Source organism: Rothia mucilaginosa ATCC 25296 (assembly GCF_000175615.1).
Classification (GTDB): Bacteria; Actinomycetota; Actinomycetes; order Actinomycetales; family Micrococcaceae; genus Rothia; species Rothia mucilaginosa.
Window position 1 is genome coordinate 230,163 of the sequence record NZ_ACVO01000015.1, and the last position, 57,671, is coordinate 287,833.

General features: G+C 57.0%; 47 protein-coding genes (2 of these 47 cut by a window edge). 46 read left to right on the top strand and 1 reads right to left on the bottom strand.

The annotated features are described in order from the left end of the window. From ROTMU0001_RS04485 to tuf, 20 genes are all read left to right on the top strand, one after another. On the top strand, window positions 1–1,071 hold the 3' portion of the coding sequence (locus tag ROTMU0001_RS04485) for a molybdopterin molybdotransferase MoeA (protein WP_005508375.1). The gene continues 309 nt to the left of window position 1, outside the view; the window shows 1,071 of its 1,380 coding nt (coding positions 310–1,380); its start codon lies beyond the left edge, outside the window; it ends in the stop codon at window positions 1,069–1,071. Between the two features lie 107 nt (window positions 1,072–1,178). Then, window positions 1,179–1,679 (top strand): cyclic pyranopterin monophosphate synthase MoaC, encoded by a 501-nt coding sequence (gene moaC, locus ROTMU0001_RS04490; RefSeq protein WP_005508376.1) that lies wholly within the window; start codon window positions 1,179–1,181, stop codon window positions 1,677–1,679. Window positions 1,680–1,744: 65 nt separating this feature from the next. After that, a complete protein-coding gene (locus tag ROTMU0001_RS04495; RefSeq protein WP_005508377.1) occupies window positions 1,745–2,263 on the top strand; it encodes a MogA/MoaB family molybdenum cofactor biosynthesis protein in 519 nt (172 codons plus the stop codon). Continuing rightward, window positions 2,253–2,759: a molybdenum cofactor biosynthesis protein MoaE gene (locus ROTMU0001_RS04500; protein ID WP_005508378.1), complete on the top strand. Its 507-nt coding sequence runs from the start codon at window positions 2,253–2,255 to the stop codon at window positions 2,757–2,759. The genes ROTMU0001_RS04495 and ROTMU0001_RS04500 overlap by 11 nt, the downstream gene beginning before the upstream one ends. A gap of 128 nt (window positions 2,760–2,887) precedes the next feature. After that, entirely contained in the window at window positions 2,888–4,081 is a 1,194-nt protein-coding gene (locus tag ROTMU0001_RS04505) for a ThiF family adenylyltransferase (RefSeq protein ID WP_005508379.1), read from the top strand. Between the two features lie 78 nt (window positions 4,082–4,159). Continuing rightward, window positions 4,160–7,879 (top strand): nitrate reductase subunit alpha, encoded by a 3,720-nt coding sequence (locus ROTMU0001_RS04510; RefSeq protein ID WP_005508380.1) that lies wholly within the window; start codon window positions 4,160–4,162, stop codon window positions 7,877–7,879. Beyond that, window positions 7,879–9,492 carry a nitrate reductase subunit beta gene (gene narH / locus ROTMU0001_RS04515; RefSeq protein ID WP_005504921.1) on the top strand — a complete coding sequence of 538 codons (1,614 nt, stop codon included), beginning with the start codon at window positions 7,879–7,881 and terminating at the stop codon, window positions 9,490–9,492. Before ROTMU0001_RS04510 ends, narH begins: the two co-directional genes overlap by 1 nt. Window positions 9,493–9,495: 3 nt before the next feature. Beyond that, the gene (gene narJ, locus ROTMU0001_RS04520) at window positions 9,496–10,236 is read left to right on the top strand and encodes a nitrate reductase molybdenum cofactor assembly chaperone (RefSeq protein ID WP_005508381.1); all 741 of its coding nucleotides are present in this window, start codon (window positions 9,496–9,498) and stop codon (window positions 10,234–10,236) included. 26 nt (window positions 10,237–10,262) lie between these two features. Next, window positions 10,263–11,096, top strand: coding sequence for a respiratory nitrate reductase subunit gamma (gene narI / locus ROTMU0001_RS04525; RefSeq protein ID WP_005508382.1), 834 nt, complete (start codon window positions 10,263–10,265; stop codon window positions 11,094–11,096). Between the two features lie 30 nt (window positions 11,097–11,126). Then, entirely contained in the window at window positions 11,127–12,356 is a 1,230-nt protein-coding gene (locus ROTMU0001_RS04530; RefSeq protein WP_005508386.1) for an MFS transporter, read from the top strand. Window positions 12,357–12,640: 284 nt separating this feature from the next. Further along, window positions 12,641–15,481 carry an aminomethyl-transferring glycine dehydrogenase gene (gene gcvP, locus ROTMU0001_RS04535; RefSeq protein WP_005508389.1) on the top strand — a complete coding sequence of 947 codons (2,841 nt, stop codon included), beginning with the start codon at window positions 12,641–12,643 and terminating at the stop codon, window positions 15,479–15,481. Between the two features lie 172 nt (window positions 15,482–15,653). Continuing rightward, the gene (gene gcvT, locus ROTMU0001_RS04540; RefSeq protein WP_005508390.1) at window positions 15,654–16,772 is read left to right on the top strand and encodes a glycine cleavage system aminomethyltransferase GcvT; all 1,119 of its coding nucleotides are present in this window, start codon (window positions 15,654–15,656) and stop codon (window positions 16,770–16,772) included. A gap of 276 nt (window positions 16,773–17,048) precedes the next feature. Beyond that, a complete protein-coding gene (locus ROTMU0001_RS04545; RefSeq protein WP_005508391.1) occupies window positions 17,049–18,545 on the top strand; it encodes an L-serine ammonia-lyase in 1,497 nt (498 codons plus the stop codon). Window positions 18,546–18,802: 257 nt separating this feature from the next. Beyond that, complete coding sequence (gene rpoB, locus ROTMU0001_RS04550) at window positions 18,803–22,309, top strand: DNA-directed RNA polymerase subunit beta (RefSeq protein ID WP_005508392.1); 3,507 nt, start codon at window positions 18,803–18,805, stop codon at window positions 22,307–22,309. 110 nt (window positions 22,310–22,419) lie between these two features. After that, entirely contained in the window at window positions 22,420–26,322 is a 3,903-nt protein-coding gene (locus ROTMU0001_RS04555) for a DNA-directed RNA polymerase subunit beta' (protein WP_005508393.1), read from the top strand. 582 nt (window positions 26,323–26,904) lie between these two features. Then, a complete protein-coding gene (locus ROTMU0001_RS04560; RefSeq protein WP_005508394.1) occupies window positions 26,905–28,935 on the top strand; it encodes a neutral/alkaline non-lysosomal ceramidase N-terminal domain-containing protein in 2,031 nt (676 codons plus the stop codon). Window positions 28,936–29,617: 682 nt separating this feature from the next. Further along, complete coding sequence (rpsL, locus tag ROTMU0001_RS04565; protein ID WP_005504939.1) at window positions 29,618–29,992, top strand: 30S ribosomal protein S12; 375 nt, start codon at window positions 29,618–29,620, stop codon at window positions 29,990–29,992. After that, on the top strand, window positions 29,992–30,462 hold the full coding sequence (gene rpsG, locus ROTMU0001_RS04570; protein WP_005504941.1) for a 30S ribosomal protein S7: 471 nt from the start codon (window positions 29,992–29,994) through the stop codon (window positions 30,460–30,462). The genes rpsL and rpsG overlap by 1 nt, the downstream gene beginning before the upstream one ends. A 72-nt stretch (window positions 30,463–30,534) precedes the next feature. After that, on the top strand, window positions 30,535–32,649 hold the full coding sequence (gene fusA / locus ROTMU0001_RS04575) for an elongation factor G (RefSeq protein WP_005508395.1): 2,115 nt from the start codon (window positions 30,535–30,537) through the stop codon (window positions 32,647–32,649). Window positions 32,650–32,849: 200 nt separating this feature from the next. After that, on the top strand, window positions 32,850–34,040 hold the full coding sequence (tuf, locus tag ROTMU0001_RS04580) for an elongation factor Tu (protein ID WP_005508397.1): 1,191 nt from the start codon (window positions 32,850–32,852) through the stop codon (window positions 34,038–34,040). Window positions 34,041–34,644: 604 nt separating this feature from the next. Here tuf and ROTMU0001_RS04585 read toward each other — a convergent pair. Then, on the bottom strand, window positions 34,645–38,064 hold the full coding sequence (locus ROTMU0001_RS04585; RefSeq protein ID WP_005508398.1) for a hypothetical protein: 3,420 nt from the start codon (window positions 38,062–38,064) through the stop codon (window positions 34,645–34,647). A 486-nt stretch (window positions 38,065–38,550) separates the two neighbouring features. Here ROTMU0001_RS04585 and rpsJ point away from each other — a divergent pair, with 486 nt between their 5' ends. The 26 genes from rpsJ to rlmN all read left to right on the top strand — a co-directional run. Then, window positions 38,551–38,859: a 30S ribosomal protein S10 gene (rpsJ, locus tag ROTMU0001_RS04590; RefSeq protein ID WP_004005287.1), complete on the top strand. Its 309-nt coding sequence runs from the start codon at window positions 38,551–38,553 to the stop codon at window positions 38,857–38,859. 13 nt (window positions 38,860–38,872) lie between these two features. Then, window positions 38,873–39,529, top strand: a complete 657-nt coding sequence (rplC, locus tag ROTMU0001_RS04595) for a 50S ribosomal protein L3 (RefSeq protein ID WP_005504955.1) — start codon at window positions 38,873–38,875, stop codon at window positions 39,527–39,529. 6 nt (window positions 39,530–39,535) lie between these two features. After that, a complete protein-coding gene (rplD, locus tag ROTMU0001_RS04600; RefSeq protein WP_005504957.1) occupies window positions 39,536–40,153 on the top strand; it encodes a 50S ribosomal protein L4 in 618 nt (205 codons plus the stop codon). Continuing rightward, complete coding sequence (gene rplW, locus ROTMU0001_RS04605; RefSeq protein WP_005504959.1) at window positions 40,153–40,455, top strand: 50S ribosomal protein L23; 303 nt, start codon at window positions 40,153–40,155, stop codon at window positions 40,453–40,455. Before rplD ends, rplW begins: the two co-directional genes overlap by 1 nt. 40 nt (window positions 40,456–40,495) lie before the next feature. Continuing rightward, window positions 40,496–41,332, top strand: coding sequence for a 50S ribosomal protein L2 (rplB, locus tag ROTMU0001_RS04610; RefSeq protein ID WP_005504961.1), 837 nt, complete (start codon window positions 40,496–40,498; stop codon window positions 41,330–41,332). Window positions 41,333–41,344: 12 nt separating this feature from the next. Next, a complete protein-coding gene (rpsS, locus tag ROTMU0001_RS04615; RefSeq protein WP_004005282.1) occupies window positions 41,345–41,626 on the top strand; it encodes a 30S ribosomal protein S19 in 282 nt (93 codons plus the stop codon). Between the two features lie 60 nt (window positions 41,627–41,686). After that, complete coding sequence (gene rplV, locus ROTMU0001_RS04620; RefSeq protein WP_005504964.1) at window positions 41,687–42,052, top strand: 50S ribosomal protein L22; 366 nt, start codon at window positions 41,687–41,689, stop codon at window positions 42,050–42,052. Next, on the top strand, window positions 42,053–42,850 hold the full coding sequence (gene rpsC / locus ROTMU0001_RS04625; protein ID WP_005504966.1) for a 30S ribosomal protein S3: 798 nt from the start codon (window positions 42,053–42,055) through the stop codon (window positions 42,848–42,850). Continuing rightward, window positions 42,851–43,270 (top strand): 50S ribosomal protein L16, encoded by a 420-nt coding sequence (rplP, locus tag ROTMU0001_RS04630; RefSeq protein ID WP_005504968.1) that lies wholly within the window; start codon window positions 42,851–42,853, stop codon window positions 43,268–43,270. Window positions 43,271–43,275: 5 nt separating this feature from the next. After that, complete coding sequence (gene rpmC / locus ROTMU0001_RS04635) at window positions 43,276–43,515, top strand: 50S ribosomal protein L29 (RefSeq protein WP_005504969.1); 240 nt, start codon at window positions 43,276–43,278, stop codon at window positions 43,513–43,515. Continuing rightward, a complete protein-coding gene (gene rpsQ, locus ROTMU0001_RS04640; RefSeq protein ID WP_005508401.1) occupies window positions 43,512–43,784 on the top strand; it encodes a 30S ribosomal protein S17 in 273 nt (90 codons plus the stop codon). The genes rpmC and rpsQ overlap by 4 nt, the downstream gene beginning before the upstream one ends. 473 nt (window positions 43,785–44,257) lie before the next feature. Further along, the gene (locus tag ROTMU0001_RS04645) at window positions 44,258–47,068 is read left to right on the top strand and encodes a Vgb family protein (protein ID WP_005508402.1); all 2,811 of its coding nucleotides are present in this window, start codon (window positions 44,258–44,260) and stop codon (window positions 47,066–47,068) included. A gap of 919 nt (window positions 47,069–47,987) precedes the next feature. Next, the gene (locus ROTMU0001_RS04650) at window positions 47,988–49,178 is read left to right on the top strand and encodes a YncE family protein (protein ID WP_005508403.1); all 1,191 of its coding nucleotides are present in this window, start codon (window positions 47,988–47,990) and stop codon (window positions 49,176–49,178) included. Between the two features lie 641 nt (window positions 49,179–49,819). Next, window positions 49,820–50,191: a 50S ribosomal protein L14 gene (rplN, locus tag ROTMU0001_RS04655; protein ID WP_005504986.1), complete on the top strand. Its 372-nt coding sequence runs from the start codon at window positions 49,820–49,822 to the stop codon at window positions 50,189–50,191. A gap of 3 nt (window positions 50,192–50,194) precedes the next feature. Then, a complete protein-coding gene (gene rplX, locus ROTMU0001_RS04660; RefSeq protein ID WP_005504988.1) occupies window positions 50,195–50,530 on the top strand; it encodes a 50S ribosomal protein L24 in 336 nt (111 codons plus the stop codon). Beyond that, window positions 50,530–51,090 carry a 50S ribosomal protein L5 gene (gene rplE / locus ROTMU0001_RS04665; protein WP_005505001.1) on the top strand — a complete coding sequence of 187 codons (561 nt, stop codon included), beginning with the start codon at window positions 50,530–50,532 and terminating at the stop codon, window positions 51,088–51,090. Before rplX ends, rplE begins: the two co-directional genes overlap by 1 nt. Before the next feature lie 73 nt (window positions 51,091–51,163). Beyond that, window positions 51,164–51,562 (top strand): 30S ribosomal protein S8, encoded by a 399-nt coding sequence (gene rpsH, locus ROTMU0001_RS04670; protein ID WP_005505003.1) that lies wholly within the window; start codon window positions 51,164–51,166, stop codon window positions 51,560–51,562. A 27-nt stretch (window positions 51,563–51,589) separates the two neighbouring features. Then, the gene (gene rplF / locus ROTMU0001_RS04675) at window positions 51,590–52,126 is read left to right on the top strand and encodes a 50S ribosomal protein L6 (RefSeq protein WP_005505004.1); all 537 of its coding nucleotides are present in this window, start codon (window positions 51,590–51,592) and stop codon (window positions 52,124–52,126) included. Window positions 52,127–52,128: 2 nt separating this feature from the next. Next, window positions 52,129–52,488: a 50S ribosomal protein L18 gene (gene rplR, locus ROTMU0001_RS04680; RefSeq protein WP_005505006.1), complete on the top strand. Its 360-nt coding sequence runs from the start codon at window positions 52,129–52,131 to the stop codon at window positions 52,486–52,488. Between the two features lie 29 nt (window positions 52,489–52,517). Then, entirely contained in the window at window positions 52,518–53,162 is a 645-nt protein-coding gene (rpsE, locus tag ROTMU0001_RS04685; RefSeq protein ID WP_171840195.1) for a 30S ribosomal protein S5, read from the top strand. Window positions 53,163–53,164: 2 nt separating this feature from the next. Continuing rightward, complete coding sequence (rpmD, locus tag ROTMU0001_RS04690; RefSeq protein ID WP_004005265.1) at window positions 53,165–53,371, top strand: 50S ribosomal protein L30; 207 nt, start codon at window positions 53,165–53,167, stop codon at window positions 53,369–53,371. Window positions 53,372–53,373: 2 nt separating this feature from the next. Beyond that, the gene (gene rplO, locus ROTMU0001_RS04695) at window positions 53,374–53,820 is read left to right on the top strand and encodes a 50S ribosomal protein L15 (RefSeq protein WP_005505008.1); all 447 of its coding nucleotides are present in this window, start codon (window positions 53,374–53,376) and stop codon (window positions 53,818–53,820) included. A gap of 281 nt (window positions 53,821–54,101) precedes the next feature. Beyond that, window positions 54,102–55,409: a preprotein translocase subunit SecY gene (gene secY, locus ROTMU0001_RS04700; RefSeq protein ID WP_005505014.1), complete on the top strand. Its 1,308-nt coding sequence runs from the start codon at window positions 54,102–54,104 to the stop codon at window positions 55,407–55,409. Next, a complete protein-coding gene (locus tag ROTMU0001_RS04705) occupies window positions 55,406–55,969 on the top strand; it encodes an adenylate kinase (RefSeq protein WP_005505015.1) in 564 nt (187 codons plus the stop codon). Before secY ends, ROTMU0001_RS04705 begins: the two co-directional genes overlap by 4 nt. Before the next feature lie 120 nt (window positions 55,970–56,089). Beyond that, entirely contained in the window at window positions 56,090–56,929 is an 840-nt protein-coding gene (gene map / locus ROTMU0001_RS04710; protein WP_005508404.1) for a type I methionyl aminopeptidase, read from the top strand. A gap of 122 nt (window positions 56,930–57,051) precedes the next feature. Further along, window positions 57,052–57,671: the 5' portion of a dual-specificity RNA methyltransferase RlmN gene (gene rlmN / locus ROTMU0001_RS04715; RefSeq protein ID WP_005508405.1), read on the top strand. It continues 595 nt past the right edge of the window; only the first 620 of its 1,215 coding nucleotides appear in the window; its start codon is at window positions 57,052–57,054; its stop codon lies off the right edge, out of view.

A 57,671-nucleotide genomic window follows, 5' to 3' on the forward strand; every position in this document is an offset into this window, starting at 1 on the left:
ATCATGACCGGCGCGCCCATGCCCAAGGGCTACGACGCCGTTATTCCCGTCGAACAGTCCGAACGCATCGAATACCCCGACCTGCCCGAATCCTTCGGCCGCCCCAGCGAAAAGGTCAAACTTGCCCCCGGCAAGCCCGGGCAGTTCGTGCGCCGCCGCGGTGAAGACGTCGTCACCGGTCAGGTCCTCGCACGCGCCGGTGAACGCGTCACCCCCGCTCTGCTCGGTGCGCTCGCATCCCAGGGCTATGCCCGCTTGACCGTCGCGGCAGGTCCCCGCGTGCTCGTCTGCACCGGCGGCGACGAGATCCTCTCCGGTGTTGAAGAAGACGGAAGCGCCACCACTCAGGAACTCGCTCAGGGCCAGATTTTTGATGCCAACGGCCCCATGCTCACCGCCATGCTCCGCGAAGACGGAGCGGAGGTGCGACGCATCGCTATCGGTGACGATCCTATCGAGCTACTGCACCGTCTCACGGCAGAATACGAGAGTTTCAAACCGGACATCATCATCACCTCGGGCGGTATCAGCCACGGTAAATACGAGGTGGTCCGCAACGCCATCGCCAAGGCACACGAAGCCGATATTCTGGTGCCCATCTCCTGGTTCGGCCACGTCAGCCAGCAGCCCGGCGGCCCCCAGGGCGTAAACGTTCTCGCTTTCAAGGGTCACCGCGTGCCCATGATTTCCTTCCCCGGCAACCCTGTGAGCACCCTCATCTCGTACGCGCTGATTCTGCGCCCCTACCTGCGAGCCGGCGGCCCCTACGGTGTGCCCCACGCGGTTGCCTCTGAACAGGCAACCCTGAACAACGCACCCCGAGGCGTGCTCGTCACCGACACCCCGCTTACCGCACCGGCGACCAAGCGCCAGTTCCTGCGCGGCACCCTCGCCATGGTCGAGGTGGAACCCGGAACCTACCGGGTGGAGCTCTACCCAGACATCCTCTCAGGCTCGCACCTGCTGCACCGCGCCGCCCAGGCGGATGTGCTCATTGAGCTGGCGCCCGGAACCACCTACACCGGGGGAGAGGCGGTACCCTACCACCGCATTCGCCTCACCGATAACTAAACGAAACGCCCCGCATTGTTCCTTGTCCGATAGACAAGGAATAATTGAGACTCACACTAAGTAACGATTCGCGGCAGAAGAATACCGCGCAGAAGCCAGGAGAAACGATGACCTCTACCTCGCAGCCCAACCAGGAACTGACCCATGTGCGCGCCGACGGCTCGGCGCACATGGTGGATGTTACGGAGAAGTCTGTCACCACCCGCACCGCCCTGGCTGAGGCGACCGTGCGCACCCGCGAAGACGTTATCGCCATGATTTTTGATGCCGATCTGCCCAAGGGCGACGCTCTTCCTGTTGCACGCGTTGCCGGCATCATGGGAGCTAAGCGCACCCCGGAAATCATTCCCCTCTGCCACCCGCTGCCCCTGGGTAAGATCACGGTGGACTTTGAGCGCGGCACCGACTTCGTGCGTATTGAGGCGTCCGTGAAGACCCGCGGCGTCACCGGCGTAGAGATGGAGGCGCTCACCGCCGTCTCCTCGGCGGCATTGACCGTTTTCGACATGATCAAGGCAGTCGATAAGTACGCCGTCATTACCGATATCCGTGTTCTGGAGAAGAGCGGCGGCAAGTCCGGCGACTGGTCCGTCCGCGAGGACTCCTAAGTTACGGCGGCACACCGCCCCCACCGATCCCACCGTCACCTGATAGATACAGAAAAGGAAAGCCAATGAGTAGCGAAGACTACACCATGCCCGAGAACCTCACCGGCCTGGTTATTGTCGCCTCCACCCGTGCAGCCCGCGGTGTGTACGAGGATAAGTCCGGCCCCATCGCCGTGGAGTGGCTGCGCTCGCGCGGCTTCGACACCCCGGATGCCGTGGTCATTGAAGACCGCGATATTGTCGAGTACTTCAACACCCTGGTGGCTGAAGGTAAGAAGAACGGTAACCTACCGACCTTCATCCTGACCAGCGGTGGTACCGGTCTGAACTCTGACGACCAGACCGTGGAGGCGGTTCGCCCACACCTGGACAAGGAAGTACCCGGCATCATGCACGCCTTCTGGATGAACGGTCTGAAGAACGTTCCCGCCGCGGTGCTTTCACGCGGCGTGGCGGGCGTCATTGACCGAACCTTCGTGATGACCCTGCCCGGTTCGCGTGGTGGTGTGAAGGACGGCGTGGCAACCCTCGACCCGCTTGTTGAGCACATTTGCCGTCAGATGGAGGACTACCATGACCACTAAGCCGCAGAACGAAGAATCCCTGGACCATTCGGGTGCGCACGGTGCTGAGCCGAGCGGCTCGACCGTGGTGTTCACCGATATTACGGAAGCGCCCCTGGAGCCGCTGTACGCGGCGGCTAAGGCTGAGGTCATGACTGACGCTATGGGTGCCCTGGTAATTTTTGACGGCATTGTACGCAACCATGATCACGGTAGTGCGGTTCGCGGGCTGTCCTATAGCGCGCATCCGCAGGTTCGTGAGTATATTGCGGAGGTTGCCGCCGAGGTTGCTGCCGAGCTGGACGGTGTGCGTCTGTGGGCTGTGCATCGTGTGGGTCCGATTGCTATTGGTGAGTCGGCTCTGACCGTGATGGCGGCGGCTGCTCACCGTGGCCGCGCGTTTGATGCCTGTGAGCTGGTGGCTGACCGGGTGAAGGCTCGTGTGCCGATTTGGAAGGAACAGGAACTGCTCGATGGAAGCATCGAGTGGGTTGGTGTGGACACTTCTCCCGCTTAGCCTTCTGAATATTCTGATATCTCTATATAAGCCTGTCAGGGGGATTTCTCTCGGGCAGGCTTATTCTCCTTGAAGCTTGGCTCTTTGAAAGCTCAAGTCACCTCTACTACTAGACGCGAGGAATCCCTATGTCTTCTCAGCCTTCAACCGGCACGGGCGAGCTCTCTGCCGCTGAGCGTGCGTTCTACTCTCGTCAGCTGATTCTGCCCGAAATGGGTTACGAGGCTCAGTTGGCGCTCAAGCGCGCACGCGTGGTGGTGCTGGGTGCTGGCGGTTTGGGCGCTCCCGCGCTACTGTACCTGGCGGGTGCCGGGGTCGGTCAGATTGTGGTGGTTGATGATGACTTCGTGGATGCTTCGAATCTGCACCGCCAGGTGATTCATACGCACGCCAGAGTGGGTAATTCTAAGGCTGAGTCTGCCGCAGAGTCTTTGCGCTCGCTGAATCCTTTTATTGAGGTTGTGCCGGTGCGTGAGCGTTTGACGGAGGCGAATGTTGATGAGCTTCTGTCTGGTGCTGACCTGGTGCTGGATGGTAGCGATAATTTCGAGTCGCGTTATGTGGTGTCGGCGGCGGCTGCGCGTGCTGGGATTGCGCATGTATGGGCTGCGATCCTTGGTTTTGATGCGCAGCTGAGTGTGTTTTGGGCTGGTCGCGGTCCGGTGTATGAGGATTTGTACCCTCATGCTCCTGCTGCCGGTAGCGTGCCGTCGTGTAGTACTGCTGGCGTGGTGGGTGCTATGGCTGGCGTGGTGGGTGCTGCGATGGCCATGGAGGCGGTGAAGCTGCTGACCGGGGTGGGGGAGCCGCTCATGGGTGAGGTTGGCCTATATTCGGCATTAAGCGGAAGGTGGGAATATATACCTCTTGTAGCTAGCGTGCAAGCTGTACCTAAGAAAAGCGCTGTTTTGCCCCAAGAAACGAGTCATAAGCCCAAAAATCATGTAACAATTCGTAATATTTCTCAGGATTTTACAAGCTCTTCTGCTGACTCGAAGCCCCGCTCGATGAGCGCTCAGGACCTTAAAAAGATGTCATCGGGTGAAAATATTGCCCTTTTGGATGTCCGTGAGCAGGTGGAGTTCAATGCCTTTGCGATTGATGGTGCCAGTAATCTACCCCTCACTGAATTGCTTGAAGCGGCTCGAAATGACTCCCTCAAAGCCCTAATTGAGCGTAAAATCCCCGCAAATGCCCAGAAAATCGTTATTTACTGCACCGGATACACCCGAACGGTTGAAGCGGCTCGTGAAATAGCGCCTCTGGAGGAGCGTTCTGTGTACATGCTTGAGGGTGGAATTTCCGCCTGGCTTACGGTCTAAAACACCCTTATTTCGCATGAATTAGGCAAGGTTTTTATCTCGTATTTTCTATGCCAAATTTCCGATATATTGGGCAGTATGGAACAAGCATCACAGATTAAGGGCCCGGATGGCCCCCTTACCGATCAGCTGATCAAGTTCGGTAAGTTCTTCTCCCGCTGGGATGAGACTGAAGACGGCCGCGCCGTCTTCCGTGAAGGCGGCCGCGAAGGTGACGCCTTCTACCGCGACCGTTGGAGCCACGATAAGGAAGTTCGCTCTACCCACGGCGTGAACTGCACCGGCTCCTGCTCCTGGAAGGTGTACGTCAAGGACGGCATTATCACCTGGGAAGCACAGGAAACCGATTACCCCTCGGTTGGTCCCGACCGCCCCGAGTACGAACCCCGCGGTTGCCCCCGCGGTGCAGCATTTTCGTGGTACACCTACTCTCCCACTCGCGTTAAGTACCCCTACGTTCGCGGTCTCCTGCTGGAGATGTACCGCGAAGCGAAGGCAATCCACAACGATCCCGTGGACGCCTTCCACTCCATCGTGTCCGACCCCGCCAAGCGTGCACGCTACGTGAACGCACGTGGTAAGGGTGGTCTGGTGCGCTCGACCTGGGCTGAGGCTCTCGAGCTGATGGCTGCTGCTCACGTGCACACCATCAAGTACTACGGTCCCGACCGTAACACCGGCTTCACCCCGATTCCGGCAATGTCCATGGCGTCCTTCAGCGCGGGTGTTCGCTACATCCAGCTGGCCGGTGGCGTCATGACCAGCTTCTACGACTGGTACGCTGACCTTCCCGTGGCTTCCCCGCAGGTCTTCGGCGACCAGACCGACGTTCCCGAGTCTGGCGACTGGTGGGACGCTACGTACCTCATCATGTGGGGCGCAAACGTTCCGCTGACCCGTACCCCGGACGCTCACTGGGTCTCCGAGGTTCGCTACCGCGGTACCAAGGTTGTCACCGTGAGCCCCGACTACGCCGACAACACCAAGTTCGCTGACGAGTGGCTGCCCGCCCAGGCAGGTACCGACGCGGCACTGGCTATGGCGATGGGCCACGTCATCCTCAAGGAGAACTATGTCGACCAGCGTGTCGAGTTCTTCGAGGACTTCTCCCTGACCTACACCGACCTTCCCTTCCTGGTCACCCTGGAAACCCGTGAAGACGGCGTTAAGGTCCCCTCCAAGTTCCTGACCGCTGCTAAGCTCGCTGGCGAGGCTGAGCAGCCGAACGCTGACTTCAAGCCCGTCCTGATGGACCGCGAGACCGGTGAGGTCTTCGTTCCCAACGGCACCATGGGTCACCGTTACGCTCAGGAAGACCAGGGCAAGTGGAACCTGGACCTGCAGGGCCGTAAGCCGATCCTGTCGATTCGCGACCTGCCCCAGGGCCAGACTGCAGCTGCAGAGATCAAGATGCCGACCTTCGACAACCCGAAGGGTCACGGCGACGTCATTACCCGCGGTGTGCCCGTAGCTTACGTTGAAGGCCACGAAGTCACCACCGTCTTCGACATCATGCTGGCACAGTACGGTGTGGGCCGTGAGGGCCTGCCCGGTACCTGGGCTAAGGACTACGAGGACTGGGACGTTCAGAACACCCCGGCATGGCAGGAGCAGATTACTTCTGTCCCCGCCGAGGCTGTTATCCGCGTTGCCCGCGAGTTCGCTAAGAGCGCCCTGGATTCCGGTGGCCGCTCCATGATTATCTTCGGTGCAGGTATCTGCCAGTGGTACCACGCTGACACCACCTACCGCTCTATTCTCGCTCTGCTGAACCTGACCGGTTGCCAGGGCCGTAACGGTGGCGGTTGGGCTCACTACGTGGGCCAGGAGAAGGCACGTCCGCTGACCGGTCTGACCAACATTGCGAACGCTCTGGACTGGAGCCGTCCGCCGCGTCACATGATCGGTACCGGCTTCTGGTACATGCACACTGACCAGTTCCGTCAGGATGCATACTCCACCGACTACCTGCAGTCCCCGCTGGCTAAGGGCGAGCTGCGCGACGTTCACACTGCTGACGTTGTGGCACGTTCTACCCGTATGGGCTGGATGCCGTTCTACCCGCAGTTCCCTGAGAACTCGCTGGACCTGGCAGACAAGGCAGAGCAGGCTGTGGCACGCGGCGAGGCTTCCTCGAACGCGGACTACATTGCACAGCGTCTGAACTCCGGTGACCTGGAGTTCTCCGTTGAGGACGTTGACAACCCCGTCAACTGGCCTCGTACCCTGACCCTGTGGCGTTCGAACCTGTTCGGTTCCTCCGCTAAGGGTGAGAGCTACTTCCTGAAGCACCTGGTCGGTAGCATGGACAACGTCCAGGGCTCCGACTCGGAGAAGCTGCCGAACGAAGTGAAGTGGGTTGAGGACGCACCTCAGGGCAAGCTGGATCTGCTGGTCACCTCGGACTTCCGTATGACCTCCACGACCCTGCTGTCTGACATCGTTCTGCCGACTGCTACCTGGTACGAGAAGCACGATATCTCCTCGACCGATATGCACCCGTTCCTGCACGCGTTCTCCCCGGCAATTGACCCGCCGTGGGAGGCAAAGACCGACCACGAGACCTTCAAGGCACTGGCGTTTGAGTTCAGCCGCCTGGCTAAGAAGCACCTCGGCGTCCGTAAGGACATCGTTTCGGTCCCGCTGTTGCACGACACCCCCGGCCAGATTGCTCAGCCCGGCGGTCACGCACCCGACTGGAAGAACACCCCCGGTATGGTGGGCGTACCCGGCAAGAACATGCCGAACTTCGTCACCGTCGAGCGCGACTACGGCGCACTGTACGACATGTACACCACCGTTGGCCCGCTGTTCGATAAGCTCGGTGCAACCACCAAGTTCATCACTTACGACCTGAAGGACGAAGTCGCGAAGATGGCTAAGGAATTCGGTGTGATGGACTCCGGTAAGGGCGCAGGCCGTCCGGCACTGGATACCGACGTGAAGATTTCTGAAGCAATCCTCATGATTTCCGGTACCTCCAACGGTGAGGTCGCTGTCAAGGGCTTCAAGGAGCTTGAGAAGCAGACCGGTCTGCACCTGATGGACCTGGCAGAAGGTAACGAGGAACGTCGTATCACCTTCCCCATGACCCAGGCCGCACCGCAGCCCGTGATGACCTCCCCCGAGTGGTCCGGTTCGGAGACCGGTGGTCGCCGTTACGCTCCGTTCACCGTCAACATCGAGAAGAAGAAGCCGTTCCACACCCTGACCGGCCGTATGCACTTCTTCCTCGACCACGACTGGATGCACGAAATGGGCGAGGCTCTGCCGATTTACCGTCCGCCGCTGGATATGACCGGCCTGTACAACGAGCCTGAGCTCGGTACTACCGATGGTGTTTCGGTTGCTGTTCGCTACCTGACCCCGCACAACAAGTGGGCAATTCACTCGCAGTACTTCGATAACCACTACATGCTGAGCATGTTCCGTGGCGGTCCGACTGCATGGATGAGCCCGCAGGACGCTGAGAAGATTGGCGTCAAGGATGGCGAGTGGATTGAGTGTGTGAACACCAATGGTGTCTTCGTCGGCCGTGCGGTTGTTTCGCACCGTATGCCCGAGGGCGTTTGCTACGTCTACCACGCTCAGGAGCGTATGGTTAGCCCGAAGTCTGAAGTCACCGGTAAGCGCGGTGGTATTCACAACTCGGTGACCCGTATTCTTCTGAAGCCCACCCACATGATTGGTGGCTACGCTCACCAGGCGTTCGCCTTCAACTATCTTGGACCGACCGGTAACCAGCGAGACATCGTCTCGTACATCCGTCGCCGTAAGTCCCAGGAGGTAACTTTCTAATGCGCGTTATGGCACAAGTTGCTATGGTGATGGCGCTCGATAAGTGCATCGGCTGCCACACCTGCTCCGTGACCTGTAAGCAGGCATGGACGAACCGAGCCGGTACCGAGTACGTCTGGTTCAACAACGTTGAGACTCGTCCCGGCCAGGGTTACCCCCGCCGTTACGAGGATCAGGAGAAGTGGAAGGGCGGCTGGGTGCTGAACAAGCGCGGTCGTCTGGAGCTCAAGAGCGGTAACCGCTTCCAGAAGCTCTTCACGATCTTCGCTTCCCCGATTCAGCCCGAGCTGAACGACTACTACGAGCCCTGGACCTACGATTACCAGAACCTGACCAGTGCTCCTCTGGGTGATGACTTCCCGGCTGCTAAGCCGGTCTCCCTCATCACCGGTGAGGACACCAAGGTCGAGTGGGGTATGAACTGGGACGACAACCTGGCTGGTGCGACCGAGTACGGTCACCTGGACCCGCTGGTTGAGAAGGTTCGCAAGAAGGCTGAGGACAAGATTAAGTTCGAGTTCGAGCAGACCTTCATGTTCTACCTGCCTCGTATTTGTGAGCACTGCTTGAACCCCTCCTGCATGGCTTCTTGCCCCTCCGGCGCTATCTACAAGCGCGCTGAGGACGGTATCGTTCTGGTTGACCAGGACCGTTGCCGCGGTTGGCGTCAGTGCATCACCGGCTGCCCCTACAAGAAGGTGTACTTCAACCACAAGACGGGTAAGGCTGAGAAGTGTACCTTCTGCTACCCCCGTATTGAGGCTGGTATTCCGACCGTGTGTGCTGAGACCTGTGTTGGTCGTATGCGCTACATCGGTATCTTCCTCTACGATGCAGACCGCGTGACTGAGGCTGCTTCGGTTGAGGACGAGAAGGACCTCTACGAGGCTCAGCTGTCGCTGATGCTTGATCCTTCGGATCCGGCTGTGATTGAGCAGGCTCGTAAGAACGACATCCCCGATGCGTGGATTACTGCAGCTCAGAAGTCGCCCGTGTACAAGCTGGCGAAGGAGTGGAAGGTGGCTCTGCCCCTGCACCCCGAGTACCGCACCATGCCGATGGTTTGGTACGTGCCGCCGCTGTCTCCGATTGTTGACCTGCTCAAGGAGCAGGGCCACGATGCAGAGAACAGCAACAACCTGTTCGGCGCTATTGAGTCTCTCCGTATTCCGGTTGAGTACCTGGCTGAGCTGTTCACCGCTGGTGACACTGAGGTTGTTACTAACGTTCTGCGCCGCCTGGCTGCGATGCGTTCGTACATGCGTGACATCAACCTCGGTGGCGAAGGCAACGAGGAGATTGCTCAGGCAGTTGGCATGACTGGTCAGCAGGTGTACGAGATGTACCGCCTGATGGCTATCGCTAAGTACAACGAGCGTTACGTCATTCCGAAGGCTCACATGGAAGACGCCCACAACCTTGAGGAAATGGGCTGCTCCCTGAGCGTGGATGGCGGACCCGGCATGTACGGCGATGCGTTCAACGACATGGAGGGTCGCCCGACCCCCGTGTCCACCGGTGTCTACGAGGCTAACAACAAGGTCAGCTTGTTCAGCTGGGACGGTTCTTCCCGTCCTGACGGCCTCTTCCCGAATACCACCGGAAAGAAGTAATAAGTGGCTGGATTCTTTTCCAAGCTCATGGGCAAGGCCGGTTCCGAGGCTGCTGTCTCGGAGCCGGCTCAGCCGGAGAACCCGTTCGATATCGATTACGGTCCCGGCGAGGATAAGGACTCGGTGATTTACCAGGTGAGCGGTATGCTCCTGGGCTACCCCGATGAGGATACTCTGAAGGTTCTGCCTGAACTGGTGGAGATTACCGCTTCCACCCAGGATGAGGCTTTCATTGCTGCCGTTGATGCGGTTCAGCAGTGGCTGACTTCTAAGGACCTGGAGGATGTGCAGTCCGAGTACGTGCAGGAGTACGACCTTTCGCGTCGTCATTCTCTGCATCTGTCCTACTGGACCGATGGCGATACCCGCCGCCGTGGTGAGACTCTTCTGCGTTTCAAGCAGATGTACCGCGACTCCGGTATGTTGACCGTTTTGAATGGTGAGCTTCCGGACTACCTGCCGCTGGTGCTGGAGTTCTGTGCGTTGGTGGATCGCCGTAAGGGCCGTTCCGCTTTGCAGGCGTACCGTCCGTCCCTTGAGCTTCTTCGTCTGTCCATGAAGGACGGAAATCTGCCCCACTACGGGTTGTTGCAGAGCATCTGCGATACCCTTCCTGGCGTCTCTCCGCAGACTCAGGAAGAGGTCCAGAAGATGGCTGGCTACGGCCCTCCCGTCGAGACTGTTGGCCTGAATGGCTACGCTGATCACCAGCTGCTCCAGCAGGCTTCGGCTCGTTCTAACTAGTTTTATCCCTTGTGAGGAGACAACACGTGTACGTACTTGCTTCTGAGAACGCAGGACATGCTGCACAGGCTGTAGCCGATCCGGGTATTGTTGACATCCTGCTGTGGGGCGTTCTGCCCTATGTTGCACTGGTCGTTCTGATTGGTGGCACCATTTGGCGTTACCGTACTGACCAGTTCGGATGGACTACCCGCTCGTCCCAGGTCTATGAATCGAAGCTGTTGCGCATCGCTTCGCCCCTGTTCCATTACGGTCTTGCGGCCGTTTTCCTTGGCCACGTTGGTGGTCTGCTGGTGCCTAAGGCATTCACCGACCTGGTCGTTTCGGATGACACTTACCACATTGTGGCGCTGGTTGGCGGTTCTGTCGCTGCGGTCGCAACCATTGTTGGTATGTTCGTTCTGATTGGTCGCCGCGCTTCGAACTCTCGTGTGCGTTCGGCTACCACTCGTAATGACGTTTTCATGTATGTCGTTTTGGTTCTGGTGATTCTCGCCGGTACTGCGGCTACTCTGATTTCGGCAGTGAACCCCTCGGGCGGTTTGCCTCCGGTGAATGGTCACGAGGTTCACTTCAACTACCGTGAGACCATTTCTGTGTGGTTCCGTTCGCTGTTCTACTTCCACCCTGAGGTGGCTCTGATGGTGAATATTCCTGTGGCTTTCAAGATTCACATCGTGGTGGCTATGGTTCTGTTCATCATTTGGCCGTTTACCCGCCTGGTGCATGCACTGACTGTGCCCCTGCACTACCTCTTCCGCCCCTACACCGTGTACCGCTCTCGTGGCGGCCAGCGTGTTGGTGCACGTCGAGGTTGGGATCCGGTTGGTACTCTCCCGCGTGAGCGCGCCGACCGCTAATACACATATCCATATTGCAAAAGAGGAAATATGAGCACCCCTGCTGCACCGAGCTACGACCTGAAGAATGGTCAGCTCCGTAACGTTCTGCTTGCAACCTTCGCCTCTACCATTGGTTTCTGGGCGTGGACCGTTGTTGGCCCGCTGGCCAAGATGTACGCAAAGCAGATGCACCTGGACGCTGGTATGACCAGCCTTCTGGTTGCTATGCCGATTTTCATCGGCGCTATCGGCCGTATTCCCGTTGGTGGTCTGACTGACCGCTACGGTGGTCGTATTATGTTCACCGCTGTTCTGGCGATTAGCGCGCCCCTGGTCTTCCTGGTTGGTGTTGCTGGTCAGATGAACTCGCTGCCCATGCTGCTTGTTGTGGCGTTCTTCCTGGGTATTGCGGGTACCGTGTTCGCTATAGGTATTCCCTTCAGCTCGGCATGGTATGACGCATCGAAGAAGGGCTTCGCAACCGGCGTGTTCGGTGCAGGCATGGTGGGTACCGCGGTTTCCGCATTCGCTACCCCCCGCCTGGTGCAGGGTATCGGTTACTTCCAGACTCATGTTCTGATTGCTGTTATCTGTGCTGTAACCGCTGCTATCTCTTTCTTCTTCTTGAAGGATTCTCCGGCAACCATCGGCCGTGAGGTCACCCCGCTGATGCCGAAGATTATTCGCGCATTCAAGGTGAAGACCACTTGGCAGCTCTGCTTCCTCTACGCAGTTGTGTTCGGTGCCTTCGTGGCATTCTCGAACTACCTGCCCACTTACCTGAGCAACATCTACCGCTTCGACGCTAATGACGCTGGTCTGCGTGCGGCTGGCTTTACCGCTGCCGCTGTGGTGGCTCGTCCCTTCGGTGGTGTTCTGGCTGATAAGTTCGGTCCGAAGATTATCTCCCTCATCTCCCTGGGCGGTGTGGTGATTCTGGCAGTTATTACCGCATTCCAGCCTAATGCTGAGCACGTGTACGGTGCTGTCTTCATCCTGATGGGTGCTCTGCTGGGTCTGGGCCACGGCTCGGTCTTCGGCTGGTTGGGTCGCGTTGCTGACCCGAAGAACGTTGGTGCGGTGTCCGGTGTGATTGCTGCTACTGGCGCGCTGGGTGGCTTCTTCCCGCCGCTGGTGATGGGTGCAACCTACAACCAGGAGCACAACAACTACTTCATCGGTCTGATGCTGCTGGCCGTGACCGCGTTCCTCGCCTTCCTGTCGGTATTCCTCGTGCCGCACGGTGGCAAGCCGGATCACGCTAAGCACGCTAAGTAGGTTCTTCTAGTACATCCTTCTGCAGGGTGTATATGAAGTTTGCTTTGACTGAGTCCGGCTCGTTTTCTCTTCGGAGGGAACGAGCCGGACTTTGTGCTTTTCTACTGTTTTTCGTCTAACAGGGGTGAGCTTTGTCGGGGCAGAAGAGTCTGATGTTTGGGCATGTCAAATGTTGGTAAAGCTAGCGAAACTTTGCGGAGATGTGGGACACTTAAAGCGTTCGACTCGTCGCAATAGCGCGACGTGACCCCTCTACGGTTTGCGCCGACCAATAGGAGAATCCTATGTCCTTTATTGATCGTCATCTCGGCCCCCGTTCCGCAGACGCAGAGCAGATGCTCGAAACCCTGGGATACTCTTCCCTGGATGCGCTGATGGACGCTGTCGTCCCCTCCCAGATTCGCCTTGACGGCGAATTGCAGTTGCCTGCTCCGCTGTCGGAGCATGAGGCTCAGGCAAAGATTGCCGGCTATGCTGCGAAGAATAAGGTTCTCGCCCAGATGATTGGTGCCGGATACTACGATGCAGTAACTCCCGCGGTTCTGCGCCGTAACATTCTGGAAAACCCCGGTTTCTACACTTCTTACACCCCGTACCAGGCTGAGATTTCTCAGGGCCGTCTGGAGGCTCTGCTGAACTTCCAGAACACCGTGATGGAGCTGACCGGCCTGGAGATTGCAAACTCCTCCCTGCTGGATGAGGCATCCGCAGTAGCTGAGGCAGCTGTCATGATGCACCGTGCGAACCGCAAGGTGAAGAATGGCTTCTTCGCGATTGACTCCCGTTGCCTGCCTCAGGTTATTTCGGTGACTCGCGGCCGTGCAGAGATGCTCGGCATTCCCTTCGTCATTACTGATTTCTCTGAGGGTCTGCCCGAGGGCGACCTGTACGGTATCGTCCTGGCGTACCCCGGCAATGAAGGCGATATTCGCGATATTGAGCCGCTGATTAAGGCCGCTAAGGAGCGTAACGCCCTGGTCACTGTGGTCGCTGACCTGTTGGCTCTGACCCTGCTGAAGTCTCCGGGTGAGCTGGGCGCTGATATCGCTGTGGGTAACACTCAGCGTTTCGGTCTGCCCTTCTTCTTCGGTGGCCCCCACGCTGCGTACATGGCTGTTCACAAGGGCATGGAGCGTACCATGCCTGGCCGTCTGGTGGGTGTTTCTAAGGATTCGGCTGGTAAGCCTGCGTACCGTCTGGCTCTGCAGACTCGTGAGCAGCACATTCGCCGTGAGAAGGCTACTTCCAATATTTGTACTGCTCAGGCTCTGCTGGCGATTGTTGCTGGTGCTTACGCGATGTACCACGGTCCTGAGGGTCTGCGCGCTATCGCGAACCGCCTGCACACTAATGCCGCTCGTGTTGCTACCGCGCTGAAGGCTGCGGGCTACGGTATCGCTCACGATACTTTCTTCGACACCGTCGTGGTGGAGGCTGCTGGCCGTGCCGACGAGCTGGTTGCGAAGGCTCTGGAAGCTGGCGTGAACATCCGCCGCTTCGACGAGAACCGCGTCGGTATTTCCGTGGGTGAGTCTCACGGTGAGGAGCTGCTCAAGGGCCTGGTTGAGGCTCTGGGCGGCACCCTGGGTGAGGCAGATGCACAGTACGATCTGCCCGCTGAGCTGCTGCGTACCGATGACTACATGCAGCACCCGATTTTCCACAAGTACCGTTCCGAGACCGAGATGATGCGCTACCTGCGTCACCTCGCTGATAAGGACCTGGCGCTTGACCGCACCATGATTCCGCTGGGTTCGTGCACCATGAAGCTGAACGCGGCTGCTGAGATGGAGCCCATCTCCTGGCCCGAGTTCGCGAACATTCACCCGCTGGTCCCGGAGGATCAGGCTAAGGGCTGGCATGAGCTGATTAAGGATTTGAGCGAGTGGCTGGTTGCTATTACCGGTTACGATGCTATCTCGCTGCAGCCGAACTCGGGTGCGACCGGTGAGTACGCTGGTCTGCGCGCTATCCGTTCCTTCCACGAGGCTAACGGTGACCACGAGCGCGATACCGTCCTGATTCCGCTGTCTGCTCACGGCACCAACGCGGCATCTGCTGCTCTGGCTGGTCTGAAGGTTGCCGGTGTTGCAACTGCGGCTGACGGTTCGATTGATGTTGACGACCTGAAGGCAAAGATCGAGAAGTACGGTCCCAAGGTTGCCGGCATCATGATTACCTACCCCTCCACTCACGGTGTGTTTGAGGAGCAGGTTGCTGAGGTTTGCCAGCTGGTTCACGAGGCTGGCGGCCAGGTGTACCTGGATGGCGCGAACCTGAACGCTCAGATGGGCTTCGCTCAGCCCGGTAAGTTCGGTGGCGACGTTTCGCACCTGAACCTGCACAAGACCTTCTCCATTCCTCACGGTGGTGGCGGCCCCGGTGTTGGTCCGCTGGCTGTTCGTGAGCACCTGGCGAAGTTCCTGCCCGGTGACGCATACCGCGCTGATGCTGAGGGTAAGCTCCCCAACGATGCTGCACTGCCGATTTCGCAGGCGTTCTTCGGTTCTGCCGGTGTTCTGCCGATTAGCTGGATGTACATTGCGATGACTGGTGCTCAGGGTCTGAAGGACTCTTCGCAGTACGCGGTGCTGAACGCTAACTACATTGCGAAGAAGCTCAACGACAAGTACCCGGTGCTGTACACCGGCCCCGGCAGTCTGGTCGCTCACGAGTGCATCCTGGACCTGCGTCAGCTGACCGATCAGTCTCACGTGACTGCTGAGGATGTCTGCAAGCGTCTGATGGACTTCGGCTTCCACGCTCCGACCCTGGCGTTCCCGGTTCCGGGCACCCTGATGGTTGAGCCGACTGAGTCTGAGTCGAAGGAAGAGCTGGACCGCTTCATTGAAGCAATGGAGACCATCTACGATGAGATTATCGAGGTGGCTGAGGGCAAGGTCGCTGTGGAGGATTCGGTTCTGCGCAACGCACCGCACACCGTTGATGTGGTGAGCGCTGATGAGTGGGATCGCCCCTACAGCCGTACTCAGGCAGCTTTCCCTGTCCCGAGCCTGCGCGCTAATAAGTACTTCACTTCGGTGGGTCGTATTGATGGCGCTGGCGGTGACCGTAACTTCGTGTGCGAATGCCCCCCGATGGAGGCTTTCGACCTGGAAGCATAAGGAGCCTGTAACGCTCCTGGGTAGGCTGTAGCGGTCTACCTGCCTCACCCGTCCTCAGGTTCCTGGGGGCGGGTGGGGATCGCCTCCGCAGCGTATCTCGTGTCTGTGGAGGTGAACTAAATCTACGACGATTGAACGATAACAGCACAAGGCTGTGCGTGAGGAGAATCTAATGTCCCCCAAGAAGACCTCTCTGTACTCTGTCCACGAGAAGCTTGGCGCTTCTTTCACCGACTTCGGCGGCTGGGATATGCCCCTGAAGTACGCTAATGATGTTGCTGAGCATGAGGCGGTCCGTACTCGTGCCGGTATTTTCGACCTGTCCCACATGGGTGAGTTCCGTGTGACCGGTCCGGATGCGGGCGCGTTCCTGGATTACGCTCTGGTGTCGAACATGTCCATCCTGAAGGTCGGTAAGGCAAAGTACTCGATCCTGGTCAACGACAAGGGCGGCGTGATTGACGACCTGATTACTTACCGTCTGGGCGATGAGGAGTTCATGGTCGTTCCGAACGCTTCGAACATTGACACTGACTTCGCTGCGATGAGCGAGCGCCTGGGCGATTTCAACGTTGAGTTCGTGAACGAGTCGGAGCAGACTTCCCTGGTGGCTGTTCAGGGTCCTCGTGCTGAGGAGATTCTGCTGGCTGCTGGTGTTTCTGATGAGGAGGCTGTCCGCGAGCTGAAGTACTACGCTTCGGTGCCGCTGACTGTTGCCGGTGTTGATGTTCTGCTGGCTCGTACCGGTTACACCGGTGAGGACGGCTTCGAGCTGTTCGTTCCGAATGAGAACGCTGTTGAGCTGTGGGATAAGCTGGCTGCTGCTGGTGAGCCTTTCGGTATGATTCCTGCCGGTCTGGCTTCTCGTGACTCCCTGCGTCTTGAGGCTGGTATGCCGCTGTACGGTCATGAGCTGGGTCTTGAGATTACTCCGTTTGAGTCCGGTCTGGGCCGTCTGGTTGAGATTGCTCTGGAGAAGAAGGCAGCTGACTTCGTTGGTCGTGAGGCTCTGACTGAGCTGGCTAAGAGCGAGTCGAAGCGCATCCTGGTTGGTTTGAAGGCTCAGGCGAAGCGTCCTGCTCGTGCCGGTTCTAAGCTGGTGGATGCTGAGGGCAATGAGATTGGTGAGGTTACCTCCGGTATTCCTTCCCCGACTCTGGGCTTCCCGATTGCTATGGCGCTGGTGAACCGTGAATTCTCTGAGGTTGGTTCTACTGTGGATGTTGATATCCGCGGTAAGCGTGCTCCGTTTGATGTTGTGGCTCTGCCGTTCTACAAGCGTGAGAAGTAAGAGTTTTTCTGCAGGTAATCTGTAGGGTAGAGGCGTCGTGTCCTGTGTGGGCACGGCGCCTTTTCTGCGCCGTGAGGTGGGCGTTGAGTGGTGGGGGAGTGTATGAGGTGTTCTGAGCCTTAGTTTGTGCTGGTTCTGAAGTGCGTTAGGATTAGAGCGGCCAGTCAAGGGTGATTGTCCGCACTTATAGACCGCAGGTTGATGTGTGGTTCCTCCGTTGAGGGGCGCGTATCTTTTGGTGCGGTGCACAGACATTATTTATTTGAAGGACAGAACGTGGCTATTAACCAGAGCGCGCCCAGCAGCGCCCAGAAGAAGGCAGAGGCTCTGCCGTATGACATCAGTGTTTTTGAGATGTTCAGCGTTGGTGTGGGGCCTTCGAGTTCGCATACGGTGGGGCCGATGCGCGCTTCGAACCGTTTTGTGGCGGAGCTGATTGATGAGGGCCTGCTGGACCGTGTGACGGGTGTGCATGTTGACCTGTATGGTTCGTTGGCGGCTACGGGTGCTGGTCACGGTACGATGAGTGCTGCGTTGAAGGGCCTGTGTGGTTTTGTTCCGGAGACTATCAATATCGCTGATTCTGAGGCGATGATTGAGCGCAATAGCGTGGATGGTACTTTGCCGTTGGCTGGTTATCCGTCCTCTGCGTACGGTGTGACTGCGCCCGGTGGTGAGGAGCAGAAGGTATACGGCCCGGTGGTGAATTACCGTGAGCTGGATATGACCCTGCGTCCGTTGACGGTTCTTCCGCGCCATACGAACGGTATGAAGATTGCGGCGTTTGCGGGTGAGCAGCTGCTGTTGGAGCGCACTTACTATTCGATTGGTGGCGGTTTCATTGTTGAGGGTGATGAGGAGGCGACCGGTTGTGCGTCGCTGATGAACCCTCCGTATCCGTTTGGTTCGGCTGCTGAGCTGCTGGAGATGGCGAATGAGTCTGGTCTGTCGATTGCGCAGTTGAAGATGGCGAATGAGTGTTCTCTGCGTTCTGAGCAAGAGGTCCGTGACGGCATCTTGCATATCTACCGTGTGATGAAGGAGTGCATTGGCTCTTCTCTGGCGCGTGTGGGGTATTTGCCGGGTCCGCTGAAGGTGCGTTGCCGTGCGGGTGCGTGGCATCGCGATTTGATGGTGGAGGATCCTTCGAAGTCTCCTGAGTTCGCTATTGACTGGGTGAACCTGATTGCTTTGGCGGTCAATGAGGAGAACGCTTTTGGTGGTCGTGTGGTGACTGCTCCGACGAATGGTGCTGCGGGTATTATTCCTGCGGTGTTGCATTACGCGATGAATTACACGCAGGGTATTCGCCATTGCGGTCAGGCTGCTCGTGATCAGGCGGTTGTTGATTTCTTCTTGGCGTCTGCTGCTGTAGGTGTGCTGTATAAGAAGCGCGCGTCAATTTCTGGTGCTGAGGTGGGTTGCCAGGGTGAGGTGGGTAGCGCCTCCTCGATGGCTGCTGCTGGTTTGGCGCAGGTCATGGGTGGTACTCCCGAGCAGGTTGAGAATGCAGCTGAGATTGCGATGGAACACAACCTGGGTCTGACGTGTGACCCGGTGGGTGGTTTGGTGCAGATTCCGTGTATTGAGCGTAATGCGATGGCTGCGTCGAATGCTGTGACGGCGGCTCGTATGGCGTTGCGTGGTGATGGTACGCACCGTGTGTCGTTGGATCAGGTGATTGAGACGATGCGTCAGACCGGTTTGGATATGTCTCACCGTTATAAGGAGACGTCCATGGGTGGTTTGGCTGTGAATGTGGTGGAATGCTAGGTGCACGCTGTGGCAGGTTTGCACTCCTGATGAGGGTGTGGTAGACAGAAGGGCTTTCTTCCTGTATCGTTAGTATTTACGCTTTCCCTAACCTTTGTGCCTTCATATAGCGGTGGGCACGGGCTGAAGGTGACGTTTTTCCGTCCGACTCTATAGCTTCGAGCACCGTTCTATTCGGGGGCTGAGGTTGTCGTGTCGCCGGTAATGTCGCCGGGAGGCTGATTGCTAACAGACATGTCTGTGGAAGGATCCCCATTTTGGTCGCTTCGAGCACCTCTAACCATGACGCCGCTAACGGCGCAGAGAACGTCTCGCGCCGAATTTCATTCGCGAAGATTAACGAACCGCTGAAGGTTCCCAACCTGCTTGCTATCCAGACCGATAGCTTCGACCGCCTCGTTGGTAACGAGCGCTGGGCGGAGCGTCTGGAGAAGGCGCAGGCTGCTGGTGACACTTCTGTCCCCGCTCAGTCCGGTCTGGCTGAGATTTTTGAAGAAATCTCCCCGATTCGTGACTTCCAGGAGACTATGCAGCTCTCCTTCTCTGAGCCTGAGTTTGCTGACCCCAAGTACTCTGTTGAGGAGTGCAAGGACCGCGACGCAACCTACTCGGCTCCGCTGTACATTAAGGCTGAATTCATGAACCTCGCTACCGGCGAGGTCAAGCAGCAGACCCTGTTCATGGGTGACTTCCCCCTGATGACCGAGGCCGGTACCTTCGTTATTAACGGTACTGAGCGTGTGGTCGTTTCTCAGCTGGTGCGTTCCCCCGGTGCTTACTTCGAGAAGGCTCCGGACCGTACCTCCGATAAGGACATTTACTCTGCCCGCGTGATTCCTTCCCGCGGTGCATGGTTCGAGCTTGAGATTGATAAGCGCGACCAGGTTGGCGTGCGTCTGGACCGCAAGCGTAAGCAGTCCGTGACTGTTCTGCTGAAGGCTCTGGGCTGGACCGAGTCCAAGATTCTGGCTGAGTTCGGTCAGTACGACTCCATCCGCGCAACCCTGGAGAAGGACTCCGTCAAGGACCGCGACGAGGCTCTGCTGGACATCTACCGCAAGCTGCGTCCGGGCGAACCCCCGACGGTTGAAGCTGCCCAGGCTCTGCTGGACAACATGTACTTCACCCCGCGCCGCTACGACCTGGCGAAGGTTGGCCGTTACAAGCTGAACCGTAAGCTCGGTGTGGACGTTCCCATGGATTCCCCCGAGGCTTCCGTTCTGAGCCAGGACGACATCGCTCAGATGATTCGTTACCTCTGCGCTCTGCACGCAGGCGAGACCAGCATCCCCGGCGTCCGTGACGGCGAGGAAATCCCCCTCAAGATTGATATCGACGACATCGACCACTTCGGTAACCGTCGTATCCGCACCGTGGGCGAGCTGATTGAGAACCAGATCCGTACCGGTCTGTCCCGTATGGAGCGCGTGGTTCGCGAGCGCATGACCACCCAGGACGTGGACGCTATCACCCCGCAGTCCCTGGTGAACATCCGCCCTGTCGTGGCGGCTATCAAGGAGTTCTTCGGTACTTCTCAGCTGTCGCAGTTCATGGACCAGAACAACCCGCTGGCAGGTCTGACCCACAAGCGTCGTCTGTCCGCACTGGGTCCGGGCGGTCTGTCCCGTGACCGTGCAGGCATGGAAGTTCGAGACGTCCACCCCTCGCACTACGGTCGTATGTGCCCCATTGAAACCCCTGAAGGCCCGAACATTGGTCTGATTGGTTCGCTGGCAACCTACGGTCGTATCAACTCCTTCGGTTTCATTGAGACCCCCTACCGCGTGGTGACTGATGGCCGCGTGACCGATGAGGTCCGCTACCTGACTGCTGACGACGAGAAGTCTGTTGTTATCGCACAGGCAAACGCACCGCTGAACGCTGACCGCACCTTCGCTGAGAACGAGGTTCTCTGCCGTGCGGGCGATGGTTCTGGCGAAGCTGTTCTGGTTGCTCCCGGCGCCGTTCAGTACATGGACGTCTCCCCGCGCCAGATGGTGTCTGTTGCTACCGCTCTGATTCCTTACCTGGAGCACGACGACGCTAACCGAGCACTGATGGGTGCTAACATGCAGCGTCAGGCTGTGCCCCTGCTGGAGTCTGAGGCTCCCGTGGTTGGTACCGGTATGGAGAAATACGCAGCACTGGACTCCGGTGACTCCGTGCTCGCGAAGAAGCCCGGTGTGGTTTCCTCCGTGGACGCTAAGACCGTTATCGTCCGTAACGACGACGGCTCTGTCTCCACCTACCCGATCATGAAGTTCTCCCGCTCGAACCCGGGTAACTGCTACAACCAGCGCGTTGTGGTGAAGGAAGGCCAGCGCGTCGAGTACCGCGACGTTATTGCTGATGGCCCCTCCACCGATGGTGGCGAGCTGGCACTGGGTAAGAACCTGCTCGTGGCATACATGCCGTGGGAAGGCCTGAACTACGAGGATGCGATCATCCTCTCCCAGCGCATGGTTTCTGAGGACGTGCTGACCTCGATTCACATTGAGGAGCACGAGATTGACGCCCGCGACACCAAGCTGGGCCCCGAGGAGATTACCCGCGATATTCCGAACGTGTCCGAGGATGTTCTCTCGGCTCTGGACGAGCGTGGCATCATCCACATCGGTGCTGAGGTTGAGGCTGGCGACATCCTCGTCGGTAAGGTCACCCCCAAGGGCGAGACCGAGCTGACCCCCGAGGAGCGCCTGCTGCGCGCAATCTTCGGTGAGAAGTCTCGCGAGGTTCGCGACACCTCCCTGAAGGTTCCTCACGGCGAGTCCGGTACCGTCATCGGTATCCGTATCTTCGACCGCGAGAACAACGATGAGGACGATCTGCCCCCGGGCGTGAACCAGCTGGTCCGCGTGTACGTGGCTCAGAAGCGTAAGATTACCGACGGCGACAAGCTTGCAGGCCGCCACGGTAACAAGGGTGTTATTTCCAAGATCCTGCCGATCGAGGATATGCCCTTCCTGGAAGACGGTACCCCCGTGGACGTCATCCTGAACCCGCTGGGCGTGCCCGGTCGTATGAACATTGGTCAGGTTCTGGAAGTCCACACCGGTTGGCTGGCTAAGCAGGGTTGGAAGATTGAGGGCGAGCCCGAGTGGCTTAAGCACATGCCGAACTTCCCGAAGGAATCCGGCCCGACCCGCCTGGCAACCCCGGTGTTCGACGGTGCCCACGAGGACGAACTGTTCGACCTTATGGACCACTCGAACCCGAACCGCGATGGTGACCGTCTGATCAACCGTTCCGGTAAGGCACGTCTGATTGACGGCCGTTCCGGTGAGCCGTTCCCGGACCCGATTTCGGTTGGTTACCAGTACATCCTGAAGCTGCACCACCTGGTGGATGACAAGATTCACGCTCGTTCCACCGGTCCGTACTCGATGATTACCCAGCAGCCTCTGGGTGGTAAGGCGCAGTTCGGTGGTCAGCGCTTCGGTGAGATGGAAGTGTGGGCGCTGGAAGCATACGGCGCCGCATACACCCTGCAGGAAATCCTGACCGTCAAGTCCGATGACGTGGCGGGCCGTGTGAAGGTTTACGAGGCTATCGTGAAGGGCGAGAACATCCCCGAGCCGGGTATCCCCGAATCCTTCAAGGTTCTTATCAAGGAAATGCAGTCTCTGTGCCTGAACGTCGAGGTGCTCTCCACCGACGGCAAGATTATTGAGATGAGCGACTCGGAGGAAGAAGGCTTCCGGGCAGCAGAAGATATGGGCGTGAGCCTGACCCACGACGAGCCTAGCTCCGTCGACGAGGCATAAGCACCGCCTCCTTCTAGGGTGGGGAACCCCGCATGCGCTCGCGTGCGTTGTGGGGTTCCCACCCGCTAACCCAAGTCTTCAGAAACTTACAGAAAGAGATTAGGACCGATATGTCCAACGAATCTTCGCTTGGTTTGATGCGAATTGGCCTCGCCACCGCCGACGACATCCGTCGTTGGTCCTTTGGTGAGGTTAAGAAGCCCGAGACCATCAACTACCGTACCCTGAAGCCCGAGAAGGACGGTCTCTTCGACGAGCGTATCTTCGGCCCCACCAAGGACTGGGAGTGCTACTGCGGTAAGTACAAGCGCGTGCGCTTCAAGGGCATTGTGTGTGAGCGCTGTGGTGTTGAGGTGACCCGCTCTAAGGTACGTCGTGAGCGTATGGGTCACATTGAGCTGGCTGCTCCTGTTACCCACATTTGGTACTTTAAGGGTGTTCCTTCCCGCCTGGGTTACCTGCTGGATCTGGCTCCGAAGGACCTGGAGAAGGTCATTTACTTCGCTGCGTACATGATCACTAAGGTTGACGAGGAGGCTCGTCACGAGGATCTGCCGATGCTGCAGGCTGCTCACGATCGTGAGAAGCAGGAGCTTGAGGCTGCTCTGAACGCTGACGTGAACGCTATCAGCCGTGAGGTTGAGGCGGAGCTGGCTCGTATTGAGGCTGAGGGCGGCAAGGCTGCTGAGAAGCGTAAGCTGCGCGATAACGCTGAGCGTCAGCTCGCGTCGGTGCGTAAGCGCTACGAGCGTGAGGCTGAGCACCTGGAGCGCGTGTGGGATCGCTTCAAGAACCTGAAGGTCGCTGACCTTGAGGGCGATGAGGCACTGTACCGTTCCATGATTGATAAGTACGGCCTGTACTTTGAGGGTGCGATGGGCGCAGAGGCTATTAAGAAGCGTCTGGAGTCCTTCGACCTGGAGGCTGAAGCTGAGGCTCTCAAGGAGATCATTCAGACCGGTAAGGGTCAGAAGAAGACCCGCGCTCTGAAGCGTCTGAAGGTTGTTAACGCCTTCCTGACTACCGATAACTCCCCGTTGGGTATGGTTCTGGATGTTGTTCCGGTTATTCCGCCGGAACCGCGCCCGATGGTTCAGCTGGACGGTGGCCGTTTCGCGACCTCCGACCTGAACGACCTGTACCGTCGTGTGATTAACCGTAACAACCGTTTGAAGCGTCTGCTGGAGCTGGGTGCTCCCGAGATTATCGTGAACAACGAGAAGCGTATGCTGCAGGAAGCTGTGGACTCGCTGTTCGATAACGGTCGTCGCGGTCGCCCAGTGACCGGCCCCGGTAACCGCCCCCTGAAGTCTCTGTCTGACATGCTGAAGGGTAAGCAGGGCCGTTTCCGTCAGAACCTGCTCGGTAAGCGTGTTGACTACTCGGGTCGTTCCGTGATTGTGGTTGGTCCTCAGCTGCAGATGCACCAGTGTGGTCTGCCCAAGCAGATGGCTCTGGAGCTGTTCAAGCCCTTCGTCATGAAGCGTCTGGTGGAGCTGAGCCACGCTCAGAACATTAAGAGCGCTAAGCGTATGGTTGAGCGTTTCCGCCCGCAGGTTTGGGACGTTCTGGAAGAGGTTATTGCTGAGCACCCGGTTCTGCTGAACCGTGCACCTACCCTGCACCGCCTCGGTATTCAGGCGTTTGAGCCGAAGCTGGTTGAGGGTAAGGCTATTCAGCTGCACCCGCTGGTTTGCTCCGCGTTCAACGCTGACTTCGATGGTGACCAGATGGCAGTTCACCTGCCGCTGTCTCCCGAGGCTCAGGCTGAGGCTCGTATCCTCATGCTGTCCTCGAACAACATCCTGAAGCCGTCGGATGGCCGCCCTGTGGCTGTTCCTTCGCAGGATATGATCATTGGTCTGTTCCACCTGACGACTCCTCGCGATGGTCAGAAGAACGAGGGTCACGCATTCTCCTCGGTGTCTGAGGCTCTGATGGCGATGGATCGTCACGAGATTGAGCTGTACACCAAGGTGAAGATTCGCCTTGATGGTGACCAGTTTGTTGCTCCTGAGGGCTGGGAAGCTCCTGAGGGTTACAAGGCTGGCGACCCCGTGCTGCTGGACTGCACCGTTGGTCAGGTTCTGTTCAACCAGGCTCTGCCGAAGGATTACCCCTGGTTCTCCGGTGTGGCAGATAAGAAGGGCCTGGGTAGCCTGATTAACGATCTGGCTGAGCGCTACCCGATGGATGTTGTGGCTCGTGCTCTGGATAACCTGAAGAACTCCGGTTTCTACTGGGCTTCTCGTTCGGGCGTGACCGTGGCTGTTTCTGATATTGCTACTCCTGCTGAGAAGCCGGCAATTATGGAGCGCTACGAGAAGCAGGCTGCTGCAATTCAGGACGACTTTGAGATCGGTACCATCGATGACGAAGAGCGTCGTCAGGAGCTGATTAAGGTTTGGACCGAGGCTACCGACGTGGTTGCAGAGGCTATGCGTGAGAACTTGAGCTCTCACGGTGGTCTGAACACCATTTACCGTATGGTGACCTCCGGTGCACGTGGTAACTGGATGCAGGTCCGTCAGATTGCGGGTATCCGTGGTCTGGTGTCGAACCCGAAGGGTGAGATTATGCCTCGCCCGATTAAGTCCTCGTACCGTGAGGGCCTGTCGGTTCTGGAGTACTTCATCGCGACCCACGGTGCACGTAAGGGTCTGGCTGATACTGCGCTGCGTACCGCTAACTCGGGTTACCTGACTCGTCGTCTGGTGGACGTTTCGCAGGACGTTATCGTTCGCGAGCACGACTGTGGCACTCGCCGCGGTCTGGTTCTGCCTCTGATTGATGAGGACGGCGGTCTGCACCAGGATGTTGAGACTTCGATTCACGGTCGTACCCTTGCGGTTGACGTGAAGGACGAGGCTGGCAACGTTCTGGCTGCTGCTGGTTCCGATGTCTCTGATGAGCTCATTGAGAAGCTCTTCAAGGCAGGCGTGAAGGATGTTCGCGTTCGTTCGGTTCTGACCTGTGAGTCCGCTATTGGTGTGTGTGCACTGTGCTACGGTCGTTCGATGGCTTCGAACGTGCTGGTGGACATTGGTGAGGCTGTTGGTATTATTGCGGCTCAGTCGATTGGTGAGCCCGGTACCCAGCTGACCATGCGTACCTTCCACACCGGTGGTGTGGCTTCGGCTGACGATATTACTCAGGGTCTGCCTCGTATTCAGGAGCTGTTCGAGGCTCGTACCCCCAAGGGTGTTGCCCCGATTTCTGAGGTGTCTGGTCGCGTGACCATTGAGGATACCGAGAAGTCCTACAAGATTGTGGTGACCCCGGACGATGGTTCCGAGCCCCAGTCCTACACTGTTCTGCGTCGTGCGGCTTCTAAGCTGCAGAACGGCGATCACGTTCAGGTTGGCGATCAGCTGGCTACCGGTTCTGTTGATCCGAAGGAGGTTCTGCGTATTCGTGGTCCTCGTGAGGCTCAGAAGCACCTGGTGAGCGAGGTTCAGGGCGTGTACAAGTCGCAGGGTGTGGAAATCCACGACAAGCACGTTGAGGTTATTGTTCGCCAGATGCTGCGTCGCGTGACCGTGATTGAGTCCGGTGATACCGATCTTCTGCCTGGTGAGCTGGTTGATAACATTGCTTTCCAGACTGCTAACCGTAAGGCACTGGTTGAGGGTAAGAAGCCCGCAGCTGGCCGTCCGGAAATGATGGGTATTACCAAGGCTTCGCTGGCTACCGAGTCCTGGCTGTCGGCGGCCTCCTTCCAGGAGACCACCCGTGTCCTGACTCAGGCTGCTATGGAGGCGAAGACTGACCCGCTGCTCGGCCTGAAGGAGAACGTGATCATCGGTAAGCTGGTTCCCGCCGGTACCGGTCTGGCACGTTACAACGATATTGAGGTTGAGCCCAGCGCCCAGGCTACTGCTGAGCGTATGCAGGCTCTGGACACTTTCGGTGGTTACCAGAGCGCGTTCCAGATGGATAACGAGGTGTACACTTACGGCAACGGCGGCTTTATGGCTGTTTCGCTGGATGAGTACGGTCGTGGTCTGGACTAAGGCTTCTGCCGTGAGGGGTAGGTTGAGGGTTTAGAGCCCCGGCCTGGTCCTTGATAAAGAACGCGGATACTCGAGTTGTCTCGGGTATCCGCGTTTTTTGTTTCATGAGGAGGTGGAGGTTTCTTTTAAGCGTGGCTTTAATATTCTTTACCCTTCAATGTGAGGTTGTAGATTTTATGCCTAGTGGACGAATTTATTTATGAAAAAATCATTGGAGTGCATCATTTTTCATGATGAGAAAATTGCTTGACAGAGCAAGAAATTAGATGACGGTCAAATATGCTAAATCTCCCTAGAAACCGCACTAGAACTGCAATATATAGAATATTCACTCGTTTTTCTTTGGGGTATATATAGAATAAATGTTCTTGATTTGAACGATGCTAATTCAACTGGAAAGCCTTTTGACTAGGTTCTATTCTTGAAGGCATGCATATCACTCCAATCACTTCCGGACGGGTGACTACTAGCGGCACCCGACTGCCCTCCGGAACATCTCAATCTCAGATGCCTGAACAGAATTCCTCTTTGTCTGCAGGTGAGCAAAAGCGCTCCTCTGTCTTTTCGCGCTTTAAAGCACCCATGCATTCTCTAACTCGCATTGGTGCTGCATGCCTCATTGCGGCATCCGCAATTCTTCCCGCTGGCCAGATTGCGACGGCAGCTCCTGCCTCTCAGAGCTCCAGTGCTACCCCCTACCTGGTTGGTGCAGGTGCGGCGGATATTACCGGTGAGCCCGGTGAGGTCGGCTTCATGGGTTACGGTGAGACCTCTCAGAAGGGTAGCGGTGTGCATACTCGCCAGTACGCACGCGCTTTCATTGCTGTGGATCGAGCTTCGGGTAAGCGCAACCTCATTGTTGTACTCGATACGTTGACCAGTTGGCAGTCTTTGCGTGATGAGCTGGTGAAGCGTATCCGCGCTGAGTTTGGTTCTGCGTACGATGAATCGAACATTATGATTACTGCAACCCACACTCACGCAACTCCTGGCGGTATCACGCACCAGAGCCTGTACAACATTACGACTCTGGGCTTCCATCAGGACACGTTTAATGCACAGGTAGATGGGTCACTGAAGGCGATTCGCCAGGCGACGAAGGACCTTTCACCCGGTAACCTGACGATTTCTTCTTCAAAGCTGACTGGTGTCGGTGTTAACCGTTCTCGCGAGGCGTTCAACCTGGACTCTCCTGAGATTCGCTCTAAGCTGCCCGGCGGTACCGATCCGACCAATATGACTCTGCGTCTGGAGCGTAACGGTAAGACTCGTGCGGTGTTGAACTGGTTCGCAATTCACCCGACGTCTTTGACCTCGAAGAACACCTTGATTTCGAGCGACAACAAGGGTTACGCGGAGTACCTGCTGGAGAACCAGGACCACGGTGTTGACCGCAATGTTCCTGGCAGTGGTGATGGCTTCGTAGCTGCATTTGCGAATGCTAATGCTGGTGATGTTTCTCCGAATACTTGGTTGAAGCCTGGCCAGGGTCCGACCAATGACCAATTCAAGAACATGAAGATTCAGGGTGAGAAGCAGGCTAACGCTGTGCGTTCTCAGTTGAAGAGCTCGGGTACTCCGGTGGGTAAGGGCTTGGATTCGCGTATTTCGTACTTCAACTTCTCGGGTATGAATGTGGATGCCAAGTACACCGGCAGTGGCCATAATGAGCGAACTTGTCAGGGCTTCCTGGGTACTCCGTTCGGTGCGGGGTCCACCGAGGATGGTGGCGGTGGCTGGGCTGTCTATAAGGAAGGCTCCGGTCGCCCCTCTATTCTGGGTACTCTGGTATTCACTCCGAGTGCTGCCCAGACGCGTTGCCAGCAGCCGAAGGGCATTCTCTTCTCTGCAAAAAATGGAACGATCATTCAGGAAAAGTATCCGGTGCAGATTATGCGCTTCGGTGACTACTACCTGCTGGGTATGCCCGGTGAGTTCACCGGTGCGGTAGGTGTGCAGTATCGTCAGGATGCTGCCAAGCTTTTTGGCGTTCCCGAATCGCACATTATTCTGCAGGGCTACACCAACGCCTACGACCACTACGTGACGACTCCTGAGGAGTATGACTCTCAGCAGTATGAAGGCGGCGCGACCCTCTTCGGTCGTTACACCTCCAGCGCGTTCCGTCAGACCATTAATGTTGTTGGAACTTCGCTGAAGAACGGTACGCCGCTGGGTATTGGTAACCGTCCGAATGATCGTCGCCCGGTAGCCAGCCTGCAGGGTAAGGTCGTCTACGATACCCCCATGTTCGGTATGCGTTACGGCCAGGTCACTCAGCAGCCTCAGGACGCTATTGCCGGCCGCGAAGAGGTAACGGCTCGTTTTGCGGGTGCTCACCCGAATAACAATATTCATCACGACGGTAGCTATTTCGTGATTGAGCGTCGTGTGGGTAATACCTGGAAGTACTACACTGCGGATAACAACCCGGATACCTTCTTTGAATGGAAGCGCATTGGTGTTTCGGCTTCTCAGGTGACGGTTCGCTGGAAGGTCCCGGCTAATACTCCTAAGGGGCAGTACCGCATCCGCTACTACGGCAATGCTAAGAAGAATTCGAAGACTATCACCCCGTTTGAGGGTCAGACTCGAGTCTTCCAGGTGGCGTAGTCTCTTCCAGATGGCGTAGTCCAGTAGCTGCTGTGGCGGACCTATAACTGAATATTCTCTTGCGGGAGGCGGGCGTAGCTATGCGCTCGCCTCCCGCATCTGTTGGGGTCGCCAAGAATCATTGAGAGGTTCTTGGCGGCCTTCTGCTTTAAATTGCGTCAAAGAGGCAAAAGAAACAGAGGTGGCGGAGGCGGCGGCGGGGGAGTGGTAAATCCCAAAGATGTAATTTAAGTGAGGTAAATCATCAGCTTTTACCCTTAGATGGGGGCTTAAAAGCAAAGAATCCCCGCTCTGGCGCTAGATTAAGCGGGATTTAACCTGTATAGTCTTATCCGAAGTACTTGAGCTCGGTGCACAAGGATCCACCCCCGGTGGGTTTACGCGGGATATTTCCCGAGGGCACGGGCATGATGAATCAATGGCAGTATGGATACCGTCCTTTGGCGTTGCTTTTTGCTGACGCCTAAATGCCATTTTTAAGCGTGCCCAAAAACTTTTTCACCTCTGATGGTGGGGAATTTTAGCCCTGAGAACTCGCCGAGATGTCGAGGAACCTATAGAAACCAACCGGATATGCATCCGAGCGTTTCTGATAACCGAGAGCACCCATCCAACGTGATGGGGGCCAGTAAGTTTATACGGGATTTTCTAACGAAGAACCCGATCAAGCAACGGAGAAAACGTGCCTACTATTCAGCAGCTGGTCCGTAAGGGCCGGACTCCCAAGGTCGTTAAGACCAAGGCGCCCGCACTGAAGGGCAACCCCATGAAGCGTGGCGTGTGCACCCGTGTGTACACCACCACCCCGAAGAAGCCGAACTCGGCACTGCGTAAGGTCGCTCGTGTCAAGCTCAACGGCGGCGTCGAGGTTACCGCATACATCCCCGGTGAGGGTCACAACCTGCAGGAGCACTCGATCGTGCTCGTTCGCGGTGGTCGTGTGAAGGACCTCCCCGGTGTTCGCTACAAGATCGTTCGTGGCGCTCTGGATACCCAGGGTGTTAAGGGTCGCGGCCAGGCTCGCTCCCGCTACGGCGCTAAGAAGGAGAAGAAGTAATGCCTCGTAAGGGTCCCGCTCCCAAGCGTCCCCTCGTAAACGATCCTGTTTACGGTTCCGCTCTGGTCACCCAGCTGATCAACAAGGTTCTGCTGGACGGCAAGAAGTCCGTCGCAGAGCGCATCGTCTACGGTGCCCTCGAGGGCGTCGAGAAGAAGACCGGTTCTGACCCGGTCGCAACCCTGAAGAAGGCTATGGACAACATCAAGCCTTCTCTCGAGGTTCGCTCCCGCCGCGTTGGCGGTGCAACCTACCAGGTTCCGGTTGAGGTTCGCCCCGGCCGTTCCACCGCTCTGGCTCTCCGCTGGCTCGTTGGCTTCTCCAAGCAGCGCCGCGAGAAGACCATGACTGAGCGTCTGATGAACGAGATCCTGGATGCATCCAATGGTCTCGGTGCCGCTGTGAAGCGTCGCGAGGACACTCACAAGATGGCCGAGTCCAACAAGGCCTTCGCACACTACCGCTGGTAATTCTCCGTTTAGAGCCTGCCGAGTCGATTCGAGTCGGCAGGCTTTCGGAGTATCTCATTTAGGGAGAATAACGTGGCACTTGACGTGTTCACCGACCTTAACAAGGTCCGCAACATCGGTATTATGGCGCACATCGACGCCGGTAAGACCACCACCACTGAGCGCATTCTGTTCTACACCGGTATTAACCACAAGATCGGTGAGACCCACGACGGCGCTTCCACCATGGACTGGATGGCTCAGGAGCAGGAGCGAGGTATTACCATTACCTCCGCAGCAACCACCTGCTTCTGGAAGGACAACCAGATCAACATTATCGACACCCCCGGTCACGTCGACTTCACCGTTGAGGTTGAGCGCTCCCTGCGCGTCCTCGACGGCGCAGTTGCTGTGTTCGACGGCAAGGAAGGTGTTGAGCCCCAGTCTGAGACCGTTTGGCGCCAGGCTGACAAGTACGATGTCCCCCGTATCTGCTTCGTCAACAAGATGGACAAGATGGGTGCTGACTTCTACTTCACCGTTCAGACCATCATCGACCGCCTGGGCGCACGTCCGCTGGTTGTTCAGCTCCCCATCGGTGCTGAGAGCGACTTCCTCGGTGTTGTTGACCTGCTCGAAATGAAGGCATACGTCTGGCCCGGCGACGCCAAGGGTGACGTGAGCATGGGGGCTTCTTACGAGGTTCAGGACATTCCTGCTGACCTGGTTGAGAAGGCTGAGCAGTACCGCGCTGAGCTGGTTGAGGCTGTTGCTGAGTCCAGCGAAGAGCTCATGGAGAAGTACCTCGAAGAGGGCGAACTGACTATCCCCGAGATTAAGTCGGGTATCCGTCAGCTTGTTATCTCCGGCGAGGCATTCCCCGTTCTCTGTGGTTCTGCATTCAAGAACCGCGGTGTTCAGCCCATGCTGGACGCTGTGATTGAGTACCTGCCCTCCCCGCTGGACGTTCCGGACGTTGTCGGTTCCAACCCCTCCAACGAGGAAGAGAAGCTGACCCGTAAGGCATCCGCAGACGAGCCCTTCGCAGCACTGGCGTTCAAGGTTGCAGCTCACCCGTTCTACGGTCAGCTGACCTACACCCGTGTTTACTCCGGTGTTGCAGCTCAGGGCCAGCAGGTTCTGAACTCCACCAAGGGTAAGAAGGAGCGCATCGGTAAGCTCTTCCAGATGCACTCCAACAAGGAGAACCCGGTTGAGGAGATTACCGCAGGTCACATTTACGCTGCGATTGGTCTGAAGGACACCACCACCGGTGACACCCTGTGCGACCCCGCACACCCGATCGTTCTCGAGTCGATGACCTTCCCCGACCCTGTGATCTTCGTGGCTATCGAGCCCAAGACCAAGGGTGACCAGGAGAAGATGTCCACCGCTATCCAGAAGCTTTCCGCTGAGGACCCCACCTTCACCGTTTCGCTGAACGAAGAAACCGGTCAGACCGAAATTGGTGGTATGGGTGAGCTGCACCTGGACATCATCGTTGACCGTATGAAGCGCGAGTTCAAGGTTGAGGCTAACGTTGGTAAGCCTCAGGTTGCTTACCGCGAGACCATCAAGAAGGCAGTCGAGAAGGTCGACTACACCCACAAGAAGCAGACCGGTGGTTCTGGTCAGTTCGCAAAGGTGCAGGTCTCCTTCGAGCCCCTGCCCCTGGATGGCGAAGAGCTGTACCTGTTCGAGGACAAGGTCACCGGTGGCCGCGTGCCTCGCGAGTACATCCCCTCGGTCGACGCTGGTATCCAGGACGCTATGAAGTTCGGTGTCCTCGCTGGCTACCCGATGGTGGGCGTGAAGGCAACCCTGATCGACGGTGCTTACCACGACGTCGACTCCTCCGAAATGGCGTTCAAGATCGCTGGTTCGATGGTCTTCAAGGAAGGCGCTAAGCGCGCTAACCCGGTCCTGCTCGAGCCGCTGATGGACGTTGAGGTTCGTACCCCCGAGGAGTACATGGGCGACGTTATCGGCGACCTGAACTCCCGCCGTGGCCAGGTTCGTTCCATGGAGGATGCATCCGGCGTTAAGATCATCAAGGCTATTGTGCCCCTGACCGAAATGTTCGGTTACATTGGCGACCTGCGTGGTAAGACCCAGGGTCGTGCAGTGTTCTCGATGGCATTCGATAGCTACGGCGAGGTTCCCAAGAACGTTGCTGACGAGATCATCCAGAAGAGCCGCGGCGAGTAATTTTCGCGTCTCACCCGTGGGCCACGGGTCAAAAACCTGTGGCCCACGTCAAAATTTTCAATTAAATCCATTATTGAGAGCATGAACAGTTTCATCTCTGCGGCGTAATCCGCTATTGTAGACGCTAGACCGTTTTATAACGGGATGCGCCGGAGCGAAGATCCGCGTGCATGTTTTCAATCGTTCTAGGAGGAACACTCTTGGCTAAGGCTAAGTTCGAGCGCTCCAAGCCTCACGTTAACGTCGGTACCATTGGTCACGTTGACCACGGTAAGACCACCCTGACCGCAGCAATCTCCAAGGTTCTGGCTGACAAGTACCCGGACCTGAACGAGAAGCGCGACTTCGGTATGATCGACTCCGCTCCCGAGGAGCGCCAGCGCGGTATTACCATTAACATTGCTCACATCGAGTACCAGACCGAGAAGCGCCACTACGCACACGTTGACGCTCCCGGCCACGCTGACTACGTCAAGAACATGATTACCGGTGCGGCTCAGATGGACGGCGCAATCCTCGTGGTTGCAGCTACCGACGGCCCCATGGCACAGACCCGCGAGCACGTTCTGCTCGCTCGCCAGGTTGGCGTCCCCACCCTGCTGGTTGCACTGAACAAGGCAGACATGGTTGACGACGAAGAGCTCCTCGACCTCGTCGAGATGGAGGTCCGTGACCTCCTCTCCTCGCAGGAGTTCGACGGCGACAACGCTCCCGTTGTTCGCGTCTCCGCACTGAAGGCTCTCGAAGGCGACCCCGAGTGGGTTGCTAAGGTCGAGGAGCTCATGGACGCAGTCGACACCTACATTCCGGACCCCGTGCGTGAGAAGGACAAGCCCTTCCTCATGCCCATCGAGGACGTCTTCACCATCACCGGTCGTGGCACCGTTGTTACCGGTCGTGCAGAGCGCGGTACCCTGAAGATCAACTCCGAGGTCGAGATTGTCGGTATCCGCCCGATCCAGAAGACCACCGTTACCGGTATCGAGATGTTCCACAAGCAGCTCGACGAAGCATGGGCAGGCGAGAACTGTGGTCTGCTGTTGCGTGGTCTGAAGCGTGACGATGTTGAGCGTGGTCAGGTTGTCGTGGAGCCGGGCTCCATCACCCCCCACACCGAGTTCGAGGCAAACGTCTACATCCTCTCCAAGGATGAGGGTGGCCGTCACAACCCCTTCTACTCCAACTACCGTCCTCAGTTCTACTTCCGTACTACTGACGTGACCGGCGTTATCACCCTCCCCGAGGGCACCGAGATGGTTATGCCCGGTGACAACACCGAGATGACTGTTACCCTGATCCAGCCCATCGCAATGGAAGAGGGCCTCGGCTTCGCTATCCGTGAGGGTGGCCGCACCGTTGGTTCGGGTCGCGTTACCAAGATCATCAAGTAATTGCCGTAAATTTACGATAATTCGCTAAAGATCTGCCGGAGAGAAAACTCTCCATCAGGTAGCGATACTCAAGGACCCCCGCAGATGCGGGGGTCCTTTTGTTATGCCCATTTTGGCCTGTTGAGGACTCCGCCGAAGCAGAGAAAGCGGCATTATCAGCCAGGGCCGCCAAAGTACAGCTCTGGGCATTCTCGGTCCCCTTTAGCAGCCGCTCAAGACTTCTGAGTGGGGAAACATGCGTAGTAATAGCGGAAGTTCACGTTGCATCCGTAACGATAGAAATCCCCCTGCGGCGGCATGGCAAGTCCGTACCTTCTAGCTGTAAATCCTGAACTCCCGGATATGGAAAGAGCACGGGCAGGTGAATGACTGCCTGATCCGTTTAGAGATTTGCAGACCTCAGAAAGAACCTGGTCATGTGGACCGGCTTGCGGCGGGGGAGCGTCTAAAGACCCTGCAGATAGGAATATAAGATCTGCGGATAAAGAAAAACGGTTCCCAGCCCGAAGACTGGGAACCGCGATTCGAATGACTGCCCCTCGTAAGGGACATAGGTAATCCTACTACAGAATGCCGCAGGAAAAGAACCTATACCTGCAACAGGTTAGATATTCTCCCCGTCACGAGGCTGGTATCCCTGCTGAGGAACCGGAGGCAGCTGCATCTGGACATTACCCTGGGGGTACATACCCTGCTGATTCTGAGGCTGTGAGAAATCCCCAAGCTGCTCAGAATCCTGGTGCGGAGCTACTGCATCCTGCTTGTTCTGTCGCACCAGCAGACGCCAGATAACGCCGGCAATGAGCAGAATAGAGATGATCAGCAGGGTCAGCGGGTTCAGACCGTTGAGCAAAATTGCCAGGTCGAGGGTGACCAAGGCGGTTGCAATATAGGTCCAGACTCGGTCGAGCAGCAAAGCGCTCAGGAGAGTCAGAGCGATGCCGAGTACCAGCACCACAATATCCGGACCATCAGCGGGAACTGCCCACGTTACCAGGGTGAGAAATACCTGCAGACCCAAAGCCCAGTACAGAGGAGAATCCGATACCTGCTCGTCTACAGGCCTCTTTGCGATGAAGTTCTTGAGAACTTTGGCAGCTACAACAGCCAGCAGAATCAGGAGAGCAACCTCAAGAATGACGCTCAGGGGATTGGACTTCGAGTAATCAATGACCAGACGGGCGATGAAGAGGCTGAACGCCGTGGTGCAGACGATCGGCAGGTTCTTCGCCTTGGTGACAGACACGAAAGACAGAGCGCCTAGGCCCCAGAGAAGTGCGTTGAGTTCTACCTGCTTGGGCTCAAAAACCAACCCAACGAAGGTGTAGAATCCCAGCACCGCCAGAGCGGGAATCATCAGCAGCGTATTGACCGGTGCATAGATGCTCTGGCTCAGGGGGCGGCGAGACATGAAACGCGCGTAGGGGGCACCCAGCGGGCCGTGCATCGGCAAATCAACCATCGTATTACCGACCGGGACAGCAATGCGAGGACGAACGTTTGCGTTCACACCGAAGACCTCAACCGGGAGCGTGACCTTCAGAACGAACAGGATAACGACGGCAATCAGAGCGTAGTAGCCCAGAAGAGTCATCATCATTGTGCTTTCCCTCGTGTTGAAGAGATTCCATAGAGAACCAATGCAGAACGTCGTGATACTGATGGAGGCACCAATCTGCATGCGGGGGATCCTGAAGATGAGTGCAAGTACCCATACGGCGATGAAGATCATCGGAGTTGCTACTGCGAACAGAAGATTATCAAAGTCGCCAATGAAACGGCCTACGCTCAGGATAGAACCAAGAGTAAAGAAAGTCGCTGCTGCGTATGCCTCGTAGTTTCGCTTGGAGTACGCGTAGAGTAGCACGCTGCACAGCGCCTGAACCGCCAGCAGGGCAAGTACGAGGAAGTCTACAAGCGATTCCTTCATATTGCCGCTGATAGCGAGCAGAATGACAGACCAGCAGATGGGGAATCGTGCAACGGTGAGTAGTTCCGAACGAATCGAAGAGCCAGCCGGCATAAAGAAACCAAGCGCACCGTAGACGACGGTCAGGAGCGCCGGCAGTGCTACAGCGATGTACTCCTTCTGCAAGTCGTACAGCAGGTAGTGTCGCGAGCCAATCGTCGCGATAAGCAGAGTCGAGTAGAACGCGATACGGACAAACATGACAAGCGTGGAGCGGAAGGACCCAACGTCCGAAAGTCGCAACGCGCGAGCCAGAATAAGAGCGCCCAGCACGCTCAAGAAGAGGACGGCACCCGAGAAGAGAGGGAAACCAATCCAGAATCGGCCATGCGCTCCGCCATCAGCATGGTTAGCTACGTACCCGACGAAGAGAGCAAAAACGCCCAAGAAGAGGTAGACCGACATCTCTACAAGACGGTAGCTTGCGTTCTGCGCTGCAACGCCCTGAGAGAGGACAAAAGTCAGTAGCGCAATAACGGCGCAGACCAACGCAAACATCAAAAGCGACTCAGAAGTCTGCATCTCAGGAATGAGAGCGAGGAAGAGTTGAATCATACCAATGGCATAACCGATGTTGCTCAGTACCGCTCCAGCGGTACGTGCCTCAGGGGCCTTAGCACTGACCAGATAGATGACTACTGCCGCGGTAAAGAAGAGGTAGAAAGTACCCTGATTGCCGGGGGACGCGTACATGCCAACAACTGGAATGAGCGCTACAAAACTCATGAGTAGCAGAGGCTGGATTGCCTTGCGGTACAGCAAGAAACTCACAATGCAGAGGACACCAATAACCCAGGGGGCAGGGAAGATACCTTGATTACCTTCTGCATAAGGAAGGAAAGCGCTCCAGCGCGTTGCGTATACAGGGCTATCGGCAGCATGAGCAGTGAAGAAGGCATCAATGAGAGCGAAGAAAGAGAAGAACACGCCGACGCATGCGTCAATTGCCGGCAACCACTCCATCTTGTGAGCGGGATGGTGAGGAGCTTCCTTCGCCCAGGGGATAGCCGGGGTGCTTTGAACCTGCTCGGGCTGTTCATCAGTAGCAGGAGCAGAACCAGCAATAGTCTTCTGCAGACGAGGAATAAATACGTAAGCAGAAATCAGGTTAACAACCAGGACCGAGACGAAGAAAATGCTGGGGAACCACGGGCCGTGATCCGAGTCCATGATGAAGGAGAGAACAGACGCAATCGGGTAGATACGTGCCTGGGCATAGTAATCTGCCGTACCGTTCAGCCACGTGAAAAGAATGGCATGCACAGACATGACTGCAAACGCAATACCCGCATCCGTATAGCTCAGATCGTTGGTGAAGAAGAAAATAGCGATGGCAGTAGCCGGAACAAAAATGCGGGAAGAATCAACAAGACCTTCGCGGATGCCCTTCGGAGCAGCATTCGGGGCAAAATGCAGAACCAAACCCAGAACGGTGGCAACTGCAGTCAGTGAAACAAAATACCAAACGAAAGGCAGAGCCGCTACCTTTGTAGCCGCCAACGAGTCCGAAACAATGAACGAAATCAGCAGGTACGCCATCACACGGTTACGCATGAGGGCACAGGCTCCAACAATGGCTGCAGTGCCAACCAGAGACGTGAGAAGCCAGACGTAGCGTCCTTCAACCCAAATCTTGAGGACATAGGTAGCAACGCCAGTCAGAGGAATAAACGCAAGACCGGTTGCTGCAAAAGAGTAGGAAGCGATACGTAGGCGCTCCACGAAGCGGTAGGTGAGCAGACCGGCTCCGTAGAAGACGACTGCTCCAAGCGCCATTGCAAGGACACGGAAGATAGCCGTTTCATCCTGAGAAGACGTCACCGAGGTGACAAAAAGACCCGCAGCACCGATGAGCAGGAGCGAACCGATGTACAGAACAATATTGAGGAAGATATCCTCATTGACCCGGCGGCGCTGCGCAGGAGGCTGAGGATACGGACCCGACAGGGATGGGGGAACGTACAGACCGAGACCTTGCGGCTGGACATGCTGAGGGCTCTGAGATGAAGAGTGAGAGCTAGAGGATGCCTGATGAGGTTGTGTCGGCTGAGACATGGTTTCTCCTTAGGCTGTAGTGATACTTCTACGATACGAGAGTCTTTAGACCTAAAAGCTTTATTAAGAGCAATAAAGCGCATGGAACTTACTGAAAGTAGATTGAAAGCTCCCTGAGAGTTACATTCAGGGAAGTGCCTCAAATTGACAAAGACAGTTAAGTGTTCTTAAGCACTTAACTCGTGTTTGTATTGCTTAAGCGCTCTATCTCTGAGAGAATTGACGACGTTGTCAAAGCGTCTACCTGCACTAAAGGTAGGCCCACGTATGACCCGGTCCGAAGGATGACGGGACGAGTATGTCTAGAAAATAGGCGACACGCCCGAGTTCGGGGGTCGGTACTCAGGCGGGGTGAGGAACCCGGCAAAGCCGGATTCAGTCCGTTCTGAGTGGCGCACGTGATGAATATATCGCGTTCCTTAAGCGCTATAACAAAGGGGCAAAAGCTCCGATACAGGGAATACATCAAGAAAGAGAGTCCGACAGATGGCGGGACAGAAAATCCGCATCCGTCTGAAGTCCTATGACCACGAGGTCATCGATTCTTCGGCACGGAAAATCGTCGAAACGGTAAAGGGCGCAGGCGCAACTGTAGTTGGCCCCGTGCCGTTGCCGACCGAGAAGAACGTTTACTGTGTTATCCGTTCTCCCCACAAGTACAAGGACAGCCGCGAGCACTTCGAGATGCGTACGCACAAGCGTCTGATCGACGTTGTTGATCCGACCCCCAAGGCTGTTGATGCCCTCATGCGTCTCGACCTGCCGGCAGACGTAAACATCGAGATCAAGCTGTAGAGGATCGCATCTAATGACTAACAAATTCGAGCGCCAGGTGAAGGGCCTGCTGGGCACCAAGCTCGGCATGACCCAGGTCTGGGACGAGGACGGCAAGTTCGTGCCCGTCACCGTCGTCAAGGCTGATTCTAACGTTGTTACCCAGATCCGTAACCAGGAAACTGACGGCTACGAAGCTGTTCAGATCGGTTTCGGTGCAATCGACTCTCGCAAGGTTACCAAGCCCCTGGCTGGTCACTTCGAGAAGGCCGGTGTTACCCCCCGTCGCCACATCGTCGAGCTGCGTACCGCAGATGCTTCTGAGTATTCCCTCGGTCAGGAACTGACCGTTGAGCTCTTCGAAGCAGGCCAGAAGGTCGACGTCGTTGGTAAGACCAAGGGTAAGGGCTTCGCAGGTGTTATGAAGCGTCACGGCTTCAAGGGTGTTGGCGCGTCTCACGGTCAGCACAAGAACCACCGTAAGCCCGGTTCCATCGGTGGCGCATCCTACCCCGCACGCGTGTTCAAGGGTATGCGCATGGCTGGCCGTATGGGCGCAGCACGTCACACTACCTTGAACCTGACTATCCAGGGTGTGGACGCAGAGAACAATGTCCTGCTGATCAAGGGCGCAATCCCCGGTCCCAAGGGCGGCGTTGTTCTGGTTCGTACCGCTGTGAAGGGAGCCTAATACATCATGGCTGTTAAGACCCTTAAGGTAGACCTGCCCGCAGAGATTTTCGACGCGCAGGCATCCGTGCCCCTGCTGCACCAGGTTGTCGTTGCACAGCTCGCTGCTGCACGCCAGGGCACCCACAAGACCAAGAACCGCGGCGAGGTTTCCGGTGCAGGCCGTAAGCCCTTCAAGCAGAAGGGTACCGGTAACGCACGTCAGGGCTCCATCCGTGCACCGCACATGACCGGCGGTGGCGTTGTTCACGGTCCGACCCCGCGTAACTACGCACAGCGCACCCCCAAGAAGATGATCGCCGCTGCACTGCGCGGTGCTCTCTCCGATCGCGCTCGTCACGACCGCGTCCACGTTGTCGAGAACTTCATCTCCGGTGAAACCCCCTCGACCAAGGCTGCAAAGGCTGCATTCGCAGCTATCACCGAGCGCAAGAACATCCTTCTTGTGATTGCTCGTGCAGAGGACGTTGTGGCTCTGTCCGCACGTAACCTGGAGAACGTCCACGTTCTGTACGCAGATCAGCTCAACACCTACGATGTGCTGGTTTCTGACGACGTGGTCTTCACCAAGGCAGCATTCGACGCATTCGTTGCTGCAGCTCAGAAGAAGGAGGGCGCTAAGTAATGAGCGTTTCCACCAAGTCTGTATACGACGTGATCATCGCTCCCGTCGTTTCCGAGAAGAGCTACGGTCAGCTCGACGAAGGTAAGTACACCTTCGAGGTCGCTACCGATTCCAACAAGCTGGAAATCAAGCAGGCCATCGAGAAGATCTTTGACGTCAAGGTTGCTTCCGTCAACACCATCAACCGTCAGGGCAAGCGCAAGCGCACCCGTTTCGGTTGGGGCGCTCGCAAGAACACCAAGCGTGCGATTGTGACCCTCAAGGAAGGCACCATCGACATCTTCGGCGGTCCGCAGGCATAAGCCCCGCGGAGACCACTTTAACGAAGGAAGAAATATCTAAATGGGTATTCGTAAGTACAAGCCGACGACCCCGGGTCGCCGCGGTTCGAGCGTTGCTGATTTCTCCGAGATCACCCGCTCCACCCCGGAAAAGTCCCTGCTTCGTCCGCTTCACAAGACCGGCGGCCGTAACAACACCGGCCGCATCACCACCCGTCACAAGGGTGGCGGCCACAAGCGCCAGTACCGTCTGATCGACTTCCGTCGTCACGACAAGGACGGCGTGAACGCACGCGTTGCACACATCGAGTACGATCCCAACCGTACCGCTCGCATCGCACTGCTGCACTACTTCGATGGTTCCAAGCGCTACATCATCGCTCCGAACAAGCTCGCTCAGGGCGACATCGTCGAGTCCGGCCCCGCAGCTGACATCAAGCCCGGTAACAACCTGCCCCTGCGCAACATCCCCGTTGGTACCGTGATTCACTGTGTTGAGCTCCGCCCCGGTGGCGGCGCAAAGCTGGCTCGTTCCGCAGGTGCTTCTGTACAGCTGGTTGCTAAGGAAGGCAAGTACGGTCAGCTCCGTCTGCCCTCCGGCGAAATCCGCAACGTGGATGTTCGCTGCCGCGCAACCGTTGGTGAAGTTGGCAACGCTGAGCAGTCCAACATCAACTGGGGTAAGGCAGGCCGTAACCGCTGGAAGGGCATCCGCCCGACCGTCCGTGGTGTGGTCATGAACCCGGTTGACCACCCGCACGGTGGTGGTGAAGGTAAGACCTCCGGTGGTCGTCACCCGGTTAACCCCAACGGTAAGCCCGAGGGTCGTACCCGTCGTCCCAACAAGGAAAGCGACAAGCTCATCGTTCGTCGCCGTCGTACTGGCAAGAAGCGCTAAGGAGCCTGAAACATGCCTCGTAGTTTGAAGAAGGGCCCTTTCGTTGATCAGCACCTCTACCTGAAGGTTGCAGCTCAGAACGAGAAGGGCACCAAGAACGTAATCAAGACTTGGTCGCGTCGCTCGATGATTATCCCCGACATGCTCGGTCACACCATCGCAGTGTACGACGGTCGCAAGCACGTGCCGGTGTTCATCACCGAGTCGATGGTTGGTCACAAGCTCGGTGAGTTTGCTCCGACCCGCACTTTCCGCAGCCACGTGAAGGACGACCGTAAGGGCAAGCGTCGCTAATCGGTTCACACCGATAAGCTAACGTTTCCCTTTCGGCAATAGACGAAAGAGAGATAGGCAATGGAAGCCAAGGCATCAGCGCGTTTCGTTCGCGTTACGCCTATGAAGGCCCGCCGTGTCGTCAACCTGATCCGTGGTAAGCAGGCGGAAGAGGCTCTGGCGATTCTGAAGTTCGCCCCCCAGGCAGCTTCGGAACCGGTATACAAGATCGTTGCTTCGGCAGTAGCTAACGCTCGTCAGAAGGCAACCCAGCAGGGTCTGCCCTTCCGCGAGGAAGAGCTGTTCATCAGCGAAGCATTCGTGAACGAGGGCCCGACCATGAAGCGCATTCAGCCCCGCGCTCAGGGTCGCGCATACCGAATCAACAAGCGCACCAGCCACATCACCGTGGTAGTTGCTACCCCGGAGAAGGAGGAGGACCGCTAAATGGGTCAGAAAATTCACCCGAACGGTTTCCGACTGGGCATCACCACTGACCACGTCTCCAAGTGGTTCGCTGATTCCAACAAGCCCGGCGAGCGTTACGCTGACTTCGTCCGCGAGGACGTAAAGATCCGCGAGCTGCTGGCTAAGAACCTGGATCGCGCAGGCGTTGCAAAGGTCGAGATCGAGCGTACCCGTGACCGCGTGCGTGTGGACATCCACACCGCTCGTCCCGGTATCGTGATTGGCCGCCGTGGCGCAGAAGCAGACCGCATCCGCGGCGAGCTCGAGAAGCTCACCAACAAGCAGATTCAGCTGAACATCCTCGAGGTTGCTAACCCCGACCTCTCCGCTCAGCTGGTTGCACAGAGCATCGCAGAGCAGCTCGCATCGCGTGTTGCATTCCGCCGTGCAATGAAGAAGGCAATCCAGTCCGCACAGCGTGCAGGCGCAAAGGGTATCCGTATCCAGTGCTCCGGCCGTCTGGGTGGCGCTGAAATGTCCCGTTCCGAGTTCTACCGCGAAGGCCGTGTGCCCCTGCACACCCTGCGTGCGAACATCGACTACGGCTTCTTCGAGGCTAAGACCACCTTCGGTCGCATCGGCGTGAAGGTCTGGATCTACAAGGGCGACCTGACCGACAAGGAGCTGGCAGCTCAGCAGGCAGCAAACAACCGCCGTGGCAACCGCCGCGATGGTGACCGCCGCCGCCAGGGCAACCGTGGTCCTCGTCGCGAGCGCCGCAACGAGAACGCTTCGGCAAAGGTCGAGGCCAAGACTGCAGAGAACGGTGAGGCATAAATGCTTATTCCCCGTCGAGTAAAGTACCGCAAGCAGCACCACCCCAAGCGTAGTGGTCTCGCAAAGGGCGGCACCGAGGTTAGCTTCGGTGAGTGGGGCATTCAGGCCCTGTCGCCCGCATACGTGACCAACCGCCAGATTGAGGCTGCACGTATCGCAATGACCCGTCACATCAAGCGTGGCGGTAAGGTCTGGATCAACATTTATCCCGACCGTCCGCTGACCAAGAAGCCCGCTGAAACCCGTATGGGTTCCGGTAAGGGTTCGCCCGAGTGGTGGGTCGCAAATGTCAAGCCGGGTCGAGTCATGTTTGAACTCTCCGGTGTGTCCGAAGAAGTGGCTCGCGAGGCAATGCGCCTGGCAATCCACAAGCTCCCGATGAAGGCACGTGTTGTGCGTCGCCGCGAAGGTGGTGAATAAGCGAGATGGCAGTAGGATCCAAGGACCTGAGCATCGATAAGCTCGCAGAGCTCTCCAACGAAGAGCTGGCTGCAAAGCTGAGCGAAGCGAAGAAGGAACTCTTCAACATCCGCTTCCAGGAAGTCACCGGTCAGGCTAACGCAGGTCGTCGCCGCACTATCAAGCGCGACATCGCACGTATCTACACCGTGCTGCGTGAGCGCGAGCTCGGTATTCGTCCCGCAACTGAAGGTGAGTCCAAGTGAGTGAAGTAAAGAACGAAGAGCGCGGCTACCGCAAGACCCGCCGCGGCTACGTTGTCTCCGACAAGATGGACAAGACCGTTGTCGTCGAGGTCGAGGACCACGTGAAGCACGCACTGTACGGCAAGGTCGTTCGCCGTAGCTCCAAGATCAAGGCACACGATGAGCAGAACGCTGCTGGCATCGGTGACCTCGTTCTGATTGCAGAGACCCGTCCGCTGTCCGCTTCCAAGCGCTGGCGTATCGTGGAGATCATCGAGAAGGCTAAGTAAGCTCTCTTCATGACTCTCTGCTAGAGCAGTAAAAGAGCCCCTCTCCTACTTCGGTAGGAGAGGGGCTCTTTGCTTTTAACCTTTGTACGGGAAAAACCGGGGCGGGCGCCCTATTGCACGGGCTAATAACAGGCGCTAAGACAACATTTGTCATAAATGTCTTGATATGTCATACGAGAAAGCAATATTTTTCTCTCGCGTTGATGGCGCAATCCATGAGTAGACGCTACTAGAGAAGAAAGCGCATGTGGATGCGGAATTAGGGCGAAAAAATGAAAAGTAATACGTGAGTAAGGCGCCTGGGGACTGCGGAATCCGATGAGCAGCACTTGAAAACAACCTGATTAGGGACTTATTATCAACTTTATAGTTGCTTAGCATAACCTTTCCTAATAATTAGTCGGGTGGCTTTGCACCTTCCGGAGGTTGCACGACCTTTGGAGAAGTACCACTACACATCATTGAGGATCATCATGACTTCTTCACCCAAGCCCTCACGTAAGCTGCTCGCCATTGCTGGCGCACTTTCCGTTGTTGCAGGCTCTTTCGCTGCCGTTCCCGCTACCTTTGCGGCAAACGTCTCCGCATCCGTTCCCGGCGGGAACTCCCAGAGCTCCACTGAGGAATGCCGCCACATTGCAGTGCGTGCTACCCAGTACCAGGGCCTGCCCGGCCAGTACCAGCTTGCATACTCGGCAGCAACCTCCTCCCTCTACACTTCCTTCTCCTCCGGCCGCCCGCCGATTCTGACCGGTGGCGTCGGCACCTGGAACGTTGCATCCACCCCGAGCCTTGCTACTGTCTACCAGTTCCCGACCACGGACTTTATTGCACGTGGCGCTACCGCACCGACCGGTAAGCAGATTGAATCTCCCTACGGTATCGCTTACGATGAAGCAACCGGATACGTATGGGTGACCCAGACCCGCGTCAACAAGGTATCTGTCTTCGATCCCGCGACCAACAAGATTATTTGGAGTAGCGCAGAAGGCGACGTCAACCACCCCCGCGAGGTACGCGTCGACCCCTCCAGCGGTAAGGTCTTTGTATCTGGCTCCGGCGGCATTAGTGTCTTCGACACCACTCGGCACGCCCTGGTCAAGAAGATTGAATTTACTGACGCCAAGGGCGAATCTGACATCGCAATGAACATGCACGTAGATTCCGCAGACGGCAAGCTTTACGTGCCTTCCCTGAGTGCCGGCACTGTGAAGGTAATCGACACCAAGAGCTACGAGGTTGAGAAGACCATTCAGCTGCACAAGGACAATGCTGAAGCCGACCTGAACGCCTCTGACGTCACTATCGACAAGTCTCTGAAGGAAATCTACGTCAGCTCCCAGGGTGACCGTAAGGGCACTAACTCCGGTATTACCGTTTACAATCTCGAAACCGGCGCTTACAAGAAGACCATTCCTTTCGGCTCTCAGGCTCTTGCGATCACCTCCGATGAAGCACGTGACCTGCTGTACGTGACCGATTACGGCACCGGCAACGTCGGTGTTGTTGATGCACGAACCGGCACCGTTGTTTCTCAGGTGTCTACCGGTGCGACCAGCGGCGCAAATGATGTTCTGGTCGCTGCAGACGGCAGTGTATACGCTGTAGCACGCAGCATCGAAGGCGCTTCCGCTATCGAAACCGACTACACCATCGATAAGACCACCGGCGAATACCGCACCTCTAGCACCGAGCCCAAGGGCAAGGACAACGCAGACTCCCCGATTACTCCCGGCGTCATGGTGAAGATCAACACCACCGTTGAAACCACCGCGAAGCCTGCTGCACAGACTTCTTCTGAAGAACTGGTGAAGACCTACGCCGACGGCGCTAAGCTCTACGCCGTGAAGGACTGGACCACCGGTGAAACCCTGAAGCTGCGCGGTGAAGGTTTCAAGACTCAGGACGGTTCAAAGGGCTCCGTACTCGCAGTCAAGCTGAACAAGGGCCGCATCTCCGCGAAGGAAGAGCCGAAGTTCAACGGTGCTGAGGGCAACAGCGCAGGTGTTTGGGCGTACATCCAGGCAGATGAGAACGGTAATTTCACCGCTGAACTGCCGTACCCGACCACCGAAAACTCTAACCTGACGGAAAATCTGAAGAGCGGCGATAAGGTTTCGGTCTTCCTGCTCTCCGGCTCCATTGTTGAAGGTGACACTCCTCGCGGTGGTGAAGCGCTCTCCGCAACTGTTGCAGAGAAGAAGGCAGACACCGCTGAGACCTGCGCACCGGCAGAAACCACCCAGGTCTCTGCTGCTCCCTCTGGCGTGACTACCACTTACCCCGCGGGCACTAAGCTGAGCCTGCCTGATAGTGATGCGCCCACTCCTGCTCCGAGTGAGTCTGCTAAGCCTGAGCCGACCACCCCGGCTCCGAGTGAGTCTGCTAAGCCTGAGCCGACCACCCCGGCTCCGAGCGAGTCTGCTAAGCCTGAGCCGACCACCCCGGCTCCGAGCGAGTCCGCAAAGCCCGAACCCAGCACCCCGGCACCCTCCGAAAGCGCAAATTCCAATGAGGTTGTGCACGAGTACAAGGACGGCGCTAAGGTCTACTTCCCCAAGACCTGGGACGGCCAGAAGCTGACCTTCCGTGGTGAAGGCTTCAAGACTCTGGACGGTAAGGGCTCCGTTATTGCCGTCAAGCTGAACAAGGGCGCTATTTCCGCGAAGGAAGAGCCCAAGCTCGAAGGCGTTGAAGGCAATAGCGCAGGCATCTGGGCATACATCAAGGCGGACGAAAACGGTAACTTCACCGCAACCATCGACCGCCCCACCGTGGCAAACTCTAACCTGACTGAAGAACTGAAGACCGGCGATAGCGTTGCTATCTACCTGCTCTCCGGTTCCTTGGCAGAGAACGATAACGTACGTGGTGGCGTTGCCGTAGAGTACACCTTCAGCGTTGAAAACCAGGCACCTGCGCCGAAGGTTTCGGAGCCGAAGGCATCCGAGTCGGCTAACGCACCTGTAACTAACCCCTCTGCAGCGCCTTCCGCATCGGCAGAATCCAAGGAACAGGCAAAGGAAAACGCTAAGGACCAGTCCAAGGCTCCCGTGGATTCTTTGAACTCCGAGACCCAGAAGAAGGACAACGCTGCTCCGAAGACCTCCGGATCTTCGTCGCAGAACGTCACCTCTTCCAGCAACGGCTCTACCTCTTCGAACTCCTCGAAGTCTTCACTGGCTAACACCGGTGCTTCGGGCGTCGTCATTGCAGCCGGAATTGGCGTTCTTGCCCTGGTCGTTGGCGCAACCGTGCTGGTAGCACGTCGCCGCAAGGCATAGTCCGTACCCCAGGCAGCCCACGATACTACCGCTCGGTAGTAGCTAAAGAGGCAGAGCGGGATCTACTAGATATTCAAGAACCCGATTGACTTTCTGAAACTGTCGATACACATTGAAAGGGGCGGTACCCATCGAAGCGATGGGTACCGCCCCTTTCAGTTTGCATATATGCCTGTTATATAGGCGGAAGGCCTAGACCAGGGGCAGAAGTAGTAGCGGGGGCGCCCCCTCTGCACTCGCTCACCCATATTTGACGATTTAACAGCCCCAAAGAATGAAATGTAGGGTTCTAGCGCCTCAGATATAAAGAAAACCCGCACCGAAGTGCGGGTTTAGTGTCAAAGCGAGGTTCGGTCCCTAGACAAACGGATTAGCGAGGAAAAAGGGACCCAAGAAATCTGTCCGATAAGGACCGAACCTCTTATTTGACGCATGCGTCTCTTCTATTATGGTACATCTCGTTGATTTTCGCACCTTGAAGCGTGTTTATTACCAAAAAACTTGATTTTTGAAAAAACAACCCTTAATTTCTAAATTTTTAAGCAGATTTTTTCGGAACGCTGCTTTGAGGGGCTCAGAAGTGACGAAATATTACGAAATCCATGGCTCTAGACGCCTCAGGATAAGCTTATAAACTCTATAATCTGTCAATATCTCTAGATAGATGTCTTTTGTGCTGATTATATGCAGACTGCAAAGTTTTCGTTGAGTAAATCCACCTCACTCAGATCCCGGGGGAGAGCAATGAGTATTGCCGATATAGGGTATCTTGGCCACGAACGGCGCAGCGCATGGACTACGCCAGAAAAGCCTCAAAGTGGTGGGTGAAGCGTAAGATGTATAACAGAAAGCTCCGGATGCTAAGCCCGCAAAATATGAGGTGAGCTAGCCTCCAACCTACACAACTCTGGAGATATCTATGGTTCCCTCAGCCTCAGGAGAAGAACAGAAGAGCACCCTGGGCGCCAACCATTTTTCTGTGGATCGTTCTGCGGGGCTCGCTGGGCAGTATCAAGTGGCATACAACCCCGAAGAGAACGTTCTTTTCGTAAGCGGAAGCTTTAATCACACGAAGACCCACGGTACTCTCTGCGCAACAATCGCACGCATAAACGCAGATACCCTGCAGGTTGAGAAGACGGCTGTTCTGCCTGCTATCCCGGAAAATAACCCCGGGTTAGAGAACCTCTTCCAAATCCAGGCTGCCTACGGTCTAGCAGCAGACAACGAGCGGGAGCTTCTCTGGACCGGAGGAACCCGCACAAATTCGGTATCCGCATACTCCCAAAAAGACCTAGCGCTCGTATGGGATTCTCTCGCTCTAGGAGTGGAGATGCTAATTCCGCGTGAGCTATATGTTGCACCCAGCGGTGCCGTACTCGTGACCGGAATGGGTGGTTACCAGGTAATCGCTGCACCTAACGCAGAAGGAGAACGCACGGTTAGCTCTCTTCAAGGGGACGGTCCCGCTATGCTACTAGGACCCGTAGCTGATGAAGCTCGTAGCCGCCTGTACATCCCGAATATTATGCGAGATGAAATCTGGGTTGTGGACATGAACACCTGGGGGCTCGTACGTAGGCTACCCGTAACTGGCGGGGAAGACGCCAATGCTCCAATCGGTGTTCACGGTGTGGAGATTGATCCAACGCGCGGCGAACTGTATGTCTCTGCACAGGGGCGCGAGGGTAAAAACGGCGGTCTATATGTTCTGAGTTTTGAGGGCGAACACCTCGCTTATCTTCCATTCGGCAAAATGCCCACCGATATCTTGCTCGATGCAGAACGCCAGCTGCTCTATGTTGCCGATTTTGGGGGCAAGGGAGACCCAGCCGCTGCTGGCGGCGGAACTGTTACCGTCGTTAACACGCTCAATCGAACCATTGTTGAGACTCTGCAGGTAGCCCCAACCCGTATTAATCATCAGGTCCTGTTGAAAGATGGGAGCGTCGTCGTTATTGATAAGGCAGGGGACTACTCAGCAGTTATGGTTCCCTACGTGCTGGATGCGCACTCCGGTGAATACTATGAGGCGGCGGAGGAGTCTCGCCCCGGAGAAACTCCTCGCGCTATCGTTCGTGACGGTATTGCGAAAGTGTATGTGCCTTAGCTGCTGAGTGGAGAGTGGTAGGCGTGCTGTACTCTAGTCCGGTATGCACGTTTACGAGGAGTGGAACCTCTGGGATCTCTCGCCAGCCCTGCGGCAAGTCTGTCGTGGGGGCATATTAAAACGTAGTAAAATATAAATATCTACCATCCTTGTTTTACACATTGTTTGGTAGATTTCTCGAGGCCCCTTCAGTTTCTTATGCGTCAGGAACTACACGAAGGGGCCTCCTGCTTTAAGTGTCAAATAAGCCGCCTTCTCGTTCGGTGTTGATGTGGGGTATGAGGTTTTTGGTCTCCGATACATGCATTGTCTTGGTGAATAGGGTAGTGGAGACCGAAATCATAGTTAACAAGCCCTTGCGCTAGATACCTGCTTCCTGTATAGTGTTAAGACTGTGTGGCTGTATCCAAATAGCCGCACAACCACGGGCTTCTCGTGCCAGTGCATAATGCCGCTATTTACGGGTGGATACGCCCGCTTCACGCGGGTCCAAATGCTTCTGGCATGGGTTTGCCCCAGGCGTTTCCGCTAACCCCTCCCACAGAGATGGGGCCCGGGGCGTCAACCAATCCCGTAAAAATGTTCCGCAAGGCTGGCTCGCGCCTAAAGCGAGTCGGAACCGGCGAGACGACAGGAGAAATATGATTCAGCAGGAGTCGCGACTGAAGGTCGCCGACAACACTGGTGCGAAGGAAATCCTGACCATCCGTGTTCTCGGTGGTTCCTCGCGTCGCTACGCAGGCATTGGCGACATCATTGTCGCAACCGTCAAGGATGCAATCCCCGGCGGTACCGTAAAGAAGGGTGACGTTGTCAAGGCAGTCGTCGTCCGCACCAAGAAGGAAACCCGTCGTCCCGACGGTTCCTACATCAAGTTCGACGAGAACTCCGCAGTGATCCTGAAGAACACTGATGGTGATCCCCGTGGTACCCGTATCTTCGGCCCCGTGGGTCGTGAACTTCGCGACAAGAAGTTCATGAAGATCGTTTCGCTGGCTCCGGAGGTGCTCTAATTCATGGCTAAGATCAAGTCCGGCGACCTGGTTCAGGTTATTTCCGGTGCAGATAAGGGCAAGCAGGGCAAGGTTCTGAAGGTTCTCCCCAAGGAAAACCGCGTGATTGTTGAGGGCGTCAAGGTCGTCACCAAGCACACCAAGGCTAACCCCCTGACCGGCGCAGCAGGCGGCATTCAGAAGGTTGAGGCACCGATCCACGTTTCTAACGTTGCGATTGTTGACCCCGAGACCAAGAAGCCGACCCGTGTTGGTTTCCGCCTCGAGACTGTAGAGCGTGACGGCAAGGAGCGCACCGTTCGCGTGCGCGTTGCTAAGCGTTCGGGTAAGGACATCTAATGACCGAAACCAAGATCACCCCCCGCTTCAAGACCAAGTACGCTGAGGTCGTCGTTCCCGCTCTGCAGGAAGAGTTCAAGTACGAGAACGTCATGCAGACCCCGAAGATCGTTAAGGTCGTCGTAAACATGGGTGTCGGCGAGGCAGCTCGCGACGCAAAGCTCATGGACGGCGCAATCCGCGATCTCACCGCAATCACCGGTCAGAAGCCGATTGTTACCCGCGCGAAGAAGTCCATCGCACAGTTCAAGCTGCGCGAAGGTATGCCCATCGGCGCACACGTCACCCTGCGTGGCGACCGCATGTGGGAATTCCTGGACCGCCTCGTCACCCTGGCACTGCCCCGAATCCGCGACTTCCGTGGCCTCTCGGACCGCCAGTTTGACGGTAACGGTAACTACACCTTCGGTCTGACCGAGCAGTCCATGTTCCACGAAATCGATCAGGACTCGATCGACCGCGTGCGTGGTATGGACATCACCGTGGTGACCTCCGCGAAGACCGACGAAGAAGGCCGTGCAATCCTGAAGGCACTGGGCTTCCCGTTCAAGACCAACTAACGACTACGTTGTAGGTCCAGACCCCGTTACCGCGGGGTAGGGAAACCACAACGAGGAAGGGCTAAAGCCCACAATGACTATGACTGATCCGGTCGCAGATATGCTGACCCGTTTGCGTAACGCAAACTCCGCATACCACGACACCGTATCCATGCCCTACTCCAAGCTGAAGGCTCGCATTGCAGAGATCCTGAAGGCTGAGGGCTACATCGCCGACGTGAAGGTTGAGGATGCAAAGGTCGGCAAGACCCTGACCCTCGTCCTCAAGTACGGTCCGTCCCGCGAGCGTTCCATCGCTGGCGTGCGTCGTATTTCCAAGCCGGGCCTGCGTACCTACGCAAAGTCCACCAACCTGCCCCAGGTTCTGGGTGGCCTCGGCATCGCAATCCTGTCCACCTCTTCGGGTCTGCTCACTGACAAGCAGGCAGCGAAGAAGGGCGTGGGCGGCGAAGTCATCGCTTACATCTGGTAGTCGGTTAGAAGAGAAAGGAAGAGAATAATGTCACGTATTGGACGTCTCCCCATCTCGGTTCCCGCCGGCGTTGAGGTTAAGGTCGATGGCAACCTGGTCACCGTTAAGGGCCCGAAGGGCGAGCTCTCCCACAAGGTAGCTTCCCCCATCACCGTGGCTCTGAACGAAAATGAGATCGTTGTATCTCGTCCGAACGACGAGCGCCTGTCTCGCTCGCTGCACGGTCTGACTCGTACCCTGATTCAGAACCTGATTATCGGCGTTACCTCCGGCTACGAGAAGAAGCTGGAAATCGTTGGTACCGGTTACCGTGTGACCCCGAAGGGTAACGACCTGGAGTTCGCTCTGGGCTACTCCCACCCGATCAACATCACCGCTCCCGAGGGTATTACCTTCGCAGTGGAGGGTGCTAACAAGCTGACCGTGTCGGGTATCGACAAGCAGCTCGTTGGTCAGGTTGCAGCAAACATTCGTGGTCTGCGTAAGCCCGATCCCTACAAGGGTAAGGGTGTTCGCTACGCAGGTGAGCACATCCGCCGCAAGGTCGGAAAGGCTGGTAAGTAAACATGGCTATCAAGTCGAAGGCAGCGCAGCGTGCACGTCGTCACGCTCGCATCCGCAAGTACGTTTCGGGTACCGCTGCGCGTCCGCGCCTGTGCGTCACCCGTTCGACCCGTCACATGTTCGTTCAGGTTATCGACGATGTCAAGGGCGTAACCCTGGCATCCGCTTCCACCATGGAAGCAGAGCTGCGTGCAGCTGACCTGGACAAGACCGCTAAGGCAAAGCGCGTTGGTGAGCTCGTTGCAGAGCGCGCCAAGGCAGCTGGTGTTGAGGCAGTCGTGTTCGACCGCGGTGGTAACAAGTACCACGGCCGTGTTGCAGCCGTTGCTGACGGTGCACGCGAGGGAGGTCTTGCACTCTAATGAGCGAGCAGAACGTAAAGGAAACTCAGGTGAGCGAAGCAGTAGTAGCTGAAACCGCTGAGACCTCCAACCAGCGCGAGGAGCGCCGCAACAACCGCGGCGAGCGTCGTGGCCGTGGTGAGCGCCGTAACAACCGCGCTCGCGAGGAGGAGAAGGACAAGTACATCGAGCGCGTTGTGACCATCAACCGCGTTTCCAAGGTCGTCAAGGGTGGTCGTCGCTTCAGCTTCACCGCACTGGTCGTCGTTGGTGACGGTAACGGCCTGGTCGGCGTTGGCTACGGTAAGGCTAAGGAAGTTCCCGCAGCAATTTCCAAGGGTGTCGAGGAAGCAAAGAAGAACTTCTTCCGCGTTCCCCGCATCGAAGGCCGCACCATCCCGCACCGCGTGCAGGGTGAAGCAGCTGCAGGCGTTGTGATGCTCCGTCCGGCAACCGCTGGTACCGGTGTTATCGCAGGTGGCCCCGTGCGTGCAGTACTCGAGTGCGCAGGCATTCACGATGTGCTGTCCAAGTCGCTCGGTTCCTCGAACCAGATCAACATCGTTCACGCAACTGTTGCAGCACTCAAGGAGCTCGAGGAGCCCCTGGCAGTGGCAGCCCGCCGTGGTCTGCCCACCGATGAGGTTATCCCCAGCTACCTGCGCAACACCAAGTCTGAAAAGGCAGGTGCGTAGTAATGGCCAAGCGTATTCAGCCCAGCGACGCAAAGCTGGAAATCACCCAGGTCAAGTCCTATGTTGGTCAGAAGCAGAACATGCGCGACACCCTGCGTTCCCTGGGCCTCAAGCGCCCCGGCAACAAGGTAGTCCGCACTGCTGACCCCGTCACCGTTGGCATGGTTAACACCGTTGCTCACCTGGTGAAGGTTGAGGAGGTCAAGTAAAGATGGCAGAAGCTATCAAGATTCACGATCTGCGCCCGGCACCGGGTGCCCACAAGGCAAAGACCCGCGTTGGCCGCGGTGAAGGCTCCAAGGGTAAGACCGCAGGTCGCGGTACCAAGGGTACCAAGGCACGTTACCAGGTTCGTGCAGGCTTCGAAGGCGGCCAGCTGCCGCTGCACATGCGCCTGCCGAAGCTGCGCGGCTTCAAGAACCCCTTCCGCACCGAGTACCAGGTTGTTAACCTGGACCGCATCCAGGAACTGTTCCCCAACGGTGGCGACGTCACCGTCGAGGCACTGGTTGCTAAGGGTGCCGTTCGCAAGAACGAGCTCGTGAAGGTTCTGGGCAACGGCGAAATCTCCGTCAAGGTGAACGTTGTTGTCGACAAGGCATCGGCTTCTGCTATCGAGAAGATCGAGGCCGCTGGCGGTTCTGTAACCGTTAAGTAGTCTTCAAGACTAGAAAGCCCCCGTCCGTACACTGTACGGCGGGGGCTTTTTGCTGCTCGAAAAGACTCACAACAGGGGTATATTCCTGTATTCGTATATTTGAACGCTTGGTGCACGCCACATTTAGTGTTCAAAAATCACGCTAAGAGAATATAAAAGCTACATAATCTGCTAGGGAGTTATCGTTACCCGCTCCAAACACGATAGACTGGAAGATGTGTTTACTGCGCCCTAAAACTCCTTGAGAGGGATGGGCGCCCCATAGACTTACAGGAGGACATGTGCTGAGCGCATTCGGGCGAGTCGTTAAGACCGCCGATTTGCGGCGTAAGCTGCTGTTTACCCTGGCAATGATTGTGCTGTACCGCGTGGGCACTTTCATCCCCGCGCCAGGCGTTTCCTACGGAAATGTACAGCAGTGTCTGAACGCCAATGTTACGAGCGGTGGCGTCTACGATATCGTCAACCTCTTCAGTGGTGGCGCACTGCTGCAGCTTTCGATCTTTGCCCTCGGCGTGATGCCGTACATTACCGCGTCCATTATCATCCAGCTGCTGCGCGTGGTCATCCCGCGATTCCAGGAGCTGCACGATGAAGGCGCGCAGGGTCAGGCAAAGCTCACCCAGTACACCCGCTACCTGACCATCGCTCTTGCTCTGCTGAACGCAACCACCATCGTCTCGATGGCGCGCTCCGGCGTTCTGTTGGGTAACTGCCCTGGCATCATTCCCCAGGACGACGTACTGCACATCCTGCTGATCATCGTCACCCTGTGTGCGGGTACTACCGTCATCATGTGGATGGGTGAGCAGATTACCGAGCGTGGCGTCGGCAACGGCATGTCCCTGCTGATCTTCACCTCCATTGCTTCTTCCTTCCCGAGCGCTCTGGGCTCCATCCAGCGCACCCACGGTTGGGGTATCTTCGCAGCTGTCTGCGGCATCGGCCTGCTGGTCATGCTCGCTGTGGTCTACGTGGAGCAGTCCGTTCGCCGTATCCCCGTACAGTACGCAAAGCGCATGATTGGTCGACGCACCATTGGTGGCACCAGCACCTACATTCCGCTGAAGGTCAACATGGCAGGCGTGATCCCCCTGATCTTCGCCTCCTCCCTGCTGACCCTGCCCGGTCTGATTGCCCAGTTCAACACCCCCACCGACGGCTCCACTCCGCCGGACTGGGTTAACTGGATCAACGCATACCTGGTGCGCGGCGATCACCCGCTGTACATTGCTCTCTACTTCTTCATGATTATTGGCTTCGCGTACTTCTACGTGGCGGTCACCTTCGACCCGGTAGAAGTAGCGGACAATATGAAGAAGTACGGTGGCTTCATTCCCGGTATCCGTGCCGGTAAGCCCACCGAGCGTTACCTCAGCTACGTACTCAACCGAATTACGTTGCCTGGCGCACTTTACCTGGGTGTAATTTCCATGATTCCCCTCGTAGCGCTTATCCTATTCAACGCAAACCAGAATTTCCCGTTCGGTGGCGCCTCGCTACTGATCGTGGTGGGTGTTGGTCTTGATACTCTCAAGCAGATCAACGCTCAGCTCCAACAACGAAACTACGAAGGACTGCTCCGATGAACCGTCTGCTCATCGTCGGCCCTCCCGGTGCAGGTAAGGGCACCCAGGCCGTCAAGATTGCTGAAGCGCTGAAGATTCCCGCGATTTCCACCGGTGATATCTTCCGCAAGAACATCAAGGAAGAGACCGAGCTGGGCAAGGAAGCGAAGTCGTACATCGACTCCGGCAACCTGGTTCCCGACTCCGTCACCAACAACATGGTGCGCGCACGCCTGGAGGAAAGCGACGTCGTCAACGGCTTCCTGCTCGACGGCTACCCCCGCAACACCTCCCAGGTGCACGAGCTGGACTCCATCCTCGAAGCCAAGGGCGAGAAGATCGACCGCGTTCTCCTGCTGGTTGCAGACAACGACGAACTCGTCGAGCGTCTGCTCAACCGCGCAGCAGAGCAGGGTCGCACCGATGACAACGAAGAGGTCATCCGTCACCGCCTGAAGGTCTACGAAGAAGAGACCGCACCGCTGATCGCAATCTACCGCGAACGCGGCATCGTCAAGGAAGTTAACGGCCTCGGCGAGATTGCTGAAGTCACCGAGCGCATCCTCGACGCTCTGAAGTAATCTTCTGCTGTACCCCCGCAATTTGGGATGCATGATGCATCACAAAGACTTGCGGGGGTACAGTGCTGTCTGTAGAGTTCTAAGCTTGGGCGTACCGCCCCACATACCTAAGGAGTCAGAATGGCACGAGTCGAAATCAAAACCAACGCACAGCTTCAGCAGATGGCTCGTGCAGGCGTCATTACCAGCCGTGCACTCGATGCGGCAGTGGCGGCAGCCCGCCCCGGCGTAACCACCGCAGAGGTGAACGCCGCCTTTGAACGCACCATGCTGGAGCTGGGTGGCACCTCCAACTTCTACGGCTACTACGACTACCCGGCGACCGTATGCACCTCCGTCAACCACGAGGTTGTTCACGGCATCCCCGGCGACTACGTGCTCAAGGACGGCGATATTCTCTCCATCGACGGTGGCGCATACGTCATCGACCCCGCTACCAACCGCCAGTGGCACGGTGACTCGGCGCGCACCGTACTGGTTGGTGACAACATAAGCGAAGCCCGCGCGGAGCTCTCCGCCGTCACCCGCGAGGCGATGTGGCACGGCATTGCCGCTCTGGCAACCGCAAAAAAGGTCGGCGAAATTGGTCTTGCCATCGAAGCGTACGTGACCGAAGAATATGGCGATAAGTACGGCATCATTGAAGACTACGTAGGCCACGGTATCGGTTCCCAGATGCACATGGCACCGGACGTGCTGAACTACGCTGTGCGTGACATGGGCCCGAAGATTAAGCCCGGCATGGCTTTCGCTATCGAACCGATGCTCGTCACCGGCTCCATCGAGACCAAGGTGCTCTCCGATGACTGGACCGTTGTGACCGTTGACGGCTCCGATGCATGCCAGTGGGAGCACTCCGTTGCTGTGCACAGCGACGGCATCTGGGTTCTGACCGCAGAAGACGGCGGCGCCAGCGAACTTGCTCGCTTCGGCGTAACCCCGGTTCCGATTCCCGCCTAAGCCCCACCACTGGGGGAGGGGAACACCTTTAGCTGCCCCACCTCCACCCGAAGAAACCGGCGAATCCGGTCCGGTGCGTGATAGCGCATCCGAAAGCATCCACATCACAAGGAAGAAGCTCCATGAGCGAAACTCTCAATAGCGGCGAGGTCACTGCACCCGCTTCGACCAAGGTGCCGGTTGAAATCTCGAACGTTCGCCCCGCACCCGGCCAGATTGCCCTGAAAGCGCCGCGCCGCGCGAAGCCGCCCAAGCACATCGCTGACTTCGATATGGCTGGCCGCCGCGAATTTCTGAAGGAACTGGGCTACCAGTCCTTCCGTGCGTCCCAGCTGTCAAAGCACTATTTTGAGCGTCTGGTCACTGACCCCGCCGAGATGACTGACCTGCCGGCTAAGGATCGCGAGCAGATGGTTGCTCAGGCGATGCCCCAGCTTCTGACTCCGGTCCGTACCCTCGAGGCTGACGGTGGCGACACCCTGAAGGTTGTGCACCGCCTCTTTGACGGTGCGCTCATTGAGTCCGTCATCATGCGCTATGACAACCGCGTGACCATGTGCATCTCTTCGCAGGCTGGCTGCGGTATGAACTGCCCCTTCTGTGCAACCGGTCAGCAGGGTTTGACCCGTAACCTGTCCACCGCAGAAATTGTGGAGCAGGTCGTTGCCGGTGCCCGCTACCTGAAGCAGATGAAGGGCCTGGAAGAAGCAGAAGGTGGCTCTGAGGATACTCGTCCACTGCG

Coding starts and splice junctions, on each gene's coding strand:
- rplP (WP_005504968.1), top strand. CDS start 42,851: ATGCTTATTCCCCGTCGAGTAAAGTACCGCAAGCAGCACCACCCCAAG.
- rpsC (WP_005504966.1), top strand. CDS start 42,053: ATGGGTCAGAAAATTCACCCGAACGGTTTCCGACTGGGCATCACCACT.
- ROTMU0001_RS04510 (WP_005508380.1), top strand. CDS start 4,160: ATGGAACAAGCATCACAGATTAAGGGCCCGGATGGCCCCCTTACCGAT.
- ROTMU0001_RS04505 (WP_005508379.1), top strand. CDS start 2,888: ATGTCTTCTCAGCCTTCAACCGGCACGGGCGAGCTCTCTGCCGCTGAG.
- rplC (WP_005504955.1), top strand. CDS start 38,873: ATGACTAACAAATTCGAGCGCCAGGTGAAGGGCCTGCTGGGCACCAAG.
- rplV (WP_005504964.1), top strand. CDS start 41,687: ATGGAAGCCAAGGCATCAGCGCGTTTCGTTCGCGTTACGCCTATGAAG.
- rplO (WP_005505008.1), top strand. CDS start 53,374: ATGGCAGAAGCTATCAAGATTCACGATCTGCGCCCGGCACCGGGTGCC.
- rplD (WP_005504957.1), top strand. CDS start 39,536: ATGGCTGTTAAGACCCTTAAGGTAGACCTGCCCGCAGAGATTTTCGAC.
- gcvP (WP_005508389.1), top strand. CDS start 12,641: ATGTCCTTTATTGATCGTCATCTCGGCCCCCGTTCCGCAGACGCAGAG.
- gcvT (WP_005508390.1), top strand. CDS start 15,654: ATGTCCCCCAAGAAGACCTCTCTGTACTCTGTCCACGAGAAGCTTGGC.
- ROTMU0001_RS04560 (WP_005508394.1), top strand. CDS start 26,905: ATGCATTCTCTAACTCGCATTGGTGCTGCATGCCTCATTGCGGCATCC.
- rplR (WP_005505006.1), top strand. CDS start 52,129: ATGGCTATCAAGTCGAAGGCAGCGCAGCGTGCACGTCGTCACGCTCGC.
- rpsJ (WP_004005287.1), top strand. CDS start 38,551: ATGGCGGGACAGAAAATCCGCATCCGTCTGAAGTCCTATGACCACGAG.
- rpmD (WP_004005265.1), top strand. CDS start 53,165: ATGGCCAAGCGTATTCAGCCCAGCGACGCAAAGCTGGAAATCACCCAG.
- ROTMU0001_RS04705 (WP_005505015.1), top strand. CDS start 55,406: ATGAACCGTCTGCTCATCGTCGGCCCTCCCGGTGCAGGTAAGGGCACC.
- ROTMU0001_RS04495 (WP_005508377.1), top strand. CDS start 1,745: ATGAGTAGCGAAGACTACACCATGCCCGAGAACCTCACCGGCCTGGTT.
- narH (WP_005504921.1), top strand. CDS start 7,879: ATGCGCGTTATGGCACAAGTTGCTATGGTGATGGCGCTCGATAAGTGC.
- ROTMU0001_RS04530 (WP_005508386.1), top strand. CDS start 11,127: ATGAGCACCCCTGCTGCACCGAGCTACGACCTGAAGAATGGTCAGCTC.
- rpmC (WP_005504969.1), top strand. CDS start 43,276: ATGGCAGTAGGATCCAAGGACCTGAGCATCGATAAGCTCGCAGAGCTC.
- rpsG (WP_005504941.1), top strand. CDS start 29,992: ATGCCTCGTAAGGGTCCCGCTCCCAAGCGTCCCCTCGTAAACGATCCT.
- map (WP_005508404.1), top strand. CDS start 56,090: ATGGCACGAGTCGAAATCAAAACCAACGCACAGCTTCAGCAGATGGCT.
- rplB (WP_005504961.1), top strand. CDS start 40,496: ATGGGTATTCGTAAGTACAAGCCGACGACCCCGGGTCGCCGCGGTTCG.
- rpsS (WP_004005282.1), top strand. CDS start 41,345: ATGCCTCGTAGTTTGAAGAAGGGCCCTTTCGTTGATCAGCACCTCTAC.
- moaC (WP_005508376.1), top strand. CDS start 1,179: ATGACCTCTACCTCGCAGCCCAACCAGGAACTGACCCATGTGCGCGCC.
- rplN (WP_005504986.1), top strand. CDS start 49,820: ATGATTCAGCAGGAGTCGCGACTGAAGGTCGCCGACAACACTGGTGCG.
- ROTMU0001_RS04650 (WP_005508403.1), top strand. CDS start 47,988: ATGGTTCCCTCAGCCTCAGGAGAAGAACAGAAGAGCACCCTGGGCGCC.
- rplW (WP_005504959.1), top strand. CDS start 40,153: ATGAGCGTTTCCACCAAGTCTGTATACGACGTGATCATCGCTCCCGTC.
- rplE (WP_005505001.1), top strand. CDS start 50,530: ATGACCGAAACCAAGATCACCCCCCGCTTCAAGACCAAGTACGCTGAG.
- rpsH (WP_005505003.1), top strand. CDS start 51,164: ATGACTATGACTGATCCGGTCGCAGATATGCTGACCCGTTTGCGTAAC.
- ROTMU0001_RS04555 (WP_005508393.1), top strand. CDS start 22,420: ATGTCCAACGAATCTTCGCTTGGTTTGATGCGAATTGGCCTCGCCACC.
- rplX (WP_005504988.1), top strand. CDS start 50,195: ATGGCTAAGATCAAGTCCGGCGACCTGGTTCAGGTTATTTCCGGTGCA.
- ROTMU0001_RS04645 (WP_005508402.1), top strand. CDS start 44,258: ATGACTTCTTCACCCAAGCCCTCACGTAAGCTGCTCGCCATTGCTGGC.
- rplF (WP_005505004.1), top strand. CDS start 51,590: ATGTCACGTATTGGACGTCTCCCCATCTCGGTTCCCGCCGGCGTTGAG.
- ROTMU0001_RS04500 (WP_005508378.1), top strand. CDS start 2,253: ATGACCACTAAGCCGCAGAACGAAGAATCCCTGGACCATTCGGGTGCG.
- ROTMU0001_RS04585 (WP_005508398.1), bottom strand. CDS start 38,064: ATGTCTCAGCCGACACAACCTCATCAGGCATCCTCTAGCTCTCACTCT.